Below are 57,671 nucleotides of genomic sequence, written 5' to 3' on the forward strand. Positions count from 1 at the left end.
CCGAGTTCGGCGCGCAGCCGTCCCGAGGACCCTCCGTCGTCGGCGACGGTCACCACGGCGGTGACCCGGTCGGTGAGGCGCCGGACGGCACTGAGCGTCGCGTACAGGCCGTGTCCGCCACCGAGAGCGGTGATCGCGGGGCCGGGGACCGCCCCGGAGCTCGGAGCGCTCTCGGAGTACGGCGTGCTGTCGGAGTCGGGAGTCTCGGCGGCGTTCACTCGCGCCCCAGATCCCGGTGCACCACGTTCACCGTCAGATCCGGTGCCTGCTCGAGGCGTGCGGCGAGGGCCTCGGCCATCGCCACGCTCCGGTGTTTCCCTCCGGTGCAGCCCACTGCAATCGTCATGTAGCGCTTCCCCTCCCGACGGTAACCGGCGGTCGTCAGATCGAGCAGCCGGTGATAGGTGGCGAGATAGTCCTCGGCACCGTCGCGGGAGAGTACATAGTCGCGCACCGCCGCGTCCTGCCCGGTGTGCGGCCGCAGTTCGGCGATCCAGTGGGGGTTCGGCAGGAACCGCACGTCGCACACGACGTCGGAATCCATGGGCAGGCCGTACTTGAAGCCGAACGACTCCACGGTCACCCGGATGGTGTCGGATGCGGCGTCGCCGAAGGCCGCATCGATCTTGCGACGCAGATCGGGCCCGGACAGCGCGGACGTGTCGATGACGAGGTCGGCCGCGGCCTTGACGGGAGCGAGCTGCTCGCGTTCGACGGCGATGCCGTCGGTGAGCGTGCGGTCGGCCGTGTCGGACTGCAGCGGATGGCTGCGGCGTACCTGCTCGAACCGCCGGACGAGCACCGAGTCGGCGGCTTCGAGGAAGAGCACCCGGGTGTTGACCGGGCGGACCGCCAGATCGGTGACCACGCGTTCGAGGTCGCCGGTGAACAACCGGCTGCGCACGTCCATCACCACGGCGAGGCGTTGCAGCGGAGGTTCGGCCTGCACCGCGAGATCGATCATCGACAGCACCAACTGGGGCGGGAGGTTCTCCGCGACGTACCACCCGAGATCCTCGAGGGCGGTCGCCGCAGTACTCAGTCCGGCTCCGGACAGGCCGGTGACGACGATGACCTCGGCCTGCGCCGGCCGTTCCCCGTCGACACCCTGTTCCGAACCGTCCGCCATCCCCGGGATCCGACCCACTTCGGTCACTGTTCCGACTCCGCTCGTACTCCCGACACGCCGACGGAGCCATCATCGCCTACCGGCGTGTCGCCCGCATCCGCGGCAGTCGGGTCACCCGCAGGTGCCGCAGCCGGATCGCTCGCATCCGCGACGGTCGGGGCGTCGGTGTCCTGCGGCGACTCGGCCGGAGCCGGTACGTCGCCCCGCAGCGCCGCGAGGACGGCTTTCGCCGTGGCCTGCCCGATCCCGGGCACCGCGGTGATCTCCTCGACGCTCGCCTCGCGTAGCCGCGCGACCGACCCGAAGTGGGTGACGAGCGCCTTGCGTCGGGTGTCGCCGAGTCCACGGACCCCGTCGAGAGCGGAGGCGGTCATGCGCTTGGACCGCTTGCTGCGGTGGTAGGTGATCGCGAAACGGTGTGCCTCGTCGCGGATGCGCTGCAGCAGGAACAGCGACTCGCTGGTGCGCGGAAGGATCACCGGGTCCTCCTCCCCCGGCACCCACACCTCCTCGAGACGCTTCGCGAGCCCGACGACCGCGACATCCGTGATGCCGAGTTCGTCGAGGACCTCGGCCGCGGCCGCGACCTGCGGCGCACCACCGTCGACGACGAACAGGTTCGGCGGGTAGGCGAACCGGCGCGGACGGCCCGTCGCCGGGTCCAGTGCTGCTTCGGGCGCGAGGTCCCCGCCGTCGCCGCCCTCCGGAACGGATCCGTCCGAATCGGCCTGTCGGGCGAGGTCGCGGTTGTGGCGGAGGAAACGCCGGCGGGTGACCTCGGCGATCGAGGCGACGTCGTCGGAGTGCCCGTCGCCGGCGGCGTGCTTGATGGCGTAGTGCCGGTAGTCGGACTTGCGGGGCAGCCCGTCCTCGAAGACGACCAGCGATGCGACGACGTCGGTGCCCTGCACGTGGCTGATGTCGACACACTCGATACGCAGCGGCGCCGAGTCGAGGTCGAGGGCGTCCTGGATGCCCTGCAACGCCGCCGATCGGGCATTGAAGTCGCCCGCGCGCCGCAGCTTGTGCTGGGCGAGTGCTTCCTTGGCGTTGCGCTCGACCGTGTCGGCCAGTGCCTTCTTGTCGCCGCGCTGCGGGATGCGCAGACGCACGGGACCGCCGCGCAGACGCCCGAGCCAGCGGCTCATCTCGTCCGGGTCGGGCGGCAGGGCGGGGACGAGCACCTCGCGCGGCACGGCGCTGGTGGCGTCCGCGTCGTCGGTGCCGAGCGCGGCCTCCTCGCCGTAGAACTGGGTGAGGAACTGTTCGACGAGCAGCGAGAGTTCTTCGGCGTCGTCGGTCCCCTCGGCGGCCTCGACGCCTTCGACGTCGCGGTCCTCGGGACGGTCGAGCACGTCGCCGGACTTCTCGACGACCCAGCCCCGCTGACCCCGCACGCGACCGCCGCGCACATGGAAGACCTGGACGGCCACCTCGAGGTCGTCGCCCGCGAACGCCACGAGGTCGGCGTCGGTGCCGTCGCCGAGCACGACGGCCTGCTTCTCGAGGGCCTTGCGCAGCGCACCCAGATCGTCGCGCAGGCGAGCTGCGGTCTCGAAGTCGAGTTCCTCCGCGGCGGCCTGCATCCGCTTCTCGACATCGCGGACGAGCTTGTCGGTGCGACCGGCGAGGAAGTCGCAGAAGTCCTCGACGATGCGGCGATGTTCGTCGGCGGAGACGCGTCCGACGCACGGCGCGGAGCACTTGTCGATGTAGCCGAGCAGGCACGGGCGGCCGATCTGCGCGTGCCGCTTGAAGACCCCGGCCGAGCACGTGCGCGACGGGAACACCCGCAGCAGCAGGTCGAGGGTCTCGCGGATCGCCCAGGCGTGCGAGTAGGGACCGAAATAGCGCACGCCCTTGCGGCGCGGCCCGCGATAGACGAACAGGCGGGGATATTCCTCGTTCAACGTGACCGCGAGCATCGGGTACGTCTTGTCGTCGCGGTAGCGGACGTTGAACCGCGGATCGAACTCCTTGATCCAGTTGTACTCGAGTTGGAGTGCCTCGACCTCGGTGCGCACCACCGTCCACTCGACCCGGCCCGCGGTGGTCACCATCTGACGGGTGCGCGGATGCAGCGAGGCGATGTCGGCGAAGTACGAGTTCAGGCGGGACCGGAGATTCTTCGCCTTGCCGACGTAGACGACCCGGCCGTGCGGGTCGCGGAACTTGTAGACCCCCGGCTCCGTGGGAATGGAACCGGGGGCTGGGCGATATGTCGAGGGGTCGGGCACAGGTCCAGGCTAGTCGTCGCCCCTGACGGCTCCGCCGTCGTCGTTGCGTCTGACGGCTCCGCCGTCGTTGTTGTCGCTGACGGCTCCGCCGTCGTCGTTGTCGCTGACGGCTCCGCCGGTGTAGCGGGACTCCAGTTCGCGGAAACGCTCGAGCGCGTCCACAGCGCGTTCCCCGTCGCGCGCCTGGATGGCGACGACGGGCACGTACTCGTCGAACGGCAGCTCGAGGCGGGCCCAGGGGGCGCCGTGGTCGAAGAACAGCCCGCGCACGTCGGTCCACGGGATGTGTCGTTCGGCGACCACGTTGCGGACGGAGACGCCGTCGGCCCCCGCCCGCAGCCGTGGGCGGGTGAACAGCAGGACGCCTCCGGTGAGCACGACACCGATGGCGAGGATCGCGATCTGGTCGACGACCCGCAGGTTCACGCCGGTGTCGCCGCCCCCGCGGAGCACGAGCGCCGCGAAGATGTGGATGGCCATGACGACGACCGCCGCTACGACGACCCAGCGCCGCATCTTCTCCGGGCGTACCTCGAGATCCCAGCCGGTCTCGTCGCGGGTCAACGCGCCGCCTTCCGCAGCCGCCGCAGGGTCACGGCGGTGTCGAGCGCGGCCGCGCAGGCCTGGCCGCCCTTGTCCTCCGCGGAGCCGGGCAGACCGGCGCGGTCGCGGGCCTGCTGTTCGGTGTCGGTGGTGAGGACACCGTTGCCCACCGGGGTGCCCTCGTCGAGCGCGATCCGGGTGAGGCCGTAGGTCACGGCCTCGCACACGTACTCGAAGTGCGGCGTGCCGCCGCGGATCACCACGCCGAGCGCGACGACCGCGTCGTGGGTGCGGGCGAGCTGCTGCGCGACGACGGGAAGCTCGATCGCTCCGGCGACCCGCTCGAGGGTGACGTCGGTGACGCCCGCCTGTTCGGCGACACGCTGTGCGCCGGCGATGAGGGCGTCGGAGATCTCGGTGTGCCAGCGACCGGCGACGATCGCGAGGCTCAGCCCTGCGGCGTCCGCGAGCTGCAGGTCGGGCAGGCCTTCGCCGCTCATCAGGCGTCTCCCTCGTCGAACTCGTCGAGACCGATCAGGTCGTGGCCCATGCGATCGCGCTTGGTGCGCAGGTACGAGATGTTCTCGCGGTTCGCGCGCAACGGCATCGGGACACGCTCGGTGATCTGCAGGCCGTAGCCGTCGAGACCGACGCGCTTGGCCGGGTTGTTGGTCAGCAGCCGCATCGACGAGATACCGAGGTCGACGAGGATCTGAGCGCCGATGCCGTAGTCGCGGGCGTCGGCGGGCAGGCCGAGTTGCAGGTTGGCGTCGACGGTGTCGGAGCCGGAGTCCTGCAGCTGGTAGGCCTGCAGCTTGTGCATCAGGCCGATGCCGCGTCCCTCGTGGCCGCGCATGTAGAGCACGACGCCGCGGCCTTCCTCGGCCACCATCTCGAGGGCGGCGTCGAGCTGCGGACCGCAGTCGCAGCGCAGCGACCCGAAGACGTCGCCGGTCAGGCATTCGGAGTGCACGCGCACGAGCACGTCGGAGCCGTCGCCGTCCGGGCCGGCGATGTCGCCGCGGACGAGCGCGACGTGTTCGACCTCGTCGTAGATGCTCTGGTAGCCGACGGCCGTGAAGTCGCCGTGCCGGGTGGGGATGCGGGCCTCGGCGACGCGCACGACGTGCTTCTCGTGCTTGCGGCGCCACGCGATGAGATCCGCGATCGAGATCAGGGCGAGTTCGTGTTCGTCGGCGAAGACCCGCAGTTCGTCGGTGCGCGCCATCTCGCCTTCGTCCTTCTGCGAGACGATCTCGCAGATGACGCCGGCCGGTCGCAGGTCGGCCATGCGCGCGAGGTCGACGGCGGCCTCGGTGTGCCCGGGCCGGCGCAGGACGCCGCCCTCCTTGGCGCGCAGCGGCACCACGTGACCGGGACGCGTGAAGTCCTGGGCGGTGGAGTTCGGGTCGGCGAGCAGCCGCATGGTGGCGGCGCGGTCGGACGCGGAGATACCCGTGCCGATGCCTTCCCTCGCGTCGACGGTGACCGTGTAGGCGGTGCCGTGCTTGTCCTGGTTGACGCTGTACATGGGAGGCAGACCGAGACGGTCGCAGTCCTCGCCGTCCAGGGGCACGCACAGGTACCCGGATGTGTAGCGGACCATGAACGCCACGAGTTCCGGCGTTGCCTTCTCCGCGGCGAAGATGAGGTCGCCCTCGTTTTCACGGTCTTCGTCGTCGACCACGACGACCGCCTTACCGGCGGCGATGTCGGCGACCGCGCGCTCGATGGTGTCGAACCTCGTCACTTCCCTGGACTCCAACTCTCGTATCCGGACGACTCGTGCTCCGCGTCCACTGTCGATCTCCACAGTACGACGCGTCAGCGCGCGTTCTGCAGGCGCTCCACGTACTTGGCGATCACGTCGACCTCGAGGTTGACGAGGGTGCCCGGCTCGGCGGTGCCGAGCGTCGTCAGCGACAGGGTGGTCGGGATGAGCGAGATCTCGAACCACTCCTCCCCGCGTTCCCCTCCGAGACCCGATACCGTCAACGAGACACCGTCGACGGTGATCGATCCCTTTTCGACGACGTAGCGGGAGATTTCGGCCGGGAGCGAGATGCGCACCACGGTCCAGTTCTCCGAGGGTGTGCGGGAGACGACGGCGCCGGTGGCGTCGACGTGGCCCTGCACGAGGTGGCCGCCGAGGCGGCTGTTCAGCGCGGCGGCGCGTTCGAGGTTGACGGAGCTGCCGAGCGTGAGTTGTCCGAGCGACGACCGGTTCAGCGTCTCCTGCATCACATCGGCGGTGAAGGACCCGCCGTCGAGGACGTCGACGACCGTCAGGCACACCCCGTTGACCGCGATCGAATCGCCGTGCTTGGCGTCGGAGGTGACCAGCGGTCCGCGCACGGTGAAGCGTGCCGCGTCGGCGAGGTCCTCCTTCGCGACGATCTCACCGAGTTCCTCGACTATGCCGGTGAACATGTTCCGCTCCTTAGCTCCCGATCCGCGACCGGGTCCGATTCGGTTGTCCCGGTCCGGGACGAGTGTCAGTTGTCCCGGTCCGGGACGAGTGTCAACAGAATGTCCGAGCCGACGGTCTCGACCCGTTCCCGGCGGAACCGTAGCGCGTCGGAGATCGTGCCCACCCCGGCGTCCTCCACGGCGGCCTCGCCGGCTCCGAGCACGACGGGCGCCAGGTAGGCCTGGATGCGGTCGACGCAGCCCGCTGCGAGGAAGGCGCCCGCGAGCCGGGGGCCGCCTTCGAGCAGCACGTCGGGTCGATCGCCGAGCGCGTCGAGCACCTCCCCGATGTCGTGGGTGCGCAGCACCAGCGTCGGCGCCGCGTCGTCGAGAACCCTTGCGGAGGTGGGGATCTCACGCATACCGATGACGACCCTCAGCGGCTGGTGCGGCGCGAGTTCGCCGTCGGGCAGACGGGCGGTCAACCACGGGTCGTCGGTGAGGACGGTGCCGGTTCCGACGATGATGGCGTCGAGCCGGCTGCGCTGGTCGTGCACGCGAGCACGCGATTCGGGACCGGAGATCCACTTGCTCGTGCCGTCGGCGGCCGCGCTGCGACCGTCCATCGACGCGGCGTACTTCCACGTCACGTGCGGCCGGCCGGTGTGTTGCCGGTGCAGCCATGCCCGCAGCGGGCCGCGGGCGACGGCCTCGGCACCGAGACCGGGATGCACGGTGATGCCCGCGGCACGGAGGGTGTCGGCGCCTCCCCCGGCGACGGGATTCGGATCGGCGACGGAGTAGTACACCGTCGCGATCCCCGCCTCGATGAGGGCCTGCGCGCACGGGCCGGTGCGGCCGGTGTGGTTGCACGGTTCGAGGGTGACGACGGCGGTTCCGCCGCGCGCGCATTCGCCCGCGGCCTCGAGTGCCCGGACCTCCGCGTGTGGACCGCCGGGTGGTGCGGTGGCCCCGACACCTGCCACCGCGCCGTCCGCGTCGAGGATCACCGCTCCGACAGGTGGGTTGGGGCTGGTCGTGCCCCGCACGGCCTCCGAGGCGTCGAGCGCGAACTGGAGGGCTTCGGCGATCTCGGGTGCGGTCACGGCGCGAGCGTCAGGTGCGGGGACGCAGCCCCGGCCTGCGCCCGCAGTTTGCGGACCGCCTCACCGGGATCGGCGGCGCCGTAGACGGCGGACCCAGCGACGAAGCAGTCCACACCCGCTTCCGCGGCGGCCTCGATGGTGTCGGTGTTGATGCCACCGTCGATCTCGACGAGCAGACGCAGTTCACCCGAGTCGACCAGACGACGCACCTGACGGGCCTTGTCGAGGACGTCCGGGATGAAGGACTGACCACCGAAGCCAGGCTCGACGCTCATGACGAGCAGCGTGTCGAATTCCTTCAGGATCTCGAGATAGGGCTCGATGGGGGTGCCGGGCTTGACGGACAGCCCTGCCTTGCCGCCGGCCGCGCGGATGTCGCGGGCCACGGCGACCGGGTCGTCGGTCGCCTCCGCGTGGAAGGTGACGTTGTGGGCACCGGCTTCGGCGTAGGGCGGAGCCCATCGACCGGGGTTCTCGATCATCAGGTGACAGTCGAGCGGGATGTCGGTCGCCTTCAGCAGCGACTCGACGACCGGGAGACCGAGCGTCAGGTTCGGAACGAAATGGGCGTCCATGACGTCGACGTGGAGCCAGTCGGCACCGGCGACGGCCTGCGCCTCGTCGGCGAGACGAGCGAAATCCGCGGACAGGATGGACGGAGCGATCATCGGGTGGGCCACAACCGACGAGTCTAGTCGGCGCCCTCCACCGGGTCGGACCTGCGTCGCACCCGCCGCACGCAGCCGAACCCGGCCGGGAATTTCCGATCTCGGGCGCATTGGTGCCATCAAGTGGCCGTAATACCCGGAAGGCTGGCAGTCACCCGACCGAAAGGATCATCGTGACCGCTCTCCATCACCGCGAATCCCTCCCTCCCCGTCCGGACGGATCGAACACCGTCGACACCTTCCTGATCTCCGACGGCGCAACCGAACTCGTCGACTTCCTCATCGCCGTCTTCGAGGCCGAGGAGGTGCCCGAAGCGCGCACCCTCGACCACGACGGGCTCCTCCTCCACTCGGAGGTGCGGGTCGGCGACTCCGTGCTCGTGGTCGCCGACCGGAAACCGGACTGGCCCTTCACCCCCGCCTTCGTACGGGTCCACGTGCACGACGTCGATGCCGTCCTCGAACGCGCCACGCAGCACGGCGCGGCGATCGTCACACGGCCGACGGACTTCTTCGGCGATGTCCTCGCGCGGTTCTCGGATCCGTCCGGCAATCTCTGGTGGATCCAGCGGCACGATCCCGGCGCCGACACATCCGCGTGGACGGACGATGCGGCAGCGGACGAGTCGGCGGACTGGTCGAACGTTGCGAGTCCGGAGCTCGGGTACATCCACTCGACACTCACCGAAGCCGTTCGTACCCTGCGGGATCCACGGTCTCGCGCGGTGTGACCGGCGGTTGTCGGACCGGTGCCGCGGGTCGTCAGACCACGCGGGCGAGGGCGTCGAAACGATCGATGTCCTCGCGGTGGCAGACGTGGCTTCCGGCGGTGAGCAGTGCCGCGGTGCCGCAGGCGATCCCGAGAGCAAGCGCGTCCCGCAACGATCGTTCCTGCAGCAGTCCGACGACGAGTCCGGCGACCATGCTGTCGCCGGCNNNCGGCGCTGCGCACCTTGGCCGCCAGGGCCGGCACCCGCACGGCCTCGTCGGCGGTCGCCATGATCGCCCCGTCTGCGCCGAGCGAGACGACCACGATCTCCGTGACACCGGAGGTGACGAGTTCGCGCGCGGCCGCGATCTGCTCGTCGTCGGTGGCCAGCTCCCGCCCGGTCCACTCGCACAACTCGTCCAGGCTCGGTTTGACGAGGTAGGCACCCGAATCGATGCTGGTCAGCGCATCGCCCGACGAGTCGAGGACGAACCGCGCGCCGGCCTCGTGCGCCGCCGCGGCGATGCGTCGGACGAACGTGCCGGGTACACCGGGCGGGAAGCTGCCGCTCGCCACCACGTACTTCGCTCCTTCGGCGACCTTCTCGAGCGTCGTGAGGCAGCGTTCCTGCTCCTCGTCCGTCAGCTCGGGACCGGGTGTGACGAAACGGTATTCCTGACCGCTGCGACGGTCGATCGCCGTGAAGCACTCGCGGGTGGACCCGGCGATGGGGACGATGTGTTCCTCGACATCGTCGTCGTCGAGCAGACCGCTCATCTGTTCACCCCGCGCACCACCGGCCGGATAGACGGCAGCAGCCGAGGCACCGAGCACGCGCGCGACCTTCGCGACGTTCACTCCTCCCCCGCCGGCGTCGTAGAACGGCTCGTCGCAGCGGAGCTTGCGGGTGGGCACCACCGCGTCGGTGAAGGTCGTGACGTCGAGTGCCGGGTTCATGGTCAGGGTGACGATCTCGGGCATGACCGGAACCCTATTCGGACCCACCCGCCGGCGCGCGGAACTTCTGGTCACGCCGCCGGCGCCCGGTGCTTGCGCTTCTTCGCCCGGCCCTTGCTGCGACTCGCCACGGCGGAGCCGAGCATCAGCAGACGCATGGACCGCGCCGCGGCGTCGACGAGCAGGTCGTGACCGTTGGCGACGGCGTCCTCGAGACGCATCGGGACGGGGATGATCGACGCGATCGCGCCGATCCCGACGTCGTGGACATCGCGCGCCCCCTCGCCGAGCGATCCGGCGATGGCGAGCACCGGAACGCCCGCACGCTGGGCGCGGCGGGCGACCTCCGCAGGTACCTTGCCGCGCGGGGTCTGGAAGTCGATGCTGCCCTCGGCGGTGATGATCAGGTCGGCACGCGCGATCAGGGAGTCGAGATCGATACCTGACAGGCCGCTGTCGAGCAGCACATCGAACCGGGAGGCGATCCGGGCGCCGATGCCCGCGGCCAGACCGGCACCGAGGCCGCCTGAAGCGCCGGTGCCCGCCCCGAACCGCACATCCAGCCCGTGTGCCCGCCCGTCCCGCTCGAGCACCTTCGCCCAACGCTCCAGAGCAGTGGACAGCTCTTCAACCTGCGCGGGTGTCGCACCCTTCTGCGGGCCGAAGACCCGAGCGACGCCGGTCGGCCCGCACAGGACGTTGTGGACGTTGCAGGCCAGGACGATCTCGGTGTCGGCGAGCGCCGGGTGCAGATCGTCGAGATCGAGACGCGCGGCGCGCGCGAGGTGCCGTCCCCCGTCGGGCAGTTCGTGGCTGTCGGCGTCGAGGATCCGGGCGCCGAGTGCTTGCAGTGCCCCGGCTCCGCCGTCGCTGGTGCCCGAGTCGCCGCAGCCGATGACGATGCGGCGGATGCCGTCGTCGAGTGCCGCGGCAATAAGTTCACCGACCCCGCGGGTGGTGGTGGCACCGGGATCACGGCGATCGGCGGGTACGAGGCGCAGGCCGGCGGCCGAGGCCATCTCGACGACCGCCGTCCCGCGGGTGGCACCGCCGAGACGCGCCCAGCTCGCCCGCACCGGCTCGCCGACGGGACCGGTCACGGTGACCGGGACGAGCGTGCCGCCGGTGGCCTCGGCGAGGATCTCGGCGGTGCCCTCCCCACCGTCCGGAACGGGCACGAGGTCGACGGCGGCGCACGGCAGAGCCCGGCGGACTCCCGCACCGATCGCGGCGGCGACGCCGGGCGCGTCGAGACTCTCCTTGAAACCGCTGGGTGCGACGAGCACGCGATGAGGAACCTTCAACGCCATGACGACTCCGATCGTGGAACGGGACAGACCGTGGAACGGGACAACGGGGGGAACGGAACAGGGATCAGACGAACAGCGACAGGCCGAGCAGCGGCCAGACGAACCACGCGAACAGCAGGACCAGCGCGGCGAGGAGCGGACCCAGCCACGCCGCCAGGCGCAGCAGATCCGAGGTCGAGTAGGTGGGGGTGCCGGGCACGTCCGCGAACAGCGTCACGGGCTTGGCCGACGACGGCAGGGTGTGGCAGAAGCCTGCGGCGGCCGTCGAGACGAAGGCCGCGGCGAGCGGATCGACACCGACGCTCGGCGCGAGTGCCACCACCACGGGAACGAGAACGGCGGAGCGGGCCGAGCGCGACTGGATGACCAGGTGCGCCGCGGTCGAGATCACGACCACGACGATCACGAACAACGGACCGGCACCTTCTCCGCGCGAGGTCAGCGGACCGAAGGCCGTCGATGCGAGCCAGTCCGCCGCACCGCTCGTCGTCAGCGCGGTACCGATCGACAGCGTCGCTGCCATGAACAGCAGCAGGGGCCACGGCACGGTCTTCAGTGCGGGCGCGAGGCGCACGGAGCCGTACCGCGGGGAGGTCGCGACGAGCGCACCGAGCAGCGCCACCACCGCCGGGTGGATGCCATGGACGGGTTCGGTGCACCACAGCACCATCACCACGGCCAGCAGGAGTGCGGCGCGGGATTCGGCGACGGAGAGCGGCCCGGAGACCGGGGTGTCGGTCTGCGCACCGATGTCGGCGGCGGTGACGGTGAGACGTCCGCGCCGATCGTCGGCGGAGGTGAACAGCAGCAGCACCAGCTCGGCGGCGGCGTGCGACGAGACGATCGCCAGCGGCAGGCCGAGGATCATCCAGGTCGCGAAGTCGAATCCGGTGCCGGTCGCGGTGACCAGGATCTGCGAGGTGATCAGGTGAGCGCCGGCGCCGAGCAGCGACGCCACCGCCGACAGCAGGATCACCGTGGGGAAGAGCAACGCGAGTGCCCGCACCAGTCGTGGCCGGTCGGCGAGGACCGTCGCGAGCGCCACGAACACCGGGAGCACCAGCGCGGCGCGACCGGAGGTCGACGGGACCGCGAACGCGGTGACGATCAGCGCGGCCGTCACCAGGTGCACGAGCGCCCGCGGGCTGCACGCCCCCGTCACCAGGAAGGCCGCGCCGCGCGTCGCCAGACCCGACGACGCCACACCGGAGGCGATCACGAAGGCGGACAACAGGAGCCACACGACGTCGTCGCCGAGGGTCGCGAACAGTGCCTCCGCGTCGATGACACCGACGACCGTGAGGGCCGCGGCAGCGCCGAGCGCCACATAGGTGTCGTCGATCCTCGTGAACACCCACAGCCAGACGGCCACGGCGAACACGATCATGGTGACGGCGGCCGGAGGCGTCAGGTGGGGGTCGGTGCGCGTGAGATACACGAGGAGACCGACAGTGCCGGCGAGGATCCCGACCGCGACGATCCGGCCGGGCGTCGGGACGGTGTGTCTGCGCGGCGGACGCTGCTGCGGCGCAACGGTGCTCGGCGGGACGGTGGCGTGGAAGGTCATCGCAACCGGTACCCCGCTCCGCGGATCGTCTCGACCCGGTCTCCCCCGATCTTGTTGCGCAGCGCGCGCACGTAGACGTCGACGACGTTGGACGCGGGATCGAAGTCGTATCCCCACACGTGCCCGAGGATCTGTTCGCGGGAGAGCACCTGCCCGCGGTGACGCAGAAAGACCTCGAACAGTGCGAACTCGCGGCTGGTGAGATCGACGCTCTCCCCGGCGATCTCGGCGCGCCGGGCCCGCAGGTCCAGGGCCATGTCGCCGTCGCGGATCACCGCTGCCGGATCGGCCGCAGAGCTGCTGTCGCCGATCCGCAGCCGGATGCGGGCGAGCAGTTCGGCGAACTGGAACGGTTTGCTCACATAGTCGTTGGCGCCGCCCTCGAGCCCCGCGACGGTATCGGTGACGCTGTCCCGCGCGGTCAGCACGATCACCGGGGTCCGCACACCTTCACCGCGCAGCCTCTCGAGGACGGTGAAGCCGTCCATGCGGGGCAACCCGATGTCGAGGATCACCAGATCGAAGGCGCCGCTGCGAGCGAGCATCAGGGCGGTCTCGCCGTCGGTGGCGTCGGTGGTGGTGTATCCCGCTGCGCGCAGCCCCTTCTCGAGGAAGGCGGTGATGCGGGTGTCGTCTTCGGCGATGAGGATTCTGCTCACTGCGATGCGATCCTTCGGGTGTCGGCTGCGCCAGGGGAACCGGTCGTGCCGGTCGTGCCGGCTGTGCCGGTCGTGCCGGTGGTTCCTGCGGGGTCTCGTAGTGGGAGGTCGATGCCGAAGGTCGCGCCGTGCCCGACCGTGCTCTCGACCCAGGCCGAGCCGTGGTGCGCATCGGCGATGGCGCGGACGATGGCGAGTCCGAGACCCGCCCCGCCTCGTTCGGCGGCGGGTCCGTGCCGGTCACCGGGGACGGTGCGTCCGCGGCGGAAGCGTTCGAAGATGCGTGCCGCGTCGTCCGGTGCGACCCCGGGTCCGGTGTCCCGGACCCAGATCCGGAGGTGCTCGGTGCCGTCGTGCTCGACGAAGACGGATCCGAGTTGGATGACGTCCCCAGGGTGGGTGTGAGTGACGGCATTGGTCGCGTACTGCAGCACGGCCTGGGTGACGCGTTGGGCGTCGATGTCGGCCGTGCCCTCGGCGATCTCCATGAGCTGCCAGTCGCGGGTGCCGAGCATCTGCGCCTTGGCCTCGACGTCGAGCATGAGGTCGGTGACGTCGACCGGTCGTCGTTGCACGAAGTCGGGGCGCTCGGCCTTGGCGAGGACGAGCAGGTCGGTGACGATCCGCGCCATCCGGTCGAGTTCGTCCTCGACGAGCCGGATCGTCTCCTCGCGTGTCGCGTCGTCGGCGTGACCGAGATCCATGAGTTCGAGGTGCCCGCGGATCACGGTGATCGGTGTCCGCAGTTCGTGGCCGGCGTCGTCGACGAACTGCTGCTGCGTGGTGTAGGCCTGTTCGAGGCGGTCGAGCATCGAGTTGAAGGTCTGGGCCAAGGCGGCGATGTCGTCGCGTCCGTGCACGGGCACCCGACTCGTCAGATCCTTCTCGCCGATGGCGGCGGCCACCTCGCGCACCTGGCGGATCGGGGCGAGGATCTGCCCCGCGACCAGCCAGCCGATGATCGCCGTGAGACCGAGGCCACCGATCGCGACCAACCCGATGGTGCGGGCGGTGTCGGCGACCTTCGCGCGCTGCTCGGCGGTGAACACGGCGACGATCAGTGCGCCCCGGTCGTCTCCGGAGGTGACGTCGGCGCGGGCCCAGCGCATCTGTCCACCGTCCACCTCGTGGACGCCCGAGCCGGTGGGGGCGTTGAGGATGCGCTCGAACAGCACACCGTCCTCGGTGAGGTTCGCCGGCAGGTCGGGCCGGTCCACCGCGATACGGCGGTCGAAGAGCAGCGAACCGTCGACGACGCCGACGATCACCTCGCCCTCCGAGGTGTGCTGGCGGTTGAGATAGACCTCGAGCATCCGCTCCACGGAGGTGAACGGGAACGTCGTGGTGGGGTCGACGCCCTCGGCGGCGAATGCCCGGAATTCCTCGATCTCCTGGGTGATGTCGGCATTCGCGTCACGGTCGACGTGGTTGAGGAGCAGCACTCGCGCGGTGACGACGACGGCGACGAGCGCGACGGCCGTGGTCAGCAGGATCCAGCTGAGGATGCGCCACCGGGCAGGGAACGCGGATCCGCGACCGGGGTGAGGGATGCGAAGGTGACCGGTGCGCTGCGTCCCGGCCGGCTTCCCGGACTCAGTCGTCATCGTCGTCCCAGGCGTCGTCCCCGCTGTCGTCGCCGTCGTCGTCCCGGTCGTCGTCGTCCCAGTCGTCGTCCCACTCGACCTGAGGGGTCGGCAGGGGCTGACGCGCGACGTCGGACCAGCCCGGATCGGGAACCGGGGCCGGAACGACGGCAGGCGGGGATGTCTGCGTGTCGGGGACCGACGGTGCGGACGCCGACTCCTGCTCGGGTTCGGGTCGTACCTCGGGCGCCTCGGCCCCGGGGGACGGCGCCGCGGGCTCGGTCGTGGTCGGCACGACGGAGACGGTGACCGATGCATCACCGATCTCGGGGGAGCCCGCCGGTCGTGTCAGGGCCTGGCTCCCCCACGCGAGGGCCGCCGGGATCAGCAGCAGCGCTGCGATCACGAGCATGCGTTTCATCACCGGCATGGAGAACAGCATCCTGCACCGGAGTGAATCGATCGTGAAGACCGGATGAGAAGACTTTCATCTTCCCCGGCGCCGGACACGACGATCCGTGTCCGGCGGTCGCGATCAGCGCTCGGGTTTACGCAGCGCAGCCATGAACATGGCGTCGGTGCCGTGGCGGTGCGGCCAGAGCTGGACTCCCGGCCCCTCCCCGACCTGCGGCACGCCGGGGACGAGTTCGCGGGTGTCGAGCTGTTCGACACCGTGGCGGCGCACCGCGTCGGACACGACGGCGACGGTCTCCGAGACGTGCGGTGAACACGTCGAGTAGAGCACCACACCACCGGGACGCAGCAGTCCGATCGCCGATGCGAGCAGTTCCTTCTGCAGCCGCACGAGTTCGGCGACGTCGCCGGGTTGCCGTCGCCACCGCGCCTCGGGACGCCGACGCAACGCGCCGAGTCCCGTGCAGGGTGCGTCCACGAGGATCCGGTCGTAGCCCGGTTCGAGTCCGGGCTCGCGCCCGTCGGCGATGTGCACGGTCACCGGCAGGTCGCGGGCGGTCTTGCGGACCAGTTCCGCGCGGTGGTCGACCGGTTCGACCGCGTCGACGGCGAACCCGTCGATCGCGGCGATGGCGCCGAGCAGCGCCGCCTTTCCGCCCGGTCCCGCGCACAGGTCGAGCCAGCGGCCCCGGTCCTCGCCGATGAGGGGTGCGAGGGTGAGGGCACGTGCGACGAGCTGGCTGCCTTCGTCCTGGACCGCGGCCATGCCTTCGCGGACGGGTTCGAGGCGGCCGGGGTCGCCGTGCTCGAGGTGCACCGCATAGGGCGACCACGGTCCGATCTCACCGCCGGTGACGAGCGCGAGTTCTTCCGCGGTGATGACCCCGGGGCGGGCGACGAGGTGGACGATCGGGCGCGCGTCGTCGGCGGCGAGGACGTCGGCGAGTTCGGAGGCATCCGATCCGAGCGCGTGGGCGAACGCCTGCGCGATCCACAGGGGGTGGGCGTACCGGAAGGCCAGGTGACCCACCGGGTCGCGGTCCGGGTCGGGGGCGAGCAGCGTGATCCACTCCTCCTCCGAACGCTCACCCACACGACGAAGCACCGCGTTGACGAAACCTGCTCGGCCCGCTCCGAATTCGGCCCGGACGAGGTCGACGCTCGTGGCGACGGCGGCGTGCGGGGCGACGCGCGTGCGCAGCAACTGGTAGGCGCCCAGACGCAGCACGTCGAGCAGCGCACCGTCGATCTCGTCGACGGGACGGTTCGCGGCGTCGGCGATCACGGCGTCCAGCAGGCCTCGCGCGCGGGCCGCGCCGTAGGTGAGTTCGGTGGCCAGGGCGGCGTCGCGCGCGTCGAGATGCCGCTCCCGGAGCAGCGACGGGAGAACGAGATTGGCGTAGGCGTCCCGTTCGCGCACGGCGCGCAGCACGTCCCGCGCGGCGACGCGAGCGGGGTCGGCGGGTGGCTTCGACGGTCGGCGGGTGTGTTCGGACGCCGGATTGCGGTTCGGCTTCCCTCCGCCGTTGCGTCCCCCGCGGCCTGCGGGGTTCCGTCCTCCGGGATTGCGCTTGCCCCGCGGGGGCCTGCCGGATTCGCTCATCGCGCACGCACCTTCGGGTCGAGACGGGCGCCGCGCGCCCAGTCCGTGGCTGCCATCGCCTTCTTCCCGGGCGGTTGCACCGTCCCGAGCCGGACGGCAGTGGTAGCGGTACCGACGAGCACGCCGTCCTTGCGGATGTCGAGCTCACCGGGTTCGAGGGTCTCGTCGGTCACCGTCACGGGACCGATCTTCACGCGCAGGTCGCCGATCATCGTCCACGCTCCCGGAGCGGGGGTGACGGCGCGGATCCGCCGGTCGACGACATGTGCGGGGAGGGTCCACTGCACCTGGGCGGCCTCGACGGTGACCTTGGAGGCGTGCGAGACACCGTCGGCCGGCTGCGGTGCGGGTGTGAGGATGCCGTCCTCGAGGCCGTCGAGGGTGGATTCGAGCAGCGTCGCACCGGCCTCGGCGAGGCGGCCGAGCAGGTCGCCGGCGGTGTCGGTGGGACGGATCGTCTCGGTGACGACGCCGTAGACCGGACCGGTGTCGAGGCCGGCCTCGAGCCGGAAGGTGCTCGCTCCGGTGATCTCGTCACCGGCAGCGATCGCCGCCTGCACGGGCGCCGCGCCGCGCCAGGCGGGCAGCAGCGAGAAATGGAGGTTCACCCATCCGTGCACAGGGATGTCCAGGACGTCCTGCGGGATCAGGGCGCCGTAGGCCACCACGGGGCAGCAGTCGGGTGCGAGTTCGGTCAGTCGCGCGACGAACTCGGGGTCGCGCGGAGAGCGCGGCGTGAGGACCTCGATGCCGTGTTCGTCGGCGATCTGCCCCACGGCGGATCGCACGACCTTCCGGCCGCGACCGGCGGTGGTGTCGGGGCGGGTGACCACCGCAACGACCTCGTGGCGTGACTCGATGAGGCGGAGCAGCGACGGGACAGCGGGTTCCGGTGTTCCCGCGAAGACCACGCGCATGTCAGAGCACCGCCGAGCAGGAGGTGGGGTGCGCGGCGTGTGGACTGTGCGGGGATTTCACGGATGCTGCTCCAGTTTTCGACGGCGAGGACCTCTCACAGTCTAGGGAGTCGACGTCGTGCGACCTGCATCACCGCGCCGGGTAGCCGCTTCACCGATGTCGCTGCCGTAACGGGGTGGAGCTCAGGTGTTGGACTGGAGGATCAGTTCGGGGATACCGGTGCCGAGCGCGACGGTGGTGCACTCCCCGATCGCGTACCGGCCGGGGTCGAGCGCGTGCCGCGCGAGCTGCAGAGAGAAGGGGTCGTAGACCATGTTGAAGTGACCGGTCAGGTCCTGCGGGCACAGCTCCTGGATCACGTGGTTGACGGCGCCCTCACCATGGAGTGCGACATTGCCGGCGGGCTGGATGACCTCGTCGACCTCGCTACCGATGGTCGTGTAGCGCACGCCGGGCACGGTGTCGGTGGGTGTGTTGAGTTCGGTGAGCAGTTCCGACCCCTGAAGCTGCTGCACGAGGGCGACGGAGAACTCGCCCTCGACGATGTCGGTCGCTCCGGGCAGCGCGGCGAAGGCGGCCCCGATGCCGTAGAAGGTGCCTCCGTAGCTCGGCGACGCGATCCCCACCCACCGGTCGACGACCTCGGCACCCCCGAGTTCGTTGATGTAGTAGCGGGCCACCGTGGCTCCCTGTGAGTAGCCGACGACGTCGACCTCCTCCGCACCGGTGGCGTCGAGGACCTCGGTGACGAACTCACCGAACTGTGCTGCGGAGACGCGGATGTCGCCCGTGCCGTAGTCCTCGGCACCGTCGGCGAACCCGTAGTTCAGGGCGAATACGCACCAGCCTGACGCGGCGAGCAGCGGTGAGAGAGCAGCGAAGTCGGAGTAGGCGTTGGAATCGGTGCCGTGCGCGAGCACCACCGGACGAGGGTGCTCCTCGGACGGCACGCACGCGAAGTCGTTGCTACCGGCGGGGGCGACATCGGGGTTGTTCTCGGCGTATTCGGCCGCTTCGGCGTGCCCGGTGGCCACCGGTCCCGCCGGGACGGGCACGCTGCTGTACGACCCTTCCCCGAGACCGAGGATCGGTCCGTCGTCGGACGGGAGCGGCTGCGCCGCCGCTGCGCCCGCAGTCAGTGCCGCTGCACCCACAGTCAGCATCGCGACGACACACGCTCCGACGACACCACCGACACTCCGCCCGGCACCCATTCGTCCGCCCTCTCCTCCTGTGCCTCCCCGGCACCTACGGAAGAGATCGGTCACAATCACCGGCTCTGTTACTGTGACAAATAATATCCCCGGCAACGCGTGTCGCTGTCGTCCGTATGTACGACAGCAGCCAACGGGTCTTGCGCTCGGTCCATGCCGGATCGACACTGGGAACAGCCTCCGTCGACGGAAACTCCACGGTGCGAACACGGTGTCCCCCACCGTCCTCGCAGATTCCGGCCTGCGCTCCGCAGGTCTCGTTGCTCGTCGATCCCCGGGAGTCGTCATGATCACCGATCCCGACGGACCCGCCGATACCCGAATCATGGGAATCGTGCACTCCGCCCTCCGCCGCGACCTCCTCCGCATCGAGGTCGCCACCTCGACGAAGACATGGCAGGAGACCCACCGAGTGGCTCTCGCCGACCACGTGTTGTGGATGATGGATTTCCTTCACCATCACCACGAGTCCGAGGACCGTGGGCTCTATCCGCGTGTGGTGCAGTGCAATCCCGACGCGGCACCGCTCGTGGAGAGGATGAACGCCGACCACCGCACCATCGAGCCTGCGATCGTCACAGTCGAGGAGGCGGCACGCGATTTCCGCGCCGACCACCCCGGCTCCGGCGAAGCACTCGGTGCAGCACTGTCCCGCTTGTCCGAGGTTCTGCTCCCCCATCTCGAACGTGAGGAGCGGGAGATGATGCCACTGGTCTCGACCAGCATCACCGACGCGCAGTGGCGCGCGTGGGACCAGGAGTTCAATATCGAGCCGAAGGGGATGCAGCAGCTCGGCAAGGAAGGGAACTGGCTCATCGACGGTCTCGACGACTCCTCGCGCAATCACGTCGTGCACCTCGTGCCGCCCGTACCGCGTTTCGTCCTGCTGCACATCCTCGGCATACGACATCGCCACGACTTCGCGGCGCTGTGGAAGGGTACGGACGCCGCATCCATTCCGTCGCAACCGATTCCGAAAGCGGCCTAGGCCGACAGCGGAGATCCGCGCCCCCTCCGCGGCCGGGTCAGCCGATACGCGGCGGATCCACCTGAACCCGCAGCGGACCGTCCGCGCGACGCGCCGTGCGGGTGGCCTGGGCGTCGCGCAGGGCGCGACCGAGTGCGCGACCGCGCTCGCGTGCGACCCGCACGATCATCCGGTGCACGTCCTCCGGTTCGGGTCCTTCGGATCCGAACGGCAGTCGTTGCCCCGGCGGTAGCGGCACGGGCCCGAGCACCTCGGCTCCATCGGGCAGGTGTGTGGCCTCGAGCAGTTCGGCGACAGCCGCGGACGACCCATCGATCGCGGCCATGTGGACCGCGGGCGGGAAACCGACCTCGGCTCGTTCGGAGACCTCGGACTGGGCGTGTCCCACGGGATCCCAACGCACGAGCGCCTGCACGGTGGGGATCCCGGAATCGGCGACGACCACGACCTGTCCCCCGTCGGCGAACGACCGTACGAGCGCCGATGCGGTGAGCCAGCGGCGCATCGTCTCCTCGGTGGCGCGCAGATCGGCACGGCCGAGCAGGGCCCACCCGTCCAGGAGCAGCGCCGCCCCGTAACCGCCCTCGGCGACGGGTTCGGCGCCCACGGTGGAGACGACGAGCGACGCCGAACCGGGCACGGTGTGCTTGACGTCGTTGCCGCCGGAGGTCACGACCGGCACGCCCGGGAAGGCACGGCCCAGTTCTTCGGCGGTGCGAGCCGCCCCGACCACCACGGCCCGCAGCGAACGCGCACCGCACGCGTGGCAGCGGTGACGCGCATCGGCGACACCGCACCAGCGGCATGCCGGGATCGCGGCACCGTCGGGACCGGCCGCCGTGGGCAGTGCGAGCGGGCCGTTGCAGTGCCGGCAGCGGGCGGGTGCCCGGCACTTTCCGCACGCGAGCGCGGGCACGTATCCGCGCCGCGGTACCTGCACGAGCACCGGACGGTCGACCGCGAGGGCGGATCGGGCGGCGGCGAACGCGATGGCAGGCAGTCGCGCGGCACGCGCGGCCGGATCCCGTGCGAGTGCGTGGTCGCTGTCGGCGAGGGCCGTGACCTTCGGCGCGCACGCCCGTACGACGTCGCGGGGTGCCACGAGATCGTGTGCCCAGCCGGCCTCGACGAGCGCCTGGGTCTCCGCGGTGCGGGCGTGCCCGGCGATCACGATGGCGGCACCGACCGCGTGGGCGCGCAGAGCAGCCACTTCGCGGGCGTGCGGATACGGGGACCGTGGTTCGCAGTGCAGGTCGTCGCCGTCGTCCCATACCACGAGGAGCCCGAGATCGGGGTTCGGGGCGAAGACGGCGGCCCGGGTCCCGACGACGATGCGCGCGGATCCGCGCAGCGCCGCAAGCCAGCGTCGATACCGTTCGGCCGGTCCGAGGCCGGCGGCGAGGCCGACGACGTGATCGGCCCCGGCGACGTCTGCACACGCCTTCACGAGACGGTCGAGGTCGCGCTGGTCGGGAACGACGAGCACGGCCGCCTTCCCCGAGGCGAGGGTCAGTGCGGCGAGTTCGGCGAGCCGTCGGGGCCAGTCCTCACCGGGCAGCGCCTGCCAGGCCGCGCGCGGGGCGCGGCCGCCGCCGAGCGCTTCGAGGAAGTTCTCGCCGTGCCGGTACCGGCCCCACGCGGCGGGATCGATCTCCGGAACAGGCGGAGGTTCCGGTGTGCGCGGCGCCTCGGCTTCGACACGTGCGTGTCGCGGAGGTACCGCCAGACGCAGCACGTCGGCCCGGGTCCCGGCATAGCGGGTCGCGACTTCCTCTGCCAGAGCAGCGATCTCGGGCGTGAGGACCTGCTCGGACGAGACGACGCGGTCGAGTCGGCCGAGCTTGCCGGTGTGATCGCTCGTCGCGGCGCGTGCGAGCAGGAAACCGTCGACGAGACGTCCGGCGAAGCGGACGCGGACGCGGACGCCCGGGCGGGCGTCCGCGTCCAGGTCGCGCGGGATCAGGTAGTCGAACTCCCGGTCGAGGTGCGGAACCGGTAGCAGCGGGAGAACCCGCGCAACCGGATCGACCTCGGCGGCGTCGAAATCAGCAGCCACCCGGGCCCGATCGGAATCTACAGACCGGCGGCCGCGCGCAGCTTGTCGGCGCGGTCGGTGTTCTCCCACGGCAGGTCGATGTCGGTACGGCCGAAGTGGCCGTACGCAGCGGTCTGCGCGTAGATCGGGCGCAGCAGGTCGAGGTCACGGATGATCGCGCCCGGGCGCAGGTCGAAGACCTCGCCGATGGCCTGCTGGATGCGGGCCGGGTCGGTTTTCTCGGTGCCGAAGGTCTCGACGAACAGACCCACCGGAGCAGCCTTGCCGATCGCGTAGGCGACCTGCACCTCGATGCGGTCGGCGAGACCGGCGGCGACGGCGGTCTTGGCGACCCAGCGCATCGCGTAGGCGGCCGAACGGTCGACCTTCGACGGATCCTTGCCGGAGAACGCGCCACCACCGTGGCGGGCCATGCCGCCGTAGGTGTCGACGATGATCTTGCGGCCGGTGAGGCCGGCGTCGCCCATCGGGCCGCCGAGGACGAACGATCCGGACGGGTTGACCAGCAGACGCACGTCGGCCGTGTCGAGATCGGCCAGGTTCGGGTCGGCGAGCACCGCGTCGACGACGTGGGTGCGCAGATCCGGCGTGAGCAGGTTGTTCAGATCGATGTCGGCGGCGTGCTGCGTCGAGATGACGATCGTGTCGAGACGGACGGGCTTGTCGCCGTCGTATTCGATGGTGACCTGGGTCTTGCCGTCGGGACGCAGGTACGGCAGGACCCCCGACTTGCGGACCTCGGTGAGCCGGCGCGACAGGCGATGTGCGAGGGAGATCGGCAGCGGCATGAGTTCGGGCGTATCGGAGCAGGCGTAGCCGAACATCAGGCCCTGGTCGCCGGCGCCCTGGCGGGCGACCTCGTCGTCGGTGAGCACACCGCTGCGCGCCTCGTGCGAGACGTCGACGCCGCCGGCGATCTCGGGCGACTGCGCGCCGATCGCGATGTTGACACCGCAGGAGTTGCCGTCGAAGCCCTTCGACGACGAGTCGTAGCCGATCTCGAGCACCCGATCGCGGACGATCTTGGGGATGTCGGCGTATGCCGAGGTGGTGACCTCACCGACCACGTGCACCTGGCCCGTGGTGACGAGGGTTTCCACTGCTACCCGGGCACGAGGATCCTCGGTGAGGAGCGCGTCGAGAACCGAGTCGCTGATCGCGTCACAGATCTTGTCCGGATGCCCTTCGGTCACGGACTCACTGGTGAAAAGACGACCGCCGGTCTTACTCACGAAACTCCCTCTCGACTGTGCGCCAGGCGCTGGACGGACAAACCGTATGGAGCATGCGCTCCCCGATCGAGTCGGCAGGACCCGATCGCAGTGCCGACGCTACTGCTCCGCAGGCGTCGGCGCGAGTATTGAAATCACCCGATTCTGCTGCGTTCCGCCAGCAGAGGTCCCAGCGCGTCGAGCACGCGGCTGGCCATGAGGGCCTTCGACCCGTGGGCGAGGGCGGTTTCCGAACCGTCCGCGGACAGCAACCAGCCGTTGTTGTCGTCGACCTCGAACGCCTTGCCTTCGCCGACGGCGTTGACGACGAGGAGATCGCATCCCTTGCGGGCGAGTTTCTCGCGGGCGTAGGTGAGCACGTCGCCGTGTTCGTCGCCGGTCTCCGCCGCGAACCCGACGATGACCGTCTCGGCGGACAGGCCGCCTTCGGCACGCGCCCGGACGAGACCGGCGAGGATGTCGTCGTTCTTCGTCAGCGCGATGGAGTCGGGTTCGCCCTCACCCTTCTTGATCTTGCTGGTCGCGAAGGTGGAGGGCCGGAAATCGGCGACGGCCGCGGACATGATGACGGCGTCGGCACCCGAGGCGTGCTTGGCGACGGCGTCCTGCATCTGCGCGGCCGTCTGGACCCGCACGACGTCGACCGCGGCCGGGTCGTCGAGACCCGAGATGCTGCCGGCGACGAGGGTGACGTCGGCGCCGCGCTGAGCAGCGAGACGGGCGAGTGCGTAGCCCTGCTTGCCGGACGACCGGTTGCCGAGGAAGCGCACCGGATCGAGGGGCTCGCGGGTACCTCCGGCGGACACGACGATGCGGCGACCGGCGAGGTCGCGGGGTAGCGCGTCGGCCCGCTCGAGCAGCAGCGAGGCCAGATTGAAGATCTCGTCGGGTTCGGGCATCCGCCCGGCACCGGTGTCCTTGCCCGTCAGGCGACCGGACGCCGGTTCGACGACCACGGCACCGCGGCGACGCAGCGTCGCGACGTTGTCGACGGTCGCGGGATGCTCCCACATCTCGGTGTGCATCGCGGGCACGAACATCACGGGGCACCGCGCGGTGAGCAGGGTGGCCGTGAGGAGGTCGTCGGCGCGACCCGCGACCGTCCGCGCCATGAGGTCGGCGGTGGCCGGAGCGATGACGACGAGGTCGGCCTCCTGGCCGAGCCGGACGTGCTGCACCTGCGGCACCTCGGCGAACACACCGGTCTGCACGGGGTTGCCGGAGAGCGCCTCGAAGGTGGCGCGACCGACGAATTGGAGGGCGGACTCCGTCGGGACGACCCGCACGTGGTGTCCGCTCTCGGTGAAGGCCCGGATCAGTGCGCAGGACTTGTAGGCGGCGATGCCACCGGCGACACCGACGACGATGCGGCGGCGCTGCACGGATCCGGCCTCGCCGCTCGAAGCGGGGTTGCTCACTCGCCTTCGGTGTGCTCGAGCAGATCCGAGTGGATCTCGCGCATGGCGATCGACAGCGGCTTCTCCTGCAGACCCGGCTCCACGAGGGGGCCGACGTACTCGAGGATGCCGTCGCCGAGCTGGTTGTAGTAGTCGTTGATCTGGCGTGCCCGCTTGGCGGCGTAGATCACCAGCGCGTACTTCGAGGAGGCGCGCTCGAGCAGCTCGTCGATAGGCGGGTTGGTGATACCCGTGGGGGTGTCGTAGACCGGAAGGGTGTTGCCTTCGAGGTCGGTCGCGGCTGCCTGGATGCTGCTCACTCGGTGTTCTCCTGAGAGGTCGCGGGATGGGAGGGCGCCGGAACCGGCAGCCGGACGCGCTCGAGGCGCGGACGGATCAGTCGGCTCCGGGTCCAACCAACAAGGATACCAATTCATCGCAGGCCCGGTCGACATCGTCGTTGACGATCACGACGTCGAACTCGTCCTGCGCGGCCAGTTCGCTGCGGGCGGTATCGAGCCTGCGAGCGACGACCTCGTCGGTTTCGGTGCCTCGGCCGGTGAGGCGCTCGACGAGCACCTCCCAACTGGGCGGGGCGAGAAAGGCGAGGACTGCGTCCTGCATCGCCGCACGGACGGCCCGCGCTCCCGCGAGGTCGACCTCCACGAGCACCGGATGCCCCTCGGCGAGTGCGTCGAGCACCGGCTTGGCCGGAGTGCCCGATCGCTGCAGGCCGCCATGGATGTCGGCCCATTCGAGCAGTTCACCGGCTTCGATCATCCGGTCGAACTCAGCGCGGCCGACGAAGCGGTAGTCCACCCCGTCCACCTCGCCCGGTCGCGGGTCCCGGGTGGTGGCCGAGACACTGAAGTGCAGATCCGGGATCCGGCTCCGCAGAAGGCGTACGACGGTCGACTTACCCACCGCGGAGGGTCCGGCCAGTACCACCAGCCGGCCCCTCCGCGTTGCGGGTGCGCTGTCCGTCACGGGTCGTGCGTCAGCTACCACGTGCTCAGGCGTCGAAATCGAACCTGGCGAGCAGGGCCTTGCGCTGACGGTCGCCGAGGCCGCGCAGACGGCGGGTCGGGGCGATCTCCAGCTCGGTCATGATTTCCTGCGCCTTGACCTTGCCGACCTTCGGCAGGGCCTCGAGCAGAGCCGACACCTTCATCTTGCCGAGGATCTCGTCGTTCTCGGCGTCCTTGAGCACCTGCTTGAGGTCGGTGCCGCCGCGCTTGAGGCGCTCCTTGAGCTCAGCCCGGGCACGACGGGCAGCAGCCGCCTTCTCCAGAGCAGCGGCGCGCTGCTCATCGGTCAGCTGGGGAAGGGCCACGGTTCCTCCGTCTCATCGTTGGCTTTCGAGTCTTCACCGCTGTAACCAGCGGCGATAGCGACCGTACTCACGACCACCGACGAATGCGAACCCACCCCCCGGCGATCCGCTCGAAAATCCGTGCGGTAGTGCACGCCGCTTCCGCAGTGGATCTCGCGTCCTCCGATCGGCGTCGAGACAGTGCCACGAACTGCTCGAACAGCGAAAAACCGCAGGTCACCGCGTGTCTGTTACGACGGAGGGGGACGCATCGGGTCGGGCGGCTCCCCGGCTCACCGACCCGCTGTTCCGGCGCTTCGGCGGGCCGAGAAATTTTTTTCCCATTCCGCGTGTCGCGCCACTCCGAGCGCAGGTCAGAGTGCATACGAGCGGTATGTACGACTCGTGCCCGGACCGCGCGTGGCGATCCGGGCACGAGAGTCGAACGTCTCAGTCCGTCAGGAAGGCGAAGCCGTCCAGCGTGCGGGTGACGGCGGCCCGCAGGTCGGCGACGGACGGGCCGGCCCGCAGCACGTCACGTGAGACGTTGGGCACGACCGCGCGCAGGTGGTCGCCTGCGAGTCGTCGCACGTCGTCGGCGGTGCCGCCCTGGGCCCCCACTCCGGGCATCAGGATGGGCCCGTGAAGGTCGGACAGGTCCGGTGCTTCGGTGAGGGTCGCACCGACCACCACACCCACGGAGCCGAGCCCTGCGGCCCCGTCCGTGGGGGCAGCGCTGTTGCGAGCAGCGCACTCGTCCACCACGGCCTGCGCGACGGTGCGCCCGTCGTCGAGCCGCGCGCGTTGGAACTGGGCACCTTCGGGATTGGAGGTCGCCGCGAGCACGAACACCCCGCGCCCCGTTCCGGCGGCCAGATCGAGCGCCGGGGCGAGCGAACCGAACCCCAGATACGGGGATACGGTCACCGCGTCCGAGCACAGCGGAGAGCCGTCCGACAGCCAGGTGCGCGCATAGGCGTCCATCGTGGAGCCGATGTCGCCGCGCTTGGCGTCGGCGAGGACGAGCACCCCCGCCTCCCCCAGGTCGGCGATGGTGCGTTCGAGCACCGCGAGACCGGCGGAGCCGTAGGCCTCGAAGAACGCCACCTGCGGCTTGACGACCGCGACGGTGTCGCCGAAGGCCTCGACGCACAGTTCGCTGAACCGGGCCAGGCCGTCGGCGTCGTCGCCGAGCCCCCACGTGGTGAGGAGCCCCGGGTGCGGGTCGATGCCCACGCACAGCGGCCCGCGGCGCCCGAGAGCGTCCGCGAGTCGCTGCCCGAAGGGTGTCACGCCTGTTCGGCGGGTACGCCGCGCAGCCGCGCGTGCATCCGCTGGATCGAGCTGACTCCGATCTCACCGCGCAGTGCCGCCTCGATACCCTGCACGGCCGCGGAGGCACCCTGCACCGTGGTGACGCACGGGATGTTCGCGGCGACCGCCGCACTGCGGATCTCGTAGCCGTCCACGCGCGGACCGGCGTTGCCCCAGGGGGTGTTGATGACCATGTCCACGTCGCCGGCGCGGATGCGGTCGACGACGTCGAGTGCGCCTTCCGGCTTGTCCTCGCCGGAGACCTTGTGGACCTGCTCGCATGGAACACCGTTGCGGCGCAGCACTTCTGCCGTTCCCACGGTGGCCATGATGTGGAAGCCCAGGTCGGCGAGGTGCTTGACCGGGAAGATCATCGACCGCTTGTCCTTGTTCGCGAGCGAGACGAAGACCGTGCCCGAGGTCGGCAGGGAGCCGTAGGCGGCGGTCTGGCTCTTCGCGAACGCGGTTCCGAAGTCGTCGTCGAGGCCCATGACCTCACCGGTGGACTTCATCTCCGGGCTGAGCAGGGTGTCGATGCCCGTGCCGTCGGCACGCCGGAACCGGTTGAAGGGCAGCACCGCTTCCTTCACCGCGACCGGTGCGTCGAGCGGGATGTCGCTGCCGTCGCCCTCGGCCGGGAGGATGCCCGCGGCACGCAGCTCGGCGATGGACTCTCCGAGCATCACCCGGGCGCAGGCCTTGGCGAGCTGCACCGCGGTGGCCTTGGAGACGAACGGCACCGTGCGGGAGGCACGGGGGTTCGCCTCGAGGACGTAGAGAATGTCGTCCTTGAGCGCGTACTGGACGTTGAGCAGGCCCTTGACGCCGATGCCCTTCGCGAGCGCCGCCGTCGAGCGGCGGACGTTCTCGATGTCGGCGCGGCCCAGCGTGATCGGCGGCAGTGCACAGGCCGAGTCGCCGGAGTGGATACCGGCCTCCTCGATGTGCTCCATGATCCCGCCGATGTACACGTCGGTGCCGTCGCACAGCGCGTCGACGTCGATCTCGACGGCGTCGTCGAGGAAGCGGTCGACGAGCACGGGGCGGTCGTCGGAGATCTCGGTGGCGTTGGAGATGTAGGTCTCGAGCGCCTTCTCGTCGTAGACGATCTCCATGCCGCGACCACCGAGCACGTAGGACGGGCGCACCAGCACCGGGTATCCGATGCCGGCGGCGATCTCGCGCGCACCCTCGAAGGTGGTGGCCGTGCCGTACTTCGCGGCCGGCAGGTCGGCCTCGTCGAGCACGCGACCGAACTCGCCGCGGTCCTCCGCGAGGTCGATGGCCTCGGGCGAGGTACCGACGATCGGCACCCCGGCGGCCTTCAGGCGACGCGCCAGGCCGAGCGGGGTCTGGCCGCCCAGCTGGACGATGACGCCGGCGACGGTGCCGGACTCGCACTCGGCGCGGTAGACCTCGAGGACGTCCTCGAAGGTCAGCGGCTCGAAGTACAGGCGATCGGCGGTGTCGTAGTCGGTCGAGACCGTCTCGGGGTTGCAGTTGACCATCACGGTCTCGTAGCCGGCCTCGGAGAGCGTCAGCGCGGCGTGGACGCACGAGTAGTCGAACTCGATGCCCTGGCCGATGCGGTTCGGGCCGGAGCCGAGGATGAGCACCTTCGGCTTGTCGCGCTGCTCCGCGACCTCGGACTCGGCCGCGGGGTCGAGTTCGTAGGTCGAGTAGTGATACGGCGTCTTGGCCTCGAACTCGGCGGCGCAGGTGTCCACGGTCTTGTAGACGGGGTGGATGCCCAGCTCCTGACGCAGGGCGCGCACGTCGTCCTCGGAGGCGAACTGCGCCGGGCGCAGGGCCGCGATCTGCCGGTCGGAGAAGCCGTGGTGCTTGGCGTAGCGCAGCTCGGTGGCACCGAACTGCTCGGCGTTGCGGACGTCCTGGCCCAGCTCGACGATGTGCGCGAACTGCTCGAGGAACCACGGGTCGATCTTCGTGGCGTCGAAGAGCTGCTCGACGGTCGCACCGAGCTCCAGGGCCCGGGCGATCCGGTAGAACCGGCCGTCCGTGGGGGTGCGGATCTCCTCGAGGATCTCGTCGAGGGTGCCCTCGATCTCGGGGCCCGTCCAGAAGCCCGCGGACTTCGTCTCGAGCGAACGCAGCACCTTGCCGAAGGCCTCGGCGAAGTTGCGGCCGATCGACATGGCCTCACCGACCGACTTCATGGTGGTGGTGAGGGTGCCGTCGGCGCCGGGGAACTTCTCGAAGGCGAACCGCGGGGCCTTGACCACGACGTAGTCGAGGCTCGGTTCGAAGCAGGCCGGGGTCTCCTTGGTGATGTCGTTGACGATCTCGTCGAGCGTGTAGCCGATGGCGAGCTTGGCGGCCATCTTCGCGATCGGGTAGCCGGTGGCCTTCGATGCGAGGGCCGACGACCGCGACACGCGCGGGTTCATCTCGATGACGACGAGCCGGCCGTCGCGCGGATCCATCGCGAACTGGATGTTGCAGCCGCCGGTGTCGACACCGACCTCGCGCAGGATGGCGATCGAGAGGTCGCGCATCTTCTGGTACTCGCGGTCGGTGAGGGTCATCGCGGGAGCGACGGTCACCGAGTCGCCGGTGTGCACACCGACCGGGTCGACGTTCTCGATCGAGCAGACGATGACGACGTTGTCGGCGCCGTCGCGCATGAGCTCGAGCTCGTATTCCTTCCAGCCGAGGATGGACTCCTCGATGAGCACGTTCGCGGTGGGCGAGGCCGCGAGGCCGCCACCGGCGATGCGCTCGAGGTCGGCGTCGTCGTAGGCCATGCCGGAGCCGAGGCCACCCATCGTGAAGGAAGGGCGCACGACGACCGGGAAGCCGAGTTCGGCGACGGTCGCGCGGACCTCGTCCATCGTGTAGCAGACGGCCGAGCGGGCGGACTCGCCACCGCACTTGGCGACGATGTCCTTGAACTTCTGCCGATCCTCGCCGCGCTGGATCGCGTCGAAGTCGGCACCGATGAGTTCGACGTCGTACTTGTCGAGGATGCCGCGCTCGGACAGCGCGACGGCGGTGTTGAGGGCGGTCTGGCCGCCGAGGGTCGCGAGCACCGCGTCGATCGGGGTGCCGTTGGCCTGCTCGGTCGCGATGACCTTCTCGACGTAGTCGGCGGTGATCGGCTCGATGTAGGTCGAGTCGGCGAACTCGGGGTCGGTCATGATCGTGGCCGGGTTCGAGTTCACCAGGGAGACGCGCAGGCCCTCCTCGCGGAGCACCCGGCACGCCTGGGTGCCCGAGTAGTCGAACTCGCAGGCCTGTCCGATGACGATCGGGCCGGACCCGATGACCAGGACGTGGGAGAGGTCGGTACGGCGTGGCATCAGTTCTTCTCTCCCTCGAGCATGCGGGTGAAACGATCGAACAGGTAGGCGGCGTCGTGCGGTCCGGCCGCCGCTTCGGGGTGGTACTGCACGGAGAAGGCACGGCCGTCGAGGAGCTTGACGCCCTCGACCGCACCGTCGTTGGCGCAGGTGTGGCTGACGACCGCGCGACCGAACGGTGTGTCGAACTCCTGGCCGGCCTCACCTTCGAGCGCGAACCCGTGGTTCTGCGCGGTGATCGCGATGCGGCCGGTCTCGTGCTCGACCACCGGGATGTTGATACCGCGGTGACCGAACTTCATCTTGTAGGTGCCCAGGCCGAGTGCGCGGCCGAGGATCTGGTTGCCGAAGCAGATGCCGAACAGGGGCAGACCCTGGCCGAGCACCTCCTTGGTCAGGTGCACCGCGCCGTCGGCGGTCGCCGGGTCGCCCGGCCCGTTGGACAGGAAGACGCCGTCGGCCTTCAGGTCGAGGATGTCGTGCAGCGTCGCGGTGGACGGCAGCACGTGCACACGGATGCCGCGCTGGGCGAACATGCGCGGGGTGTTGGTCTTGATGCCGAGGTCGATGGCCGCGACGGTGAAGCGGGCCTCGCCGTCGGTCGGTTCGACGACGTAGCCGGAGGTGGTGCTCACCTCGCCGGCGAGGTCGGCGCCGAGCATCGAGGGCTGGCTCTTCACCCGGTCGAGCAGGACGTCGATGTCGAGGTCGTCACCCTTCCAGGCGAGGGCGTCGCCGGAGAAGATGCCGGCGCGCATCGAACCGCGGGTGCGCAGGTGCCGCACGAGTGCGCGGGTGTCGATGCCCGCGAGACCCACGATGTTCTGCCGCTCGAGTTCGTCCTGCAGCGAGCCGGTGGCACGCCAGCTCGACACGCGACGCGAGGGGTCGCGGACGATGAAGCCGGCCACCCAGATCTTGGACTCGGCGTGATCGCCGGTGGGGCCGACGGACTCGTTGTCCTCGTGGTTCCAGCCAGTGTTGCCGATCTGCGGTGCCGTGGCCACCACGATCTGCCGGTGGTAGCTGGGGTCGGTGAGGGTCTCCTGGTAGCCGGTCATGCCCGTGCTGAAGACGGCCTCGCCGAGGGTCTGTCCGACCGCACCGAAGGGGATGCCGCGGAAGACCCGTCCGTCCTCGAGGACCAGCACAGCCGTGCCGCCGCCGAATGTTCTGCCGCTCATGCGTTGTCTCCGTTCTTATCGACCGCACCAGAGCCGGCCGCACGGGCTGAGATCTCGCGTGTCGTGATCGTCGTGTTGTTCGTCGTGATCGTCATCGTCGTTGTGATCGTCACCGTCTCAAGATTTTTCGTCCGACCCGCTCGTCCAGAGCGGGTAGATCGACTTGTCGTCCCCGCGGAAGCCGGTGTCGACCTCCGTTCCCGAGGGCAGCTGCCAGCGGATGACCAGCACCCCGTCCTGGGACATGACCTTGCCCGCCAGACCGCGTTCGGTGCGGATCGCGCGGATCGAGTCCTGCGGGATCCAGATCGGGGATGCGCCGTCGCGTTCGAGCAGGGCACCGGATCGGTATCGGGTCAGTTCCGCGTTGGCGCGGTGGCCGAGATCACCGACCGCGATGCGGTCCTGCCAGCTCGGCGCGAGCGTGCTGCCGACGTACAGACCGGTGGTCGGCTCGACGAGCCGCTCCCCCGGCTCCGCCGGCACGGTCGGCAGTTCGCCGACCGCGTCCTGCTGGCGTCGGGCGCGTCCCTTCCAGCCCTTCCACATCAGCAGGACGAGCACGACCCAGAGCGCGAGGAAACCGACGGTGATGAGAAAGCGATCCATGTCGGTTCCTACCTTTCGGTCGAGCGCGGGAACACCGCACCGTCGCGGGCGGTGATCCGTCCGCGCAACACGGTGGTGGTGACCCGGCCCGGCAGGGTCATGTCCTCGTAGGGCGTGTTGTGGGAGATGCTCGCGAGGTCGGGACCGTGCACCGTCCACTCGGTATCCGGGTCGACGAGCACGATGTTCGCGGGTTCGCCCACCTCGAGGGGCCGGCCCTGATCGTCGAGGCCCACGATCTCCGCGGGACGCTCGCTCATGACCTTCGCGACGCCGCGCCAGTCCAGCAGGCCCGGCCGGACCATCGTCTCGATCACGACGGACAACGCCGTCTCGAGCCCGAGCATTCCCGGACGTGCCTGTGAGAACTCGCAGCACTTGTCCTGTTCGGCGTGCGGGGCGTGGTCGGTGGCCACGCAGTCGATGGTCCCGTCCGCGAGGCCGCGGCGCAGTGCTTCGACGTCGGATCTCTCGCGCAGCGGCGGATTGACCCGGTTGATGCCGTCGTAGCTCTCGAGACGCGAGTCGTCGAGGAGCAGGTGGTGCGGCGTGACTTCGGCGCTGATCGAGATGCCCTGCGAGCGCGCCCACCGGACGAGCTCGACGGTGCCGGCCGTCGACGCGTGGCAGATGTGCACGCGGGCTCCGGCGTCGCGGGCGAGCAGCGCGTCGCGGGCGACGATGGACTCCTCGGCGGCGCGGGGCCAGCCGGTGAGGCCGAGACGCGCCGCGGTCGGTCCTTCGTGCGCGACGGCACCGACGGTCAGCCGCGGCTCCTCGGCGTGCTGGGCGATGAGGACACCGAGCGAGGCCGAGTACTCGAGCGCGCGACGCATGAGCAGCGGGTCGTAGACGCACTTGCCGTCGTCGGAGAACATCCGCACGCCACCGACACCGGCGGCCATCGTGCCCATCTCGGCGAGCTGCTTGCCCTCGAGTCCGACGGTGACCGCACCCACGGGGTGGACGTCGACGAGCCCGACCTCGCGGCCGCGGCGCCACACGTGGTCGGTGACGACCACCGAGTCGGCGACCGGATCGGTGTTGGCCATCGCGAACACCGCGGTGTACCCGCCGCGCGCCGCGGCGGNCGGCCGAGCCCGAATCGACGGTCTCGGTGTCCTCGCGGCCCGGTTCGCGCAGGTGCGTGTGCAGGTCCACGAAGCCCGGGAGCACGATCTGCCCGGTACCGTCGACGATCTCCGCGTCGGCGTCGGCCTCGAGATCGGTACCGATCGCGAGGATCTGCTCGTCGCCGAGCAGCACGTCGACCGGGTCGCCCTCGCCGTAGAGGCGGACGTTGCGGATGAGCACCTGCGGCGTCACCTGTGTCACTCCTGTTCCTGTGTCTCCCGGATGGGAAGTGTGGGTCACGACAGGCTCCCTTCCGTGCCCACGAGCAGACGGAAGAGCACCGCCATCCGCACGTGGACACCGTTGCTCACCTGCTGCAGCACAGCGCTCTGCGGGGCGTCGGCGACGGGGAAGCCGATCTCCATGCCGCGGAGCATCGGGCCGGGATGCAGGATCACGGCGTGCTCCGGCAGCAATGCCGCGCGCTTGGCGTTGAGTCCGTATCGAATCGAGTACTCGCGGGCGGACGGGAAGAACCCGCCGTTCATGCGCTCGGCCTGCACCCGCAGCATCATGACCGCGTCGAGGGTGGGAAGTTCGGCTTCGAGCGAATCGGCGACCGTCACCGGCCAGGTCTCCACCCCCACCGGCAGCAGGGTGCGGGGAGCGACGAGCACGACCTCGGCGCCGAGCATGCTCAGCAGCAGCGCGTTCGACCGGGCGACACGGCTGTGCAGCACGTCGCCGACGATGCCGATCCGGCGGCCTTCGATCGAGCCGAGACGCTGGCGCAGGGTGAGCGCGTCGAGCAACGCCTGAGTGGGATGTTCGTGGGTACCGTCGCCGGCGTTGACCACGGCCGGTCCGGAGCCGGATTCGTTGGTCCACTGCGCGATCCGGTGCGCGGCACCGGAGGCGGAGTGACGGACCACCAACGCGTCGGCGCCGGCGGCGTGCAGGGTCAGCGCGGTGTCGCGCAGCGATTCGCCCTTCTTCACCGACGAACTGGACGCCGAGACGTTGATGACGTCGGCGCTCATCCACTTGCCGGCGACCTCGAAGGACACGCGGGTGCGGGTGGAGTTCTCGTAGAAGACGGTCATGATGGTGCGGCCGCGCAGCGTGGGGAGCTTGCGCACCTCACGCCCGAGCAGTGCCTGCTCGAACCGCTCGGCCTCGTCGAGAAGCCCCGTCGCGGAGTCCTTCGTCAGATCCGCGATGGTGAGCAGGTGTTTCACTGGGACTTGCCTCCGGAGATCTCGACGGCGTCGCGCCCGTCGTGTTCGGTCAGCAGCACGCGGACGTCCTCGCTGCGCGCGGTGGGGACGTTCTTGCCGACGTAGTCGGCCCGCAGCGGCAGTTCGCGGTGGCCGCGGTCGACGAGGACCGCGAGTTGCACCGCGCGGGGTCGTCCGAGATCGCGCAGGGCGTCGAGCGCGGCGCGGACGGAGCGTCCCGAGAACAGGACGTCGTCGACGAGGACGACGAGGGTGTTGTCGACGCCGCCCTCGGGCACCGAGGTGCGCTCCAGCGGGCGGTGCGGCTTCGTGCGGAGGTCGTCGCGGTAGAGCGTGATGTCGAGCGAGCCGACCGGGACACGGACGCCGGCGAATTCCTCGATGCGGTCGGCGAGGCGCTGGGCGAGGGTGATCCCGCGGGTGGGGATGCCCAGGAGCACGACGCGCGGTGCGTCCTCGGGGGTGTCGAGAGCGGTCTTCTCGATGATCTGGTGTGCGATGCGGGAGATCGTCCGGTGGACGTCGGCAGCGGAGAGCAGCTCACGCGCCGGCACGCCGGTACCGGAAGACGTAGTGGGGGTAGAAGCTGTGGACCCGTCCTCGGACACGGCCATGCAGCGACCTCCTTCTCCGCCTCACTGGACGGATCGTTAAAGGATGCCTGACAGTTGTCGAGCCTATCAGCGTCGACGTCCGCCCCGGCACGGATGACGGGTGAAGCGCAACACAGGCCCGGATGCGCGAGCGGGCCCGGCGGGAAGACTCCCACCGGGCCCGCTCACGGTGCCTCGTGTCGTCGCTCACCCGAGAAGGGTGACGAACTCAGGACTCGTCCGAGCCCTGATCCTGCGACTCCTGCGCCGGCCGGACGAGGGTGGCAGCGGCTGCTGCACGCACCTGGTCGGCGACAGTGACGATCTGACCGAGCACCCCGTTGACGAAGGCCGGCGAATCGTCGGTGGACAGCTGCTTCGCCAGCTCGACCGCCTCGTCGACGGCCACCACGGGCGGCACGTCGGTCGCGTGGAAGAGCTCCCACACCGCGATGCGCAGGATCGCGCGGTCGACGGCGGGAAGGCGGTCCAGCGTCCATTCGTGCAGGTGATCGGCGATCACCCGGTCGGTCTCGTCGAGGTTGTCGGCGACACCGCGGATTATGGTCTGCGCGTATGCCGGCACCGGCGCGACCTGGTCGTCGTCGATCGCGAGTTCGACGCGATCGGCGGCGAGGTCGACGGGGTGCACGTCGCGGGCCTCGGCCTCGAAGAGCAGGTCCACGGCGCGCTTGCGGGCCTTGTGGCGGGCCCCGAGCTTCTTCTGGTTACCGGACACTCAGGAATTCACTCGCCCGAGGTAGCTGCCGTCGCGGGAATCGACCTTGAGCTTGTCGCCGGTGTTGATGAACAGCGGGACCTGGATCTCGGCGCCGGTCTCGAGGGTCGCGGGCTTGGTGCCGCCGGTGGAGCGGTCGCCCTGCAGGCCCGGATCGGTGTGCTGGACGACGAGCTCGACCGTGACCGGGAGCTCGACGAACAGCGGGACGTCCTCGTGCGTGGCGACCTGCACGGGCATGTTCTCGAGCAGGAAGTTGGCGCTGTCGCCGAGCAGCTCGGGCGAGATGGTGATCTGGTCGTAGGTCTCGCCGTCCATGAAGACGTAGTCGGTGCCGTCGTTGTAGAGGTAGGTCATGTCGCGGCGATCGACGGTGGCGGTCTCGACCTTGACACCGGCATTCCAGGTCTTGTCGACGGTCTTGCCCGACGTCACATTCTTGAGCTTCGTGCGCACGAAAGCAGGGCCCTTGCCCGGCTTGACGTGCTGGAACTCGATGATCTGCCAGAGCTGTCCGTCGATTTTCAGAACGAGGCCGTTCTTGAAGTCACTGGTATCAGCCACTTGGTTCGTGTCTCCTAGGGTCGAGGAACCGCCCTCAAACGACGGTCAATGTCTTGTCGGTGAGCGTGAGCAACTCCGGAGTATGCTCCCGCACCACGAGCGTGTCTTCGATCCGCACGCCTCCGCGCCCCGAGAAGTACACGCCCGGCTCGACGGTCACCGCCGCACCGGCGACAAGTGTACCGGTCGCCGCGGCGCCGATTCCGGGCGCTTCGTGGATCTCGAGGCCGACTCCGTGGCCCAGCCCGTGCAGGAACAGGTCGGCGTAGCCGGCCTCGGCGATCACGGTGCGCGCGGCGGCGTCCACCGCGGCACAGTCGACACCGGGCGCGAGCGCCTCGCGTCCGGCCTGCTGCGCGCGCAGGACCAGCTCGTACAGGTCGCGCTGCCAGTCCGCGACGCGGCTCAGCACGTAGGTGCGCGTCATGTCGGAGTGGTAACCGCCGATCTGCGCCCCGAAGTCGAGTTTCACGAAGTCGCCCTCCGCGAGGACCGCGCCGGTCGGGCGATGGTGCGGGATCGCCGAATTGGCACCGGCGGCGACGATCGTCTCGAAGGAGATGCCGTCGGCACCGTGCTCGAACATGCGCCATTCGAGGTCGCGGGCGACCTCCTTCTCGGTTCGACCCGGACGCAGACCGCCCGCCGCGATCAGGTCCGCCAGTGCGCGATCGGCCGCACCGCATGCCTCGCGCAACAGACCGATCTCGTGTTCGTCCTTCACGGCCCGCAGTTGTTCGACGAGCCCGGGAGCGGGAACGAAGCGGACGGACACGCCGAGCTCGTCCCACCGCGACCGTTCGTCGACCGTGACGACGTGACTCTCGAATCCCCAACGCGCAGAACCTGTTCCGAACTCGGTGACGAGGTGCGCGGCCGACGACCGGGCGATCACGGCCCGCAGGTCGGGGACCTGCTCCCCCACCTGCGTGACGTAGCGGCCGTCGGTGCAGATGACGGTGCGCGTCTCGTTCTCGTCGTCCTCGGTGGAGACGATCAGCGCCGCGTTGGATCCCGTGAAGCCCGTGAGGTAGCGGATACCGGTCAGATCGGTCACCAGCAGCGCATCGAGTTCGCGTTCGGCGAGCAGCGCACGCAGCGCTCGACGGCGGGAGGCGTGGTCGGCAGACATATCGCTCAACCTACCGCGATCACGGCTGTGGGACGGGACACACTGTCGGCTTCGCCACCCGTTACGCTGAGGTACATGAAACCCTGGTTGCTCCGCGGACTCGGGCTCGCCCTGGTCCACGTGGTCGTGCGCGTCCTGCTCGGTGCCGCTCTCATCCAGTGGCCGTTGCAGGGATCGGTACTGCGCTGGCTGGGCTTCGCCGTGGTGGTCGTCGCAGCGTTCGTCTGGGCCGGTCTCGACGGCATCCGCGACCACCGCGCCCATCCCGACGCCGACGAGGGCGACGACCTGACGATGCGCTGGCTCGCCGCCGGTGCGGTCACCGGCCTGGTCGGCGGGGTCCTCACCTGGCTCGTCGACACCGTCACCCCGATTCCGGTGGGCGTGACGTCCCTGTTCTTCGAGATCACCTCCGGTGCCGCGTTCACCGTGCTTCTGGTGTTCCTGCCGGCGATGGCGGCGGTGACGCTGGGCCGGTTCTTCGCGCGCCGGAACGAGCGCAAGGCCGCCCGCGACGACGACTGGTCGGTCCACCGCGATCACCACGCGCCCGCAGGCGTCGGAGCGGCCGCGGGTTCCGCTCCCGCGAACTCCGCGCAGCAGGCCGATCCCGCCTGGCGCAGCGACGACTCGCCCACCGAGGTGTTCCCGCGGGTCGATCCGAAACAGTGAGACCCGAGTAGTGAGACCACAGCAGTGAGACCACCCGCCCCCGCACATCCGGGGGCGGGTGCTCAGTTTTCCGGGTTGTGACGGTCAGTAGAGGTAGCCGACCCCGAGGAGCCGACCATGACCGACATCACCGAGACGCTCGACCTGACTCCCGCGACCCGCCGCATGGAGCGCATCCTGGCGGGGATCGACGACGCACAGTTGTCGGGGCCCACACCGTGTTCCGAGACCTCCGTCGGTGCGCTCGTCGACCACGTGCTGGGCCTGTCCCTTGCGTTCACGGCCGCGGCGCGCAAGGACATCGGCCCGCACACCGACACTCCCCCGCAGCTCACGAGCGAACTGCCGCCGGACTGGCGGCGTCTCGTTCCCGACCGGCTCGGCGACCTCCGCGGAGCGTGGAGCGACCCCGCAGCCTGGGAGGGCATGACGCGCGCGGGCGGCCTCGACCTGCCCGCGCCGGTCGCCGGACTCGTCACGCTCGACGAACTCGTCGTCCACGGCTGGGACCTCGCCGTGGCCACGGGACAGCAGTACTCCTGCGAGCCCGACGAGATCGCCGCGTGTACCGCCTTCGCGGAGAGCATCACCGACGAGGAACGCGTCGCCGCCGGGGGCGGCCTGTTCGGTCCGGCGGTCCGGGTGGGCGACGACGCTCCCACGCTGGAACGCCTGATCGGACTCACCGGGCGCGACCCGTCGTGGCGACCGCCCGCATAGAACTGGGCGGTCGACCAGGCGGCGGTCAGAGCAGCACGGTTCCCGCGTCGGCCTTGCCCTGGCGCGCGACCTCGGAATAGGCCGCCGCGAGCAGGGTCGGGTCGGGTCCCTCGAGCCTGCCGGGCTTCGCGAGCCCGTCGAGGACGACGAACCGGAGCATGCCGGCACGGTTCTTCTTGTCGGTCTGCATGCCCTCGAGCAGATCGGCGAAGGCGTCGGGATCGTAGGTGGTGGGCAGGCCGACGGATTCGAGGATCGCGCGGTGCCGGTCGGCGGTGGCGTCGTCGAGACGCCCGGCGAGCCGGCCGAGTTCGGCCGCGAAGACCAGGCCCACCGACACGGCGGCGCCGTGGCGCCAGCGGTACCGCTCGCGACGCTCGATGGCGTGGCCGAGGGTGTGACCGTAGTTGAGGATCTCGCGCAGGCTCGACTCCTTGAGGTCGGCCGCGACCACCTTCGCCTTGACCTCGACCGATCGCCGGATCAGCTCGGGCAGCACCGTCCCGGCGGGATCGAGCGTGGCCTCGGGGTTCTCCTCGATCAGGTCGAGGATCACCGGATCGGCGATGAAGCCGGTCTTGATCACCTCGGCGAGTCCGGCCACGATCTCGTTGCGCGGCACCGTCTTGAGGGTCGCGAGGTCGACGAAGACCGCCGAGGGCTCATGGAACGAACCGACGAGGTTCTTGCCCGCCTCGGTGTTGATGCCGGTCTTGCCGCCCACCGCGGCGTCGACCATCGCCAGCAGCGTGGTGGGGATGTGGTAGACCCGCACGCCGCGCATCCACGTCGCGGCCACGAAGCCCGCAAGGTCGGTGGCGGCACCGCCGCCGAGGCTGATGACGGCGTCCGAACGGGTCAGGCCGATGCGGCCGAGCACCTCCCAGCAGAATCCGGCGACGGCCAGTTCCTTGCCGTCCTCGGCGTCGGGGATCTCGATGCGGTGGGCGTCGATGCCGGTCTCGGCGAGCGCCTCCCGCACGGCCTCGGCCGTCGCGGTGAGCGTCGGCTGGTGGAAGATCGCGACGGTCCGCGTGCCGGACAGTTCTTCGACGACGTCGCCGAGCAGTCCCCGGCCGATGATCACCGGATAGGGCTGGGCGGTCTCGACGTCGATGCGTACCGGTTCGGTCACGGTGTGGGGCTCCGATCCTCGCTGATGGTCTGGCTGGTCGCGGCGTCCGCCGCTTCGAGTTTGGCGAGCACCTGCTGGACGACCCGCCCGGGGCTGCGGCCGTCGGTGCGCACCCGGATGGTCGCCGCCTGCCGGTACAGCGGGCGACGGCGACGCATGAGGTCGCGGTACTTCTGGGCCGGATCACCACCGGCCAGCAACGGCCTGGTTCCGGCGGCGCCGACCGCGCCGGTGCGACGCAGTCCTTCCGCCACGCTGATCTCGAGATAGACGACGGTGTGTCCGGCCAGTCGCGCACGGGTGCGCTCCGAGAGGATCGCTCCCCCACCCAGGGACACCACACCGTCGTGGGTGTCGAGGGCGCGCGCGACGACCTCCTCCTCGATCTCCCGGAAGGCCGGTTCGCCGTCCCGGGTGAAGATGTCGGGGATGGTCCGGCCGGTCACACGCTCGATCTCGGCGTCGGTGTCGAGCAACGGCAGCTCGAGCGCGTTCGCGACCCGACGACCGATCGTCGACTTGCCCGCTCCCGGCGGGCCGATGAGTACCAGGCGAGGCGACATGCGATCACCGCGGCGGCCGCGCCGCGATGCCCTTCAGGTAGTGGTCGATGTTGCTCACGGTCTCGGCGAGCGAGTCGCCGCCGAACTTCTCGAGGGCGGCCTGCGCGACGACGAGGGCGACCATCGCCTCGGCGACGACACCCGCCGCGGGCACCGCGCACACGTCGGAACGCTGGTGGATCGCGACGGCCTCGTCGCCGGTGGTCATGTCGACCGTCGACAGGGCGCGCGGCACGGTCGAGATCGGCTTCATCGCCGCCCGCACGCGCAGGGCCTCACCGTTGGTCATGCCACCTTCGATGCCGCCGGCGCGGTTGCTCGAGCGGAGCACACCGTCGAGGCCGGGCTTCATCTCGTCGTGGGCAGCGCTGCCGCGGCGACGCGCGGTCTCGAAGCCGTCGCCGACCTCGACACCCTTGATGGCCTGGATCCCCATGAGGGCCGCGGCCAGTCGCGCGTCGAGGCGATCGGCACCGCTGACGAACGAACCGAGGCCCACGGGCAGCCCGTGCACCACGACCTCGACGATTCCGCCGAGGGTGTCGCCGTCGCGCTTCGCCGCCTCGATCTCGGCGATCATGGATTCCTCGGCGGCCTTGTCGTAGGCACGCACGGGGCTCGCGTCGATCGCGGCGAGATCGTCGGCACCGGGTTCGGGGCCGACATAGGGATCGGATGCGCCGATGGAGATGACATGCGAGACGACCTCGGCGCCGAACGCCTGGCGCAGGAAGTTCCGGGCGACGGTGCCGGCCGCCACGCGTGCTGCGGTCTCCCGGGCACTGGCGCGCTCGAGGACGGGACGCGCGTCGTCGAAGCCGTACTTGAGCATGCCCGCGAAGTCGGCGTGGCCGGGGCGGGGACGGGTCAGCGGCGCGTTGCGCGCCTGACCTTCGAGCAGTTCGGCATCGACCGGGTCGGCGGCCATGATGGTTTCCCACTTGGGCCATTCGGTGTTGCCGATCTCGATCGCGATCGGGCCGCCCAGCGTGCGTCCGTGCCGGACGCCACCGATCACGGTGACCTTGTCGGCCTCGAACTTCATGCGTGCGCCGCGGCCGTAGCCCAGTCGCCGTCGCGCAAGTTGCTCCGAGATGTCGTTCGACGTCACCTCGACTCCGGCGACCATCCCCTCGAGCATCGCGACGAGGGCGGGACCATGGGATTCTCCAGCAGTTATCCAACGCAGCACAGGTCCATCCTTCCATGTTCGTCCGCCGACTCGACATGCCGCCCCTGGTCAACCCGTCGAGATCGCCGCCAGTGCCGCGGCGGCGCACATCGACGGTCCGTGCGGAAGCACGCGCGGAGCGGCACGCGCACCCCCGCGGCGGGTCTCCCGGAGCCGCAGAAACAGGGCCGCACCTGCGGTGAGGACGGGTGGGAGCAGTGCACCGAGGAGCACCGCCGAGGGGCCGGCGAGTCCGGTGACGGCACCGAGTCCGAGGGCGAGTTTGACGTCGCCCGCACCCACCGACCGCGGCACCGCAAGGTGGGTGATCAACAACGGTGCCGCGAGCAGAAGTGCACCGGCGAACGCCGCCCGGCCGTGCCCCGTCGCCGCGGCCACGCCGAGGATCGTGCCCGCTCCCCCGAGCGTCAGCACGTTCGGCAGACGCCGCACGAGCAGGTCCACGGTGCTCAGGCACACGCACCACCATCCGAACATCGCTGCTCCGACGACCGCCGCGCCCGTGGTGATCGAGACCGCGACGAGTGCGGCTGCCGCGCATGCCGCCTCGCACGAACCCGGCAGCGGCCGACGACCGGCCGTTCTTCCCGCCACCACGCGCACGATCGCTCCCACGCCCACGCCGAGAACCACCATCGCGAGCCCACCCACCGTCTCCCCTGCCACGACCCGGAGCATCCCCCATCCACACTCGCCGGCAGGGCGTTCGCACGGTGTCCGGCCCGGTCCTGTGGACAGGCACGTCTCCTGTGGACAAAGCCGCACGGTGCGGCGATCGTCCTGCGAGGATTGCCGGAGTCTGTCGGTTCCGGTCGGAAGGTTCTGGTCGAATGGAGATTTCGTCGCTGCTCGAACACGTGGGCACGGCCATCGACGTCGTCGGAGTCGGCGTCATGGTGATCGGCGCATTGACGGCGACGTGGATCGCGGCGACCGCGCGGCGGCGCGGACCGGGTTCGGAGATCTACGAGCCGTACCGGCGCAATCTCGGCCGGTCGATCCTGCTCGGCCTCGAATTCCTGGTCGCCGCCGACATCATCAAGACCGTCGCCGTCACGCCGACCTTCACGTCGGTGGGTGTGCTGGCGGTCATCGTGCTCATCCGTACCTTCCTGAGCTGGTCGCTGCAGCTGGAGATCGACGGCCGGTGGCCGTGGCAGCGTTCGGTTCCCGAGGCCGAGACGACGATCGGCACGACACCGGCTACCTGAGCGCGTCCCGCAGGTCGTCGCGGCGACGCAGGAGATGTGCGCGNCTCCGTGCGCGCCGCGGCGGTGGTGTACGCCTCGCTCGCCTCGGTGATCCGGCCGAGGCGGGCGAGCAGGTCGGCCCGGACGGCGTGGAAGACGTGGTACCGCTCGAGGTCGAGGCGGTCGACGATCCCGAGAGCCGCTGCGGGACCCTCCACTTCGGCGAGTGCGACGGCCCGGTGCAACGCGACGACCGGCGTGGGGTCCGCGGCGAACAGCAGGTCGTAGAGCGCGACGATCTGCACCCAATCGGTGTCCTCGAAGGTGGGCGCGTCGGCGTGCACCGCGGCGATCGCAGCCTGGATCTGGTAGGGCCCCGGCCTGTTCCAGCGCAGGGTGCGCCGCACGAGCGCCTGCCCTTCGTCGATCAGCGCGCGGTCCCACCGCGAGCGGTCCTGGTCTGCGAGCAGGACGAGGTTGCCGCCGGGTCCTGTCCGCGCCGCGCGTCGGGATTCGCCGAGGAGCATCAGGGCGAGGAGTCCCGTGGTCTCGGGATCGTCGGGAACGAGCCCGGCCAGCAAGCGGGCCAGCCGCACCGCCTCCGAACACAGGTCCGTGTCGGCGAGTTCGGGTCCGGTGCTCGTCGTGTGGCCCTCCGTGTACACGAGATAGAGCACGGACCGCACCGCGTCGAGGCGTTCGGGAAACTCGTCCGGGGACGGGATGCGGAACGGGATGCGCGCGTCGCGGATCTTCCGCTTGGCGCGGGAGATCCGTTGCGCCATCGTCGTTTCGGGCACGAGGAAGGCCCGGGCGATCTGCGTGGTGGTGAGCCCGCCGAGCAGGCGCAATGTCAGCGCGACTCGCGCCTGAGGCGCGAGCGCCGGGTGACAACAGGTGAAGATCAGACGGAGGCGGTCGTCGGGGATCTCGGGCGAGTCGACCGCCTCGGGGTGGAACGCGACGCCGGATGTCGGGTGGAGCAGGTCCGCCTCGGCGTGCTTGACCGATCGTGCGGCCTCCCGCCGTGCCCTGTCGATCGCCCGGCGACGGGCGGTGGTGATGATCCATCCGGCCGGGCTCGGTGGGATGCCTTCCCCGGGCCATCGTTCGACGGCGGTCGAGAAGGCGTCCTGCACCGCGTCCTCGGCGACGTCGATGTCGCCGAGGACGCGGGTGAGCACGGCGACCGCCCGGCCGTACTCCTCACGGAAGATGCGTCCGATGTCGGCTGTGGACGGCCCGGTCATCGACGTACGCAGGTCATCCGGCGCAGGATCCGAACTCCAGGGGCCGCACCTCGATGGGCAGTGTGGTGGCGTCGGCGAGACCGCGCGCCCATTTCAGCGCCTCGTCGAGGTCGGGCACGTCGATGACGTCGAAGCCACCGAGATGCTCCTTGCCCTCGATGTACGGACCGTCGGTCGTCACCGTGCGCCCCTCGTCCGTGCGCACGACCGTCGCCGTGTCCGGAGGGTGAAGGCCGCCGGAGAACACCCAGACCCCTGCCTCCCGGATCTCGTTCTGCCACGCCGCGACCTTCTTCATGATCGGTTCGAGGAACTCCGGTGACGGCGGTTCACCGTCGGGCTGGTAGATGCTCAGCAGGTACTGCGCCATGGCGGGGTCCTTCCCCTCGGTGGCCGGCGGTTCCGGCCTCTCACCCTCTATACGAACGGTAGGGCGCCGATTCGACACCTGCGCGGAGAAATCCGCTGCCCACCCGCTCAGGCATCGCGGGTGGACAGCGGACGGTGTCGGGTGCGGCCTACTGCGCGACGAGTTCGAGGATGGTGGCGTTGGCCTGGCCGCCGCCCTCGCACATGGTCTGCAGGCCGTACCGGAGGTTGTTGCGGCGCATGTGGAAGATCATGTCGGTGAGGATGCGGGCACCGGAACCCCCGAGCGGGTGACCGAGGGCGATCGCACCACCGTTGGGGTTGAGCTTGTCCTCGGGTGCGCCGATCTCCTTCTGCCACGCCATGGGCACCGGAGCGAACGCCTCGTTGACCTCGAAGACGCCGATGTCGTCGATCGACAGGCCGGACTTCGCGAGCGCCTTCTCCGTCGCCGGGATGGGTGCGGTGAGCATGATGACCGGGTCGGAGCCGGTTACGACGGCAGTGTGGATCTTCGCGAGCGGGGTCAGGCCGTGCTTCGCGGCGCCCTCCTCGCTCATGATGAGCAGCGCGGCGGAGCCGTCGGAGATCTGCGAGGAGTTCCCGGCGTGGATGACACCGTCCTCCTTGAAGACGGTCTTCAGGCCGGCGAGCTTCTCGACGGTGGTGCCGCGACGAATGCCCTCGTCCTGCGAGACGACGGTTCCGTCCGGGGTGGTGACCGGCACGATCTGATCGGCGAACAGCCCGGCGTCCTGTGCGGCGGCGGCGCGTTCGTGCGAGCGCGCGGAGAAGGCGTCCACGTCGGTGCGGCTCAGGCCCCACTTCTCCGCGATCATCTCGGCGCCGATGCCCTGGTTGGGCCGCGCCCCGTCGTACCGCTCGAGGAAGGACTCGGGGTAGGGCGACCCGCCGACGGAGGTCGAGGTGCCCATGGGCACCCGCGACATCACCTCGACGCCACCGGCGACGACGACGTCGTAGTGTCCCGCTTCGACGCTCGCGATCGCGAAGTTCAGCGCCTGCTGGCTCGAGCCGCACTGCCGGTCGATGGTCACGCCGGGCACGGACTCCGGCCAGCCCGCCGTGAGCACCGCGGTGCGGGCGATGTCGATGGCCTGCTCGCCGGCCTGCTGCACGCAGCCCCAGATGACGTCCTCGACGACCGACTGATCGATGCCGGCGCGCTCGACCAGCGCGTTCAGGACCACGGCGGACAGCTGTGCCGGGTGCACGCCGGACAGACCGCCGTTCCTCCTGCCGACAGGCGTACGCACGGCCTGGACGATCACTGCACTCATGTTTGCTCCCTCTCGACCCGCAGGCGACAGCGGTGACGGCCGTCACGGCCGTCGGACGGGTCCGACACTACTTCGCGAACGGGCCGGAAAGTGCTCGCGGACCATTCTCGTTCGGTATCGGACCCCTCACCGGTATCTATGGATCGAGGAGCGTGCGGGTTCTCAGGCCGGGTGCGGAGAAGTCAGGTCGAGTCCGACGGCGCGCGCCATCTCCGCGCGCGGGGCGGGCAGACCCGTGAACTGCTCGACCTGCCCGAAGGCCTGATTCAGCAGCATGTGCAGACCGCTGACGACGCGGACACCGCGTGCCTCGGCCGCTGTCGCCAGCGGCGTCGGCCAGGGGTCGTAGATCGCATCGAGGGTGCACGGGGCCTGTGCGAGAGCCTCCGCGTACGGGGCCGCCGCGGGTGCGGGCACGGTGCTCACGAGCGCACCGGCCTCGGCGCAGACCCGGCCGAGATCGGGTGCGTCGAACGACAGCCATCGAGCCTCGATGTCGTCGCCGAGACAATCGAACGTCGCGCGGGCCTTCTCCTCGGACCGCGCGACCACGGTCACCGAACGCACACCGAGGTCGGTGAGACCGACGAGCGCCGGTCGCGCGGTACCACCCGAGCCCACGACGACCGCCGACGCGCCGGCCAGATCGCCGACGCCGGCCGAGCGCAGTGCTCCGGACACTCCGTCGACGTCGGTGCAGTCGGCGCGCCATCCGTTCTCGATGCGGACGAGGGTGTTCGCCGAGCCGATCCTCACGGCCCGCTCGGTGCGTTCGGTGGCGAACTCGAGTGCCGCGAACTTGCCGGGCATCGTGACGGACAGACCGACCCATTCCTCACCGAGCGAGGACACGAGGCCCGGCAGCTGCTCACCGGTGCATTCGATGCGTTCGTAGGTCCACTCGGTCAGCCCGAGGGCCCGGTACGCCGCGAGATGCAACAGGGGCGACTTCGAGTGCGCGATGGGTTTCCCGAGGACCGCGGCCCTCCGGACACCTCCGTTCGGATCAGCGGCCACTGTCGAGGATCCCGCTCGCGAGTGCCAGTTCGGTGTTCTGCAGGTGCTCCTCGTAGGAATTCGCGAAGAGCGTGGTGCCCTTGTCGTCGATCGTCACGAAGTAGATCCATTCCCCCGGTTCCGGGTTCTCCATCGCCTGCAGCGCACCGATGCTCGGTGACGAGATGGGCGTCGCCGGCAGACCGACCATGGCGTAGGTGTTCCAGGGGGTCACCCGCGCGCGGTCGGCGTCGGTGGTCGCGAGTTCGGTTTCGTCGAGCTCGTAGTTGACGGTCGAGTCGAACTGGAGCATCTGGTCGATCTCGAGCCGATTGAGGATCACGCGGGCGACCTTCGCGAAATCCTGTGGCAGGGCCTCGCGTTCGACGAGCGAGGCGGAGATGAGCATCTCGTACGGGGTCAGACCCACGCGTGCGGCCGCGTCGGTGATCCCTGTCGCGTCGTAGCTGGCAGCACTTTCCGACACGAGGCGGGCCAGGATCTCTACGGGTTCGGCCGTCGGATCGAAATCCCAGCTGCCCGCGGCGATGAGGCCTTCGAGCTGCCGCCTGCGGTCGGGCACGTTCGCGACCGCGTCGCGTGCCCATTCCGGAACGCCGAGTGCCTGCAGGTCCGGGGTGGCCCCGGCCGCGTCGAGTTCCTCGTAGGTGACGCAGTTCTCGGCGGCCGGATCGCCGTGGCAGCTCGCCTCGGCGATGAGTGTATAGATGCCCTTGCGGACGGCACCGGTGTTGACGTCGCGGATGTCGTGGAGCTGACGTCCCTCGGAGATCACGAGCGCACCGACCCGGCTGGCCGGGTCGACGAGGGCGGCGACGGCGTCGACAGCCGGGATGTTGGTGGCCACCTGGTAGAAGCCGGGTTGCAGCGAATTCATCCCCGAGTTCTGCACGGCCGCTTCGTAGAAGGCGGCGGAACTCGCGACGACACCCTTGTCGACGAACTCGCTGCCGATCTCCCCGGCGGTCTCGCCCGGGTTGACCTGGACGACGACGGCCGGTCCGGGAGGTCCGGTGAAGTCCGGCGGAAGATCGGTGCCGAGGAACCGGTCGTAGGCGAGATAGCCGCCACCCACGACGACGAGCAGGAGCACCGCGGCGGCGAGCGCGCCTACGACACGTCCGCGCTTCTTGCGCCCGCTCGCCTTCTGATCACGGCGTGCGGCGCGTTCCGAACCACCGACCGCGAGGGGGACCGCACGCTGCTCGGCGGTGATCTCCTCCGCTGCGACCGCGTCGTCGGCGGGGTCGTCGTCGCGGTAGGCGTCACGGTTCGCGTCGCGTGCGGCGTAGGAGTATCCGCCCGGGTACTCGTCGTCGAGATGTCCCCCGTCGAGGTGTGCCCTGTCGGGGTGATCGGCCGGAGCGTGTCCGGGATCGGCGCCGGTGAATCCCTCGTGCTCGTACCCGGATCCTGCGTAGCCCCCGTCGCCGTAGCCCTGCTCGGCATAGCCCTGCTCGCCGTAACCCTGTTCGGCGTGACCGGGCGGCGGGCCCTCGAATACACCCGGCTCGAAGTTCAGGACCGTGGTCTCGTGATCGTCGGGACCGGGTCGACGGGCCTCCGGGTGCCCACCCGGGACGCCCTCGTACCCACCACCGCCGTACGGATCACGGCCGTGGGAGTCGTTGCCGTACGGGTCGTGCCCGTACGCATCGTGACCTCGAGGGTCGGATGCGTACGGATCGTCGTACCGGTAACGCGGGTCTGATCGATACGGATCCTCGGATCCGGATCGATACGGATCCTCGGATCCGGTGCGATCCACTGGAGGTTCCGTGTACCCACCGGCGTAGGGATCCGCGAACAGATCCTGCCGTGCGTTCTCCGAATGGTCGTCGTGTCGTCCGTGCCGGCTCACCGGCTGCCCCCCGCGTCACGCCCCGACTCGTTCACTACCGAACTCCGCTCGTCCAACCAACCCTGCAAGATGGCCACGGCGGCAGCCTGGTCGATGACCGGCCGCGCACCTCGCGCACTCACCCCGCTCTCGCGGAGGGCGCGCGCCGCAGTGACCGTCGTGAAACGTTCGTCGGCCAGGCGCACGGGAACGTCGGGTAGGGCACGGCGAAGTCGACGCGCGAAGTCGCTCGCCAGTTTCGCAGCCTTGCCGGGCTCACCGCGCAGTGTCTGCGGCAGCCCGACGATAACCTCAACAGCCTCGTATTCCCTAACGATCTCGACGATGCGCCGGATATCGGGTGCGTCGGGTCCGCGTTCCTTGGACCGCGGCACCGTCTCGACCGGGGTGGCGAGGATCCCGTCGGGGTCGCTGGAGGCGACCCCGATCCGGACGCTACCGACGTCGACTGCGATGCGGCGACCACGGCCGGGATCGTCCACTCCGGGACGATCGGGGCGCGGCGGTTCGGCCACGCTCAGCCGGCCAGCTCGCTCAGACGGGCACGGAAAGCATCGAGTGCGGCCGGGATACCGGCCGGATCCGACCCTGCGCCCTGAGCCATGTCGGGCTTGCCGCCCCCGCGACCACCGATCGCGGGACCGAAGCTCGCGACGAGGTCGCCTGCCTTGATGCCCTTCTCCTGCGCAGCCTTGGTGGTGGCCACGACGAAGGGCACCTTGCCGCCGGCGTTGCCGAGCAGCAGCACCACGGCGGGCTCGGTGCCGAGCCGGCCACGGACGTCGGATGCGAGTGTGCGCAGGTCGTTGCCGGCGACACCCTCCGGGGCGGCCTCGGCCACGACGAGCACGTCACCGACGCGCTGCGCCTTGCCCGCGTACGTTCCGGCTGCGGCGGCGACGTTCGCGGCGCGGGTCTTCTCGAGTTCCTTCTCGGCGGCCTTGAGCCGATCGAGCAGGGCCTCGACACGTCCGGGCACCTCCTCGGAGGGAACCCTCAAGGTCGAGGACAGGCCCGCGAGCAGCGCGCGTTCCTTCGCCAGGTGGCGGTACGAGTCGAGACCGACGTACGCCTCGACGCGGCGGATGCCGGAACCGACGGACTGCTCACCGAGGAGGGTGACGGTGCCGACGTGCGAGGAGTGCTGCACGTGCGTGCCGCCGCACAGCTCCATCGAGAACGGGCCGCCGATCTCGACGACGCGGACCTCGTCGCCGTAGTTCTCGCCGAACAGGGCCATCGCGCCCATCTTCTTTGCCTTGTCGAGGTCGGTGACGAAGGTGTTGACGGGATAGTTCGCCGCGACGGCCTCGTTGGTGACGGCCTCGATGTCCTGCTTCTGCTGCTCGGACAGGGCGCCGGGCCACGAGAAGTCGAAGCGCAGGTAGCCGGGCTTGTTGAGCGAACCGGCCTGCACGGCGTTGGGGCCGAGCACCTCGCGCAGCGCGGCGTGGACCAGGTGGGTGCCGGAGTGGCCCTGGGTAGCGCCCTTGCGCCACTCGGGATCGACCTGCACGAGGACGGCGTCGCCTTCGACGACCTGGCCCTCGAGCACCGTGACCTTGTGGGTCCACAGTTGCTTGGCGATCTTCTGGACGTCGTCGACCTTGATCTTCAGGCCCGGGCCGGTGATGGTGCCGATGTCGGCGATCTGGCCGCCGGACTCCGCGTAGAGGGGGCTGCGGTCGAGGATGAGCTCGACCTGCTGGCCCGCGCTCGCCGCGTGCAGGCGCTCGCCACCGGTGATGACGGCGAGCACGTGCGCCTCGGTCACCAGCTCGCTGAAACCGGTGAACTCGGTGGGACCGCGGTCGAGGAGTTCCTTGTAGACGGTCAGGTCGGCGTGGGCGTGCTTGCGGGCGCGGGCGTCGTCCTTGGCGCGCTGGCGCTGCTCGGCCATGAGCGATCGGAAGCCCTCCTCGTCGACGGTCAGGCCCGCCTCGGCCGCCATCTCGAGGGTGAGGTCGATCGGGAACCCGTAGGTGTCGTGGAGGGTGAACGCCTCCGTGCCACCGAGCACATTCCTACCCTGCGACTTCACGGTCTCGACGGCGCCTTCGAACAGCTTGCTGCCGGTACCGAGGGTCTTGAGGAAGGCCGTCTCCTCGCCCACCGCGACGGTCTCGATGCGCGAGAAGTCGGTGTCGAGTTCGGGATAGGACGGGGCCATGGTGTCGCGCACGACCGCCATGAACTCGCGCATGGTGGGCTTGTCGGCGCCGAGCAGACGCGCCGAGCGCACGATGCGGCGGAGCAGGCGGCGCAGCACGTAGCCGCGGCCGTCGTTGCCGGGGTTGACGCCGTCGACGATGAGCATCGCCGCGGTGCGGGCGTGGTCGGCGATCACGCGGAAGCGCACGTCGTCGTCGTGCTTCGCGCCGTAGACGGCGCCGGTGAGTTCGGCGGCCTTGTCGATCACGGGGCGCAGCAGGTCGGTCTCGTAGACGTTCTCGACGCCCTGGAGCAGGAAGGCGACGCGCTCGACACCCATGCCGGTGTCGATGTTCTTCTTCGGCAGCGGGCCGAGGATCGGGTAGTCGTCCTTGGCACCGCCCTCACCGCGCTCGTTCTGCATGAACACGAGATTCCAGATCTCGATGTAGCGGTCCTCGTCGGCCTCGGGGCCGCCTTCGACGCCGTAGGCGGGGCCGCGGTCGTAGAAGATCTCGGAGCACGGACCGCACGGTCCGGGGATGCCCATCGACCAGTAGTTGTCCTTCATGCCGCGACGCTGGATGCGTTCCTCGGGCACGCCGACCTTGTCGCGCCAGATCGAGAACGCTTCGTCGTCGTCGAGATAGACCGTCGCCCACAGCTTCTCGGGGTCGATTCCGTAGCCGCCGTCCTCGACGGAGCCGGTGAGCAGCGACCACGCGAAGGTGATGGCCTCTTCCTTGAAGTAGTCGCCGAACGAGAAGTTGCCGGCCATCTGGAAGAAGGTGTTGTGGCGGGTGGTCTTGCCGACCTCCTCGATGTCGAGGGTGCGCACACACTTCTGCACCGACGTGGCGCGGGTGTAGGGCGGGGTCTGCTGCCCGAGGAAGTAGGGCACGAACGGGACCATGCCGGCGTTGACGAACAGCAGGTTGGGATCGGCGAGGATCAGCGACGCGCTGGGCACCTCGGTGTGTCCCGCCTTCACGAAGTGATCGAGAAAGCGCCTGCGGATCTCGTGGGTCTGCACGTCGATGGTCCTTTGTGGTCTGGCGATGGTGTGAACTACCCGGGGCGGGCGGTCGATCCTGTCGATCGGCCGTTCTTCAGCTTATCGCGCCGCCGAAAGTGGCCTCGGTACGGCGCCGTGAGTACTCGACGGACGGCGTCACCGCTCACCGCGCACGATGCGGCGCAGCTTGGGCAGGCGGGCCGACAGCTCCCGTTCCACACCGCGACCGGTCGGCTCGTAGTAGTCGACGCCGACCAGCTCGTCCGGGGCGTACTGCTGCGCGAGCACGCCGTCCGGGTGCGCGTGCGGGAACTTGTAGCCGATCGCGTTGCCGAGCTTCTGCGCGCCCTGATAATGACCGTCGCGCAGATGGGCGGGCACCGGACCGGCCTTGCCCGCCTTCACGTCGGCGATCGCGGCGCCGAGCGCGGCGGTCACCGAGCCCGACTTGGGTGCGGTGGCGATGTGGATGGTGGCCTGGGCGAGCGCGAGCTGGGCTTCGGGCATCCCGACCTGCTGCACGACCTGCGCTGCGGCGACCGCCGTCTGCAGAGCGGTGGGGTCGGCCATGCCCACCTCCTCGCTGGCCTGGATCATCAGGCGACGGGCGATGAAGCGCGGGTCCTCCCCCGCGACGATCATCCGTGCCAGATAGTGCAGTGCCGCGTCGACGTCGGAGCCGCGCAGCGACTTGATGAAGGCGCTCGCGACGTCGAAGTGCTGGTCGCCGTCGCGGTCGTAACGGACGGCGGCCTCGTCGATGCTCGACTCCACGGTCGCGAGGTCGATGACGGCCGCGTCGCCACCGGAGACGGCGAGCGCCGTGTCGGCGGAGGCCTCGAGCGCCGTCAGGGCACGGCGGGCGTCGCCCCCGGCGAGCCGGACGAGGTGGTCGAGGGCGTCGTCGTCGATCTCGACCGCACCCGCGAGTCCACGGGCGTCGGTGCGCGCACGTTCGAGCAGTGCCCGGATGTCGTCGGGCCCGAGCGGCTGCAGTTGCAGCACCAGCGAGCGCGACAGCAGCGGGGCGACCACGGAGAACGACGGGTTCTCGGTCGTCGCGGCGACGAGCAGCACGATGCGGTTCTCGACGGCGGCGAGCAGCGCGTCCTGCTGGGTCTTGGAGAAGCGGTGGACCTCGTCGATGAACAGCACGGTCTGTTCGCCGTGGGTGAGGCGCCGACGTGCCAGGTCGATGACGGCACGCACGTCCTTGACGCCCGCGGACAGGGCGGACAGCGCTTCGAACCGGCGTCCGGTGGCTCCGGAGATCAGTGAGGCCAGGGTCGTCTTCCCGGTGCCGGGCGGACCGTAGAGCACGACGGAGGCGGCTCCCGATCCCTCGACGAGCCGCCGCAACGGTGCTCCCGGTTCGAGCAGGTGCTGTTGCCCGACCACCTCGTCGAGACTCGCCGGTCGCATGCGCGCAGCGAGCGGCGCATTCGCGCCGCCGGCCGCGACCGGTTGTCGGCGGACCTGCGGTTCGCCCTCGGGTTCCGGTTCGCGTGGCGCCTCGAACAGGGCGTCCGGTTCGGCAGACGGGTCGTTCGCCCCGAAAAGATCACTCACGCATCCGACGCTACAAGCTCGCGCCGACGCCCGGTCGGCGGCGGTGTTCGTCGTTCGCATGGACGGATGACCGACCGTGTGGTCGGATCTTGATCGTGCCCACGACACCGACCGCCGATCATGTGTCCCGCCGCGCCGTGCTCCGGTCGTCGATCCTCGCCGCCGGTGTTGCGGCCTTCGCCTCGACCTCGCAGCACGCGCAGGCATCCCCCGCCGTCTTCGCGCACGGCGTGGCATCGGGAGATCCGTTGCCCGACGCGGTGATCCTGTGGACGCGGGTGACACCCTCGCCGCAGGCGACACCCGGCTCGGGTGCGGGACCGGACGTCCCGGTCACCTGGGAACTCGCCCGCAGCAACAGCTTCGACACGCTGGTCGCGAGTGGGACGGTGACGGCGAGTTCCGTCTCCGACCACACGGTCAAGGTCGACGCCCGCGGGCTCGCACCGGGCACGACCTACTTCTATCGATTCCGCGCCGGTGGTGCCGTCTCCCCGAGCGGCAGGACGTTCACCGCGCCCTCGCCCGACGCTGCGGTCGCACGCCTGCGCTTCGGGGTCGTGTCGTGCGCCGACTGGGAGGGCGGTTTCTTCTCCTCCTACCGCCACCTCGCCGCACGCGACGATCTCGACGCCGTGGTGCACCTCGGCGACTATCTGTACGAGTACGCGGCCGGGAAGTTCCCCGTCGCCGGTGGCCGGGGCGTCCGGACGCACGAGCCCGCCCACGAGATCGTGAGTCTCGCCGACTACCGCATCCGGCACGCGCAGTACAAGACCGATCCGAACCTGCAGGCGCTGCACGCGAAGGTGCCGTGGATCGTGATCTGGGACGACCACGAGTCGGCGAACAACGCCTGGGCGGGCGGGGCGGAGAATCACGATCCCCTCGTCGAGGGCGACTGGGCGCCCCGCAAGGCCGCATCGGTGCAGGCCTACGACGAGTGGATGCCGGTTCGCCCGAACGGCGGACGGCTCTACCGGCGCCTGCGGTACGGACGGCTCGCCGAACTGTCGATGCTGGATCTGCGGAGTTATCGCTCCGAGCAGGTCCTCGGAGCCGGACGGCAGGTCGACGATCCGGGTCGCACGATGACCGGACGGGACCAGATGGAGTGGCTCACCGCCGGCCTGGCAAGCTCCCCCACCCGGTGGCAGTTGATCGGCAATTCGGTGATGTTCTCGCCGATCGTGTTGCCGCCCCTCGATCCGCGGACCACCGGAGCACTGACCGAACTCGTCGGAGTGCCGGCAGGAGGTCTGCCCTTCAACACCGACCAGTGGGACGGTTACACCGCCGACCGTCGACGGTTGATCGACACCATCACGGCGGCGGGACTGCGCAACGTCGTCTTCCTCACGGGCGACATCCACACCTCGTGGGCGATGGACGTCCCGGTGGACGCCGCCGACTATCCGGGTGCCGGCACCGTCGCCACGGAGTTCGTGGTTCCGTCGGTGACGTCGGCGAACATCGACGAGTTGCTGGGTGTGCCCCCGCGGAGCCTGTCTCCCGCGCTGGAGGCGACGGCGACCGCGACGAATCGGCACGTGCGGTTCGTCGAACTCGATTCGCACGGTTACGGGGTACTCGACGTGACTCCCGACGCGACACAGATGGAGTGGTTCTTCATCGGCGAGCGCACGGATCCGAACGCGGCCGCGCGCCGCGTCGCGGGATACCGGGTGGCCGACGGCGCGACGAGGATCGAGCCCGCCGCTCCGCTGGTGTAGACGCCGGTCGGCGCCTGCCCGATCGACCGCTCTAACCGGCGGCGCGGTCCTCGAGGTGGGCGAGCACGTCGCGGGCGTGTGCGGCGACGTCGTCGTGGCCTGTCGCGGTGGCGAACTCGGCGAGCAGCGACCAGCGGGCGCGGAGCGCCGGGATGCGCGGCACCGACAGTCCGTGTTCGCGTACCGAGGCGATCCGCGCATGGTCCTCGGGCAGGAACAGGTGCGTGCTCAGCCAGATGCACGCGAGCAGGGCGTCGAGCAGCCGCTCCTCGAGTACCTCGTCGTAGGCCAGCTGCGGCCACATGGCGACGACCTCGGCGCGCCACGCGTCGGCCATCGCACGGATGCGATCGACGGACAGCGGCACCGAGCACAGGCACAGCGGGAAGGAGCTGAGTGCGTACGCGATGTCCAGGGTCGCGTCGCGGAAGCCGCCCCATTCGTAGTCGAGGAACTGCACACCCTCGTCGCCGACCACGATGTTGTCGGGGCACAGGTCGGACGGGCTGAAAGCCCGGAAACGCCCGCCGGTGAACAGCTTGGACGCCCGCTCGGCACGCTCGCGTACCGATTCGGGCACCGACAGGCCGAAGTCGGCCTCGAGGAGCTCGGGCACACCCCGCACGGCATCGAGGGCCTGCTGGGACACGGCGTCGGCGACCCGCGCGACGTCGGCGCGACGCAGCAGCGCCGCGAAGTCCTCCTCGCGGCCGACGGTCGCGGCATGCATGCGTCCGAGTGCCTGGGCCAGGGCCATCAGGGTGTTCCCGGCGGCCTCGGAGCTGTTTCGCAGCACCTCCGACAGGGTGGTCGCGTCGCCGAGGTCGCTGAGCACCAGCAGGCGGGCATCGAAGTCGTAGGCGAGCAGTTCGGCGCCCGGACGGTGATCCTTCGCGAGGGCCGTCGTGAACTGGTAGGAGACCGCCTCGCGGAGGAAGGCGATCTGCTCGTCCGTCTCTGAACCGCGGAAGTCGACGTGGCCGGTGCCGCGCGAGGGCGGCACCTGCTTGAGGACCAGGGTGCGCGGGAGCGAGAACGGATTGGCGGCCACTCGTACCCGTACGACCACCGAACGTCCACTGCCCCCGAGATCCACGGGATCGGTCAGGGTCACCGTGGCGCCGGTACGGCGGGTGAGCAGCGCTTCGGCGGCGTGAACCACCTCGGACACGGGGTCTGCCAATGTTGCGGTCATCACTGCCCAATCTACAGGTTCTCGGTCACGACGAGGTCCTCCACAATGCTCGGATCGAGCAGGACCTTCCTCACCTACGCCCGGCCCACCAGGTCGCTTTTGTCTGCTTTGCGAGGGGAAATCGCTGTTCATCCGGGCGTGTCCCTGTTCCCGCTCCGGCCGCTCCGCTCCTCGGGCGCCGATCACGATCGGGACACGTCACGATCATTCCGGTGAAACGTGTGTCACCTTTTGAAAACCACGGGCGGTGCCACGATCCACCGCAGCCTTCACGACCCCGAAGATCAGACCCTGGAGGGCGGCCGCGATCAGCACGTCCCGGGTGCGCTGCGACAGATCCTGAGGTTCGGGCCGTTCGTCACTGCCGCCGACCTTCTTCCACACCTGGTTGAAGACGGCTCCGGCGAGGATGCCACCTCCCACACTGGCTGCGAGAGCGAGCGGCTTGTAGAAGATCACGCGTGCGTCGGCCATGGATACCTCCTCGATCCGTCGCCCCCGTTGGCGCCGGACCGACGGAGTACCCGGGCAGGATCCTCACAAACCTCATCGAGCCCACGAACCTCACCCGGGAACACCGCCGGACGGCACACACGACGGCGCGGTGCCCCCGTCCGGAGACGGGCGACACCGCGCCATCGACGGCTACGGGTGATCAGGCCTTGTCGGCGCCCTCGGTCTCGGGTTCGGGCACGAAGTCGATGCCCGTCTCCTTGCGCTGCTCCGGCGTGATCGGGCCGGGAGCATCGGTCAGCGGATCGACACCGCCACCGGACTTGGGGAACGCGATGACCTCGCGGATCGAGTCCATCCCGGCGAGCAGCGCGGTGATGCGGTCCCAGCCGAAGGCGATGCCACCGTGCGGGGGCGCGCCGTACTTGAACGCCTCGAGCAGGAAGCCGAACTTCTCGTTCGCCTCCTCTTCCGAGATGCCCATCACCTTGAACACCCGCTCCTGGA

General features: G+C 69.9%; 51 protein-coding genes and 4 pseudogenes (2 of these 55 only partly in view). 6 read left to right on the forward strand and 49 right to left on the reverse strand.

Features of this window, described 5'->3' with window-relative positions; genetic code table 11:
- The 9 genes and pseudogenes from ACLBYD_RS08990 to rpe all read right to left on the reverse strand — a co-directional run.
- Positions 1 to 218, reverse strand: a pseudogene (locus ACLBYD_RS08990) (gluconeogenesis factor YvcK family protein); it reaches 858 nt to the left of the window's first position.
- Complete coding sequence (rapZ, locus tag ACLBYD_RS08995; protein WP_447816227.1) at positions 215 to 1,129, reverse strand: RNase adapter RapZ; 915 nt, start codon at positions 1,127 to 1,129, stop codon at positions 215 to 217. The pseudogene ACLBYD_RS08990 and the gene rapZ overlap by 4 nt, the downstream one beginning before the upstream one ends.
- 23 nt (positions 1,130 to 1,152) lie before the next feature.
- A complete protein-coding gene (gene uvrC / locus ACLBYD_RS09000; protein WP_447816152.1) occupies positions 1,153 to 3,366 on the reverse strand; it encodes an excinuclease ABC subunit UvrC in 2,214 nt (737 codons plus the stop codon).
- 9 nt (positions 3,367 to 3,375) lie between these two features.
- A complete protein-coding gene (locus ACLBYD_RS09005; RefSeq protein WP_447816153.1) occupies positions 3,376 to 3,930 on the reverse strand; it encodes a PH domain-containing protein in 555 nt (184 codons plus the stop codon).
- Positions 3,927 to 4,409, reverse strand: coding sequence for a 6,7-dimethyl-8-ribityllumazine synthase (ribH, locus tag ACLBYD_RS09010; RefSeq protein ID WP_447816154.1), 483 nt, complete (start codon positions 4,407 to 4,409; stop codon positions 3,927 to 3,929). Before ribH ends, ACLBYD_RS09005 begins: the two co-directional genes overlap by 4 nt.
- The gene (locus ACLBYD_RS09015; protein ID WP_447816155.1) at positions 4,409 to 5,659 is read right to left on the reverse strand and encodes a bifunctional 3,4-dihydroxy-2-butanone-4-phosphate synthase/GTP cyclohydrolase II; all 1,251 of its coding nucleotides are present in this window, start codon (positions 5,657 to 5,659) and stop codon (positions 4,409 to 4,411) included. The genes ribH and ACLBYD_RS09015 overlap by 1 nt, the downstream gene beginning before the upstream one ends.
- Positions 5,660 to 5,733: 74 nt before the next feature.
- Positions 5,734 to 6,339, reverse strand: coding sequence for a riboflavin synthase (locus ACLBYD_RS09020; RefSeq protein ID WP_060653234.1), 606 nt, complete (start codon positions 6,337 to 6,339; stop codon positions 5,734 to 5,736).
- Between the two features lie 65 nt (positions 6,340 to 6,404).
- Positions 6,405 to 7,424, reverse strand: coding sequence for a bifunctional diaminohydroxyphosphoribosylaminopyrimidine deaminase/5-amino-6-(5-phosphoribosylamino)uracil reductase RibD (ribD, locus tag ACLBYD_RS09025; protein ID WP_447816156.1), 1,020 nt, complete (start codon positions 7,422 to 7,424; stop codon positions 6,405 to 6,407).
- Positions 7,421 to 8,104 carry a ribulose-phosphate 3-epimerase gene (rpe, locus tag ACLBYD_RS09030; RefSeq protein ID WP_060653315.1) on the reverse strand — a complete coding sequence of 228 codons (684 nt, stop codon included), beginning with the start codon at positions 8,102 to 8,104 and terminating at the stop codon, positions 7,421 to 7,423. Before rpe ends, ribD begins: the two co-directional genes overlap by 4 nt.
- 425 nt (positions 8,105 to 8,529) lie before the next feature.
- Between rpe and ACLBYD_RS09035 the strand changes: the two genes are divergently transcribed.
- Positions 8,530 to 8,823 carry a VOC family protein gene (locus tag ACLBYD_RS09035; protein WP_447816228.1) on the forward strand — a complete coding sequence of 98 codons (294 nt, stop codon included), beginning with the start codon at positions 8,530 to 8,532 and terminating at the stop codon, positions 8,821 to 8,823.
- 31 nt (positions 8,824 to 8,854) lie between these two features.
- Here the strand turns inward: ACLBYD_RS09035 and ACLBYD_RS09040 are convergent.
- From ACLBYD_RS09040 to ACLBYD_RS09080, 9 genes and pseudogenes are all read right to left on the reverse strand, one after another.
- A pseudogene (locus tag ACLBYD_RS09040) lies at positions 8,855 to 9,782 on the reverse strand (1-phosphofructokinase family hexose kinase).
- A gap of 47 nt (positions 9,783 to 9,829) precedes the next feature.
- On the reverse strand, positions 9,830 to 11,068 hold the full coding sequence (locus tag ACLBYD_RS09045) for a glycerate kinase family protein (RefSeq protein WP_447816157.1): 1,239 nt from the start codon (positions 11,066 to 11,068) through the stop codon (positions 9,830 to 9,832).
- A gap of 64 nt (positions 11,069 to 11,132) precedes the next feature.
- Entirely contained in the window at positions 11,133 to 12,635 is a 1,503-nt protein-coding gene (locus tag ACLBYD_RS09050; RefSeq protein ID WP_447816158.1) for an SLC13 family permease, read from the reverse strand.
- On the reverse strand, positions 12,632 to 13,294 hold the full coding sequence (locus ACLBYD_RS09055; protein WP_060653230.1) for a response regulator transcription factor: 663 nt from the start codon (positions 13,292 to 13,294) through the stop codon (positions 12,632 to 12,634). Before ACLBYD_RS09055 ends, ACLBYD_RS09050 begins: the two co-directional genes overlap by 4 nt.
- Positions 13,291 to 14,898, reverse strand: a complete 1,608-nt coding sequence (locus ACLBYD_RS09060; RefSeq protein WP_447816159.1) for a sensor histidine kinase — start codon at positions 14,896 to 14,898, stop codon at positions 13,291 to 13,293. The genes ACLBYD_RS09055 and ACLBYD_RS09060 overlap by 4 nt, the downstream gene beginning before the upstream one ends.
- Entirely contained in the window at positions 14,888 to 15,307 is a 420-nt protein-coding gene (locus ACLBYD_RS09065; protein WP_447816160.1) for a hypothetical protein, read from the reverse strand. The genes ACLBYD_RS09060 and ACLBYD_RS09065 overlap by 11 nt, the downstream gene beginning before the upstream one ends.
- Before the next feature lie 105 nt (positions 15,308 to 15,412).
- Positions 15,413 to 16,894, reverse strand: coding sequence for an RsmB/NOP family class I SAM-dependent RNA methyltransferase (locus ACLBYD_RS09070; protein WP_447816161.1), 1,482 nt, complete (start codon positions 16,892 to 16,894; stop codon positions 15,413 to 15,415).
- Positions 16,891 to 17,811, reverse strand: a complete 921-nt coding sequence (gene fmt / locus ACLBYD_RS09075; RefSeq protein WP_447816162.1) for a methionyl-tRNA formyltransferase — start codon at positions 17,809 to 17,811, stop codon at positions 16,891 to 16,893. The genes ACLBYD_RS09070 and fmt overlap by 4 nt, the downstream gene beginning before the upstream one ends.
- A gap of 183 nt (positions 17,812 to 17,994) precedes the next feature.
- Positions 17,995 to 19,026 (reverse strand): esterase/lipase family protein, encoded by a 1,032-nt coding sequence (locus ACLBYD_RS09080; protein ID WP_447816163.1) that lies wholly within the window; start codon positions 19,024 to 19,026, stop codon positions 17,995 to 17,997.
- Positions 19,027 to 19,312: 286 nt separating this feature from the next.
- Between ACLBYD_RS09080 and ACLBYD_RS09085 the strand changes: the two genes are divergently transcribed.
- On the forward strand, positions 19,313 to 20,014 hold the full coding sequence (locus ACLBYD_RS09085; RefSeq protein WP_447816164.1) for a hemerythrin domain-containing protein: 702 nt from the start codon (positions 19,313 to 19,315) through the stop codon (positions 20,012 to 20,014).
- A 37-nt stretch (positions 20,015 to 20,051) separates the two neighbouring features.
- Here the strand turns inward: ACLBYD_RS09085 and ACLBYD_RS09090 are convergent, their stop codons facing one another.
- The 16 genes and pseudogenes from ACLBYD_RS09090 to ACLBYD_RS09165 all read right to left on the reverse strand — a co-directional run bounded on the left by ACLBYD_RS09090 (position 20,052) and on the right by ACLBYD_RS09165 (position 37,778).
- A complete protein-coding gene (locus ACLBYD_RS09090; protein ID WP_447816166.1) occupies positions 20,052 to 22,070 on the reverse strand; it encodes a primosomal protein N' in 2,019 nt (672 codons plus the stop codon).
- A 17-nt stretch (positions 22,071 to 22,087) separates the two neighbouring features.
- Positions 22,088 to 23,302: a methionine adenosyltransferase gene (gene metK / locus ACLBYD_RS09095; protein WP_016691682.1), complete on the reverse strand. Its 1,215-nt coding sequence runs from the start codon at positions 23,300 to 23,302 to the stop codon at positions 22,088 to 22,090.
- A gap of 134 nt (positions 23,303 to 23,436) precedes the next feature.
- The gene (gene coaBC, locus ACLBYD_RS09100) at positions 23,437 to 24,720 is read right to left on the reverse strand and encodes a bifunctional phosphopantothenoylcysteine decarboxylase/phosphopantothenate--cysteine ligase CoaBC (protein WP_447816167.1); all 1,284 of its coding nucleotides are present in this window, start codon (positions 24,718 to 24,720) and stop codon (positions 23,437 to 23,439) included.
- The gene (rpoZ, locus tag ACLBYD_RS09105) at positions 24,717 to 25,019 is read right to left on the reverse strand and encodes a DNA-directed RNA polymerase subunit omega (protein ID WP_016691680.1); all 303 of its coding nucleotides are present in this window, start codon (positions 25,017 to 25,019) and stop codon (positions 24,717 to 24,719) included. Before rpoZ ends, coaBC begins: the two co-directional genes overlap by 4 nt.
- Before the next feature lie 76 nt (positions 25,020 to 25,095).
- Positions 25,096 to 25,647 (reverse strand): guanylate kinase, encoded by a 552-nt coding sequence (gmk, locus tag ACLBYD_RS09110; protein ID WP_447816229.1) that lies wholly within the window; start codon positions 25,645 to 25,647, stop codon positions 25,096 to 25,098.
- Positions 25,648 to 25,711: 64 nt separating this feature from the next.
- Positions 25,712 to 26,032, reverse strand: a complete 321-nt coding sequence (gene mihF / locus ACLBYD_RS09115) for an integration host factor, actinobacterial type (RefSeq protein WP_006551450.1) — start codon at positions 26,030 to 26,032, stop codon at positions 25,712 to 25,714.
- 429 nt (positions 26,033 to 26,461) lie between these two features.
- Positions 26,462 to 27,304 carry an orotidine-5'-phosphate decarboxylase gene (gene pyrF, locus ACLBYD_RS09120; RefSeq protein ID WP_447816168.1) on the reverse strand — a complete coding sequence of 281 codons (843 nt, stop codon included), beginning with the start codon at positions 27,302 to 27,304 and terminating at the stop codon, positions 26,462 to 26,464.
- Entirely contained in the window at positions 27,301 to 30,645 is a 3,345-nt protein-coding gene (gene carB / locus ACLBYD_RS09125) for a carbamoyl-phosphate synthase large subunit (protein ID WP_060653221.1), read from the reverse strand. Before carB ends, pyrF begins: the two co-directional genes overlap by 4 nt.
- Complete coding sequence (gene carA, locus ACLBYD_RS09130; protein WP_006551447.1) at positions 30,645 to 31,829, reverse strand: glutamine-hydrolyzing carbamoyl-phosphate synthase small subunit; 1,185 nt, start codon at positions 31,827 to 31,829, stop codon at positions 30,645 to 30,647. The genes carB and carA overlap by 1 nt, the downstream gene beginning before the upstream one ends.
- A gap of 117 nt (positions 31,830 to 31,946) precedes the next feature.
- Positions 31,947 to 32,438, reverse strand: a complete 492-nt coding sequence (locus tag ACLBYD_RS09135; RefSeq protein ID WP_447816169.1) for a PH-like domain-containing protein — start codon at positions 32,436 to 32,438, stop codon at positions 31,947 to 31,949.
- 8 nt (positions 32,439 to 32,446) lie between these two features.
- Positions 32,447 to 33,764: pseudogene (locus tag ACLBYD_RS09140) on the reverse strand (dihydroorotase).
- 44 nt (positions 33,765 to 33,808) lie between these two features.
- A complete protein-coding gene (locus ACLBYD_RS09145) occupies positions 33,809 to 34,750 on the reverse strand; it encodes an aspartate carbamoyltransferase catalytic subunit (protein WP_006551444.1) in 942 nt (313 codons plus the stop codon).
- A complete protein-coding gene (pyrR, locus tag ACLBYD_RS09150) occupies positions 34,747 to 35,364 on the reverse strand; it encodes a bifunctional pyr operon transcriptional regulator/uracil phosphoribosyltransferase PyrR (RefSeq protein ID WP_024100783.1) in 618 nt (205 codons plus the stop codon). Before pyrR ends, ACLBYD_RS09145 begins: the two co-directional genes overlap by 4 nt.
- A gap of 208 nt (positions 35,365 to 35,572) precedes the next feature.
- Positions 35,573 to 36,082: a transcription antitermination factor NusB gene (gene nusB / locus ACLBYD_RS09155; protein ID WP_033096596.1), complete on the reverse strand. Its 510-nt coding sequence runs from the start codon at positions 36,080 to 36,082 to the stop codon at positions 35,573 to 35,575.
- Positions 36,083 to 36,646, reverse strand: a complete 564-nt coding sequence (efp, locus tag ACLBYD_RS09160) for an elongation factor P (protein WP_006551441.1) — start codon at positions 36,644 to 36,646, stop codon at positions 36,083 to 36,085. It lies immediately after the preceding gene.
- A gap of 34 nt (positions 36,647 to 36,680) precedes the next feature.
- Entirely contained in the window at positions 36,681 to 37,778 is a 1,098-nt protein-coding gene (locus ACLBYD_RS09165) for a M24 family metallopeptidase (protein ID WP_447816170.1), read from the reverse strand.
- A 75-nt stretch (positions 37,779 to 37,853) separates the two neighbouring features.
- Between ACLBYD_RS09165 and ACLBYD_RS09170 the strand changes: the two genes are divergently transcribed.
- Together ACLBYD_RS09170 and ACLBYD_RS09175 are read left to right on the forward strand one after the other, a co-directional pair.
- Positions 37,854 to 38,450, forward strand: coding sequence for a B-4DMT family transporter (locus ACLBYD_RS09170; protein WP_254584221.1), 597 nt, complete (start codon positions 37,854 to 37,856; stop codon positions 38,448 to 38,450).
- A 117-nt stretch (positions 38,451 to 38,567) separates the two neighbouring features.
- On the forward strand, positions 38,568 to 39,170 hold the full coding sequence (locus tag ACLBYD_RS09175) for a TIGR03086 family metal-binding protein (RefSeq protein ID WP_447816171.1): 603 nt from the start codon (positions 38,568 to 38,570) through the stop codon (positions 39,168 to 39,170).
- A 25-nt stretch (positions 39,171 to 39,195) separates the two neighbouring features.
- On the opposite strand, the gene aroB is transcribed toward ACLBYD_RS09175, so the two are convergent.
- Genes aroB through ACLBYD_RS09195 form a run of 4 tightly spaced genes read right to left on the reverse strand, consistent with a single transcriptional unit; the run spans position 39,196 to position 42,738 of the window.
- Positions 39,196 to 40,305: a 3-dehydroquinate synthase gene (gene aroB, locus ACLBYD_RS09180; RefSeq protein WP_447816172.1), complete on the reverse strand. Its 1,110-nt coding sequence runs from the start codon at positions 40,303 to 40,305 to the stop codon at positions 39,196 to 39,198.
- A complete protein-coding gene (locus ACLBYD_RS09185) occupies positions 40,302 to 40,868 on the reverse strand; it encodes a shikimate kinase (RefSeq protein ID WP_447816173.1) in 567 nt (188 codons plus the stop codon). Before ACLBYD_RS09185 ends, aroB begins: the two co-directional genes overlap by 4 nt.
- Before the next feature lie 4 nt (positions 40,869 to 40,872).
- Positions 40,873 to 42,060 (reverse strand): chorismate synthase, encoded by a 1,188-nt coding sequence (aroC, locus tag ACLBYD_RS09190; protein WP_006551435.1) that lies wholly within the window; start codon positions 42,058 to 42,060, stop codon positions 40,873 to 40,875.
- Positions 42,061 to 42,108: 48 nt separating this feature from the next.
- On the reverse strand, positions 42,109 to 42,738 hold the full coding sequence (locus tag ACLBYD_RS09195; protein ID WP_447816174.1) for a prepilin peptidase: 630 nt from the start codon (positions 42,736 to 42,738) through the stop codon (positions 42,109 to 42,111).
- A 152-nt stretch (positions 42,739 to 42,890) separates the two neighbouring features.
- Here ACLBYD_RS09195 and ACLBYD_RS09200 point away from each other — a divergent pair, with 152 nt between their 5' ends.
- On the forward strand, positions 42,891 to 43,271 hold the full coding sequence (locus ACLBYD_RS09200; protein WP_447816175.1) for a DUF1622 domain-containing protein: 381 nt from the start codon (positions 42,891 to 42,893) through the stop codon (positions 43,269 to 43,271).
- 44 nt (positions 43,272 to 43,315) lie between these two features.
- Here the strand turns inward: ACLBYD_RS09200 and ACLBYD_RS09205 are convergent.
- The 8 genes and pseudogenes from ACLBYD_RS09205 to ACLBYD_RS09240 all read right to left on the reverse strand — a co-directional run.
- Positions 43,316 to 44,500 (reverse strand): annotated as a pseudogene (locus tag ACLBYD_RS09205) (RNA polymerase sigma factor); the annotation flags it as partial.
- 13 nt (positions 44,501 to 44,513) lie between these two features.
- Positions 44,514 to 44,870, reverse strand: coding sequence for a YciI family protein (locus ACLBYD_RS09210; protein ID WP_060653209.1), 357 nt, complete (start codon positions 44,868 to 44,870; stop codon positions 44,514 to 44,516).
- A gap of 148 nt (positions 44,871 to 45,018) precedes the next feature.
- Positions 45,019 to 46,170 carry a thiolase family protein gene (locus ACLBYD_RS09215; RefSeq protein WP_447816176.1) on the reverse strand — a complete coding sequence of 384 codons (1,152 nt, stop codon included), beginning with the start codon at positions 46,168 to 46,170 and terminating at the stop codon, positions 45,019 to 45,021.
- Positions 46,171 to 46,332: 162 nt separating this feature from the next.
- On the reverse strand, positions 46,333 to 47,187 hold the full coding sequence (locus ACLBYD_RS09220) for a shikimate dehydrogenase (protein ID WP_447816177.1): 855 nt from the start codon (positions 47,185 to 47,187) through the stop codon (positions 46,333 to 46,335).
- On the reverse strand, positions 47,177 to 49,048 hold the full coding sequence (locus ACLBYD_RS09225; protein ID WP_447816178.1) for an endolytic transglycosylase MltG: 1,872 nt from the start codon (positions 49,046 to 49,048) through the stop codon (positions 47,177 to 47,179). The genes ACLBYD_RS09220 and ACLBYD_RS09225 overlap by 11 nt, the downstream gene beginning before the upstream one ends.
- The gene (ruvX, locus tag ACLBYD_RS09230; RefSeq protein ID WP_026061030.1) at positions 49,045 to 49,563 is read right to left on the reverse strand and encodes a Holliday junction resolvase RuvX; all 519 of its coding nucleotides are present in this window, start codon (positions 49,561 to 49,563) and stop codon (positions 49,045 to 49,047) included. Before ruvX ends, ACLBYD_RS09225 begins: the two co-directional genes overlap by 4 nt.
- Positions 49,564 to 49,565: 2 nt before the next feature.
- Positions 49,566 to 52,232 carry an alanine--tRNA ligase gene (gene alaS / locus ACLBYD_RS09235; protein ID WP_258259380.1) on the reverse strand — a complete coding sequence of 889 codons (2,667 nt, stop codon included), beginning with the start codon at positions 52,230 to 52,232 and terminating at the stop codon, positions 49,566 to 49,568.
- 138 nt (positions 52,233 to 52,370) lie between these two features.
- Entirely contained in the window at positions 52,371 to 53,783 is a 1,413-nt protein-coding gene (locus ACLBYD_RS09240) for a replication-associated recombination protein A (protein WP_159418469.1), read from the reverse strand.
- 95 nt (positions 53,784 to 53,878) lie between these two features.
- Between ACLBYD_RS09240 and ACLBYD_RS09245 the strand changes: the two genes are divergently transcribed.
- A complete protein-coding gene (locus ACLBYD_RS09245) occupies positions 53,879 to 55,516 on the forward strand; it encodes an alkaline phosphatase D family protein (protein WP_447816179.1) in 1,638 nt (545 codons plus the stop codon).
- Between the two features lie 31 nt (positions 55,517 to 55,547).
- Here the strand turns inward: ACLBYD_RS09245 and ACLBYD_RS09250 are convergent, their stop codons facing one another.
- From ACLBYD_RS09250 to aspS, 3 genes are all read right to left on the reverse strand, one after another.
- Positions 55,548 to 56,711, reverse strand: a complete 1,164-nt coding sequence (locus tag ACLBYD_RS09250; RefSeq protein WP_060653204.1) for a hypothetical protein — start codon at positions 56,709 to 56,711, stop codon at positions 55,548 to 55,550.
- Positions 56,712 to 56,915: 204 nt separating this feature from the next.
- A complete protein-coding gene (locus ACLBYD_RS09255) occupies positions 56,916 to 57,185 on the reverse strand; it encodes a DUF4235 domain-containing protein (RefSeq protein ID WP_006551422.1) in 270 nt (89 codons plus the stop codon).
- A gap of 181 nt (positions 57,186 to 57,366) precedes the next feature.
- Positions 57,367 to 57,671 carry the end of an aspartate--tRNA ligase gene (aspS, locus tag ACLBYD_RS09260; RefSeq protein ID WP_024100767.1) on the reverse strand. The gene runs 1,483 nt beyond the window's last position, so 305 of the gene's 1,788 nt are visible here — the last part of the coding sequence; its start codon lies off the right edge, out of view; its stop codon occupies positions 57,367 to 57,369.

It is taken from the genome of Rhodococcus sp. C26F (assembly GCF_053345925.1).

What these genes read in the sequence shown, in the direction of transcription:
- ACLBYD_RS09210 (WP_060653209.1), bottom strand. Translation starts at nt 44,870, where the DNA reads ATGGCGCAGTACCTGCTGAGCATCTACCAGCCCGACGGTGAACCGCCG.
- ACLBYD_RS09170 (WP_254584221.1), top strand. Translation starts at nt 37,854, where the DNA reads ATGAAACCCTGGTTGCTCCGCGGACTCGGGCTCGCCCTGGTCCACGTG.
- ACLBYD_RS09185 (WP_447816173.1), bottom strand. Translation starts at nt 40,868, where the DNA reads ATGTCGCCTCGCCTGGTACTCATCGGCCCGCCGGGAGCGGGCAAGTCG.
- carA (WP_006551447.1), bottom strand. Translation starts at nt 31,829, where the DNA reads ATGAGCGGCAGAACATTCGGCGGCGGCACGGCTGTGCTGGTCCTCGAG.
- ACLBYD_RS09200 (WP_447816175.1), top strand. Translation starts at nt 42,891, where the DNA reads ATGGAGATTTCGTCGCTGCTCGAACACGTGGGCACGGCCATCGACGTC.
- ACLBYD_RS09065 (WP_447816160.1), bottom strand. Translation starts at nt 15,307, where the DNA reads ATGCCGGTGATGAAACGCATGCTCGTGATCGCAGCGCTGCTGCTGATC.
- ACLBYD_RS09080 (WP_447816163.1), bottom strand. Translation starts at nt 19,026, where the DNA reads ATGGGTGCCGGGCGGAGTGTCGGTGGTGTCGTCGGAGCGTGTGTCGTC.
- ACLBYD_RS09165 (WP_447816170.1), bottom strand. Translation starts at nt 37,778, where the DNA reads ATGTCTGCCGACCACGCCTCCCGCCGTCGAGCGCTGCGTGCGCTGCTC.
- ACLBYD_RS09255 (WP_006551422.1), bottom strand. Translation starts at nt 57,185, where the DNA reads ATGGCCGACGCACGCGTGATCTTCTACAAGCCGCTCGCTCTCGCAGCC.
- ACLBYD_RS09045 (WP_447816157.1), bottom strand. Translation starts at nt 11,068, where the DNA reads ATGGCGTTGAAGGTTCCTCATCGCGTGCTCGTCGCACCCAGCGGTTTC.
- ACLBYD_RS09250 (WP_060653204.1), bottom strand. Translation starts at nt 56,711, where the DNA reads ATGACCGCAACATTGGCAGACCCCGTGTCCGAGGTGGTTCACGCCGCC.
- ACLBYD_RS09175 (WP_447816171.1), top strand. Translation starts at nt 38,568, where the DNA reads ATGACCGACATCACCGAGACGCTCGACCTGACTCCCGCGACCCGCCGC.
- ACLBYD_RS09085 (WP_447816164.1), top strand. Translation starts at nt 19,313, where the DNA reads ATGATCACCGATCCCGACGGACCCGCCGATACCCGAATCATGGGAATC.
- carB (WP_060653221.1), bottom strand. Translation starts at nt 30,645, where the DNA reads ATGCCACGCCGTACCGACCTCTCCCACGTCCTGGTCATCGGGTCCGGC.
- ACLBYD_RS09135 (WP_447816169.1), bottom strand. Translation starts at nt 32,438, where the DNA reads ATGGATCGCTTTCTCATCACCGTCGGTTTCCTCGCGCTCTGGGTCGTG.
- pyrR (WP_024100783.1), bottom strand. Translation starts at nt 35,364, where the DNA reads ATGGCCGTGTCCGAGGACGGGTCCACAGCTTCTACCCCCACTACGTCT.
- ACLBYD_RS09060 (WP_447816159.1), bottom strand. Translation starts at nt 14,898, where the DNA reads ATGACGACTGAGTCCGGGAAGCCGGCCGGGACGCAGCGCACCGGTCAC.
- ACLBYD_RS09215 (WP_447816176.1), bottom strand. Translation starts at nt 46,170, where the DNA reads ATGAGTGCAGTGATCGTCCAGGCCGTGCGTACGCCTGTCGGCAGGAGG.
- ACLBYD_RS09050 (WP_447816158.1), bottom strand. Translation starts at nt 12,635, where the DNA reads ATGACCTTCCACGCCACCGTCCCGCCGAGCACCGTTGCGCCGCAGCAG.
- ribH (WP_447816154.1), bottom strand. Translation starts at nt 4,409, where the DNA reads ATGAGCGGCGAAGGCCTGCCCGACCTGCAGCTCGCGGACGCCGCAGGG.
- fmt (WP_447816162.1), bottom strand. Translation starts at nt 17,811, where the DNA reads ATGCGCGTGGTCTTCGCGGGAACACCGGAACCCGCTGTCCCGTCGCTG.
- rapZ (WP_447816227.1), bottom strand. Translation starts at nt 1,129, where the DNA reads ATGGCGGACGGTTCGGAACAGGGTGTCGACGGGGAACGGCCGGCGCAG.
- ACLBYD_RS09020 (WP_060653234.1), bottom strand. Translation starts at nt 6,339, where the DNA reads ATGTTCACCGGCATAGTCGAGGAACTCGGTGAGATCGTCGCGAAGGAG.
- ACLBYD_RS09195 (WP_447816174.1), bottom strand. Translation starts at nt 42,738, where the DNA reads ATGCTCCGGGTCGTGGCAGGGGAGACGGTGGGTGGGCTCGCGATGGTG.
- ACLBYD_RS09070 (WP_447816161.1), bottom strand. Translation starts at nt 16,894, where the DNA reads ATGAGCGAATCCGGCAGGCCCCCGCGGGGCAAGCGCAATCCCGGAGGA.